The organism is Streptomyces sp. NPDC056061, assembly GCF_042266885.1.
Taxonomy (GTDB): domain Bacteria; phylum Actinomycetota; class Actinomycetes; order Streptomycetales; family Streptomycetaceae; genus Streptomyces.
This window is the reverse complement of record NZ_JBHJWQ010000001.1, coordinates 709,864-767,534: the sequence shown is the minus strand read 5'-3', so window position 1 is coordinate 767,534 and position 57,671 is coordinate 709,864. Positions and strand designations below refer to the sequence as shown.

The following is a 57,671-nucleotide window of genomic DNA, read 5'->3' as shown; positions in this document are numbered from 1 at the left end:
CCCCGGGCGGCAGCAGGCCACCGCCGTCCAGCAGGGTCTGGCGGGCCAGGTCGACGGCGTACGTCATGGGGTTGACGTGCATGATCCAGCCCAGCCAGACCGGGACGTCCTGCGGGCGGAAGACCGAGCCGGACAGGAACAGCATCGGGAACATGGCGAGCTGGACGGTCGCCTGGAGCGTCTGCACGCGGGTGATGACCGTGGCCAGACAGAGGCCGATGACGCTGAACACGGTGGCGGCGAGCGCGTAGCAGCCGAGCGCCGCGGTGAACCGGCCGACCGTCGGCTCCACGCCCATCAGCGGCGAGAACGCGAGCATCACCGCGCTCTGCGCCGTCACCGTTCCGGCCCCGGCGACGACCTTGCCCAGGGGCAGGCAGATCCGGGGCACCGGGGCGACGAGGAGTTCACGCAGCACGCCGTACTCGCGGTCCCAGGCGTACGTCTGGCCGGAGGCGACGCCGATCGACACGACCTGGATTGCGATGATGCCGGGGAAGACGTAGGCGCTGAACGGCACCGAGCCGACCGAGCCGATCATTCCGTCGAAGCCGACTGCGTAGACCAGGACGAAGAAGAGGATCTGCGCTCCCTGACTGAGCAGCACACCGGGGCGTCTGCCCTGCCGCAGGAGATCACGATGGGCGATGACGCCGATGGCCCGCAGCGCCACGCGCAGCCGGCCGTCGTCGGCTACTGCGGGCGGCCGGGCGCGGACGGTGGTCGCGGTCATGGTGTGACCGCCTCCTCCGGCCGCCGACGCGGATCGTGCTGCCCCGCTGCCGCCAGGTAGACGTCGTTCATGGACGGATGACGCACGGAGACGGTGAGCGCCGGGACGTCCAGCGCCCGCACCACCTCCGCGATCCGGGCCTCGGGGTCGGTGCAGTGCACGGCGACTCCCCCCGGCTCGATCAACGGCTCGAAGCCTGCCGCGCGCAGTTGCCGGGCGGCGGTCTCGTCGTCCGCGGAGCCCACCACGAGGCGGGACGCGTGCAGGCCGTCCTTGAGCTGGTCGACGGCGCCCCGCCGGACGATCCGTCCCTGCCGCAGGATGACGATCTCGTCGGCGTACTCCGCCTCGTCCATGTAGTGCGTCGCGTACAGGACGGTGACGCCCAACTCGTCGCGCAGCCGCAGCAGATCGTCCCAGACGGTGGCGCGCGCGGTCGGGTCGAGGCCGTTGGTCGGCTCGTCCAGGATGACGAGTCCGGGCCGGTGCACCAGGGCGCGGGCGATCTCGACGCGTCTGGCGAGTCCGCCGGAGAGCTCCTCGACAGGTCGGCGGCGGCGGTCGGTGAGGTCGAACAGTTCCAGCAGCAGGCCGATCCGTTCCCGGGCGTCCGCCCGCTTCATGCCGTACAACCGGGCGTGGAACCACAGGTTGCGCTCGACGGAGAGTTCCTTGTCCAGGGTGCGTTCCTGGAAGACCAGCCCGAGTCGGCGACGGGCGGCCGTCGGTGCCTCTCGGGTGTCGTGACCGAAGATGCGCACGGTTCCCGCATCGGGGCGGGCAGCGGTCGACACGACTGCCAACAGGCTCGACTTCCCGGCCCCGTTGGGCCCGAGCAGAGCGGTCACCCGGCCCGGCGGCGAGCTGATCGACACGTTCCGCACAGCAGTCACCCCGCCGTGGCGCACGACGAGGTCGGTGACCTCGAAGGCGGGAGGCGCCGTCCGCCCGTCCCGCTCCGGCGACCGGCCGGTCATGCCAGCCCCAGGGTGCGGTCCCACGGGAGGGGTTCGTGGGAGACGGGCAGCAGGGCCAGGGCGACGCCCGCCGCGCCCTCCAGCATGCCCGCGGTGTCGACCGCGCGGTGGGGCACCGGCGAGCGGGCGGCGGCCGGGAAGCGCATGAGGTGGCGGAACGCGAAGGGCGCGTCCTCGTCGAGGAATCTCAGCACCTTGTCCGTCAGCCGGACACGCCCGGCGCGCAGTTCGGGGTCTCCGGTCGCCTCGGCGGCACGGGCGACGATGCGCAGCAGCCCGGCGTATCCGTGGCAGACGGTGGGCCCCTCGATGGCCCACGCCGACTCGTCCCGCCGCAGCGCGGCCCGCAGCGCGTCGACGGCGGCGGTGCGCCAGTCCGGTCGCTCCAGGGCGGAAGCCGCCCTCAGGAGTGCGGCGGCGACGCCCGGGGTGCCGTAGCACCAGGCGGTGCGGGTGAACAATCCTCGCGGGCGGTGCGGCGCCACCTCGTCGTCCCAGCCGGCCCGGGCGGGCCAGTACGGTCCGGCGTCGTCGTGCAGCGTCCAGCCCAGCAGCCAGTCGGCGATGCGGTGGACGGCGTCGCGCAGGCCGGGGGTGCCGTGTCCGGCCTCGTACGCGGCGCTGAGCACGGCGAGCGGTCCGGCGATGCCGTGCGCCAGCCCGAGGTTGAAGTCCCCCCGCGGGTACGCCTCGCGGTCCCGGGCGCCGACCTGGAGTCCGCCGGGCACCCACCATCCGGGCACCCGGTGACCGTCTACGCGGACCGGGGCAGCGAGGCCGACGAGGTGCCGGAGGGAGGCGTCCAGCGCGGCCTCGACCGCGGGGCTGCTCTCGGCCGGATCGGCCGCCGCGTCCAGCAGCAGTCGGGTCGTGCCCGAGACCCCGTTGACCAGGTCGTACGCGGCCCATTCGGTGCCGCGGCCACCCGCCAGGGCACGGGCGTGGAAAATCCGCAGCCGCTCGGTCTGGTCCTCGGCCAGCCACGCGGCGAGTCTGCGGCGCAGCGAGTGGTAGTGCCCCTCGGGCCCCGCGCAGGTCTGTGCGGCGGCGAGCAGCGCGGCCGGTCCGGAGAACAGACCGCGGCGGGGTGCGGTGGCCATGGCGCGCCCGGCTGCCGCGAGGTGGCGGTGGGCGACCTCTCTCCGGGTCTCGTCGGTGCGGGCGAGTTCGCCGTACAGCAGGGCGGTGCCCGGAAGGCCGTTGGCGAGGGTCAGCGGGCCCCACATGACGGCGTCGTAGACGGGGTCGCGGTTGCCGTCACGGGAAGCCACCCGGGCGATGTGCTCCGGATCGGCGAGCCGCTCGGCGACGAGCCGGACGGCCCGGTCCGTACCGGGAGACGTGTCCGTCGACGAATCCGGGGACGGTGGCCGGTCGGCGGCCCCGGGCTCGTGCGGCGCACGGGCCCGGGGCGGGTCCGTCGCGGGGGCCGTTCGCGGGGCCGAGGCCCCGGGGGCGTCGTCGCGGTGGACTGCGGCAGGGTTCACTGCTGGTGCCTCCGACGGTTGGCATGGTCCTGCACGGCGCCGCGGGCGATGCCGAGCACGGTCAGTTCGCGGGCGCCCGAACCGCCGAAGAGCCGGTTGCACACCATGTGCAGCAGGCTGCCGACGACCCGCCCCTCCGCCGTCTCCCCGGCGGACCGCACACATGCGGCGAGTCGGCTCACCGCCAGGTCGCGCGGGCGCAGGGCGTCGAGGACGCGTATGCCGACAGGATCGGCGGCGAGGGCGGGCCAGCCGCCGTAGGGATCGATCAGTCCGCGCCAGCGCGCGGACCGGGCGCGGAAGGCCGGGGGCAGGTCGCGCCGCGCACCGGTCATGGACAGCCAGGTCACGGCGGCGTCGTCGCCGTGACCGCCGGTGTGCCTCGGGCCGCCCGGCGCGGGCGTCCCGAAGGCGTGGGCCAGTGCGGCGCAGGAGATGACCGCGAGGTCGTCGACGTCGTAGCCGTTCCCGGGGTCCTTGGCCACGCGCAGCAGTTCGACGGCGGCCTCGCTGTCGTACCGGAAGGCGTCCTCCGCCGCTCCCCGGGCCGACGGTCCGCCGTAGCGCTCGGTCTCCGGCTCGTACTGGTCGAGCGTGTGGCCGCGCAGCAGCCCGTCCGTTTGCCACTGCCGGAGCAGCACGCCGACCGCCGGGACGGCCGTGCCCCACAGCTCTCGCGGATGCGCGCCGTGCAGCCGCAACCGCAGGTGGTGGCCGTGGTCGTCGGTGTACCGGACGAAGAACCAGCTGTCGACGCCGTGCCGCCCGGACAGCTCGACAAGTTCCGGGACTCGGTCGCGCAGCAGGTCGTCCTGGGCGCGTACGGAACCGCGCAATTTGAGGTACAGCCACTCGTCGCCGAGGCCGTGCACGGCGCGGGGAGCGCGAACGGCACACAGGGTGTTCGGGGTGCGGGGAGCGCACACGGCCGGCGGGCATGCGCCCGACACGTCGCCGCCGGGCAGCCCGACGCCTTCGGGCTGCCCGGCGGCGACGGACGACACGGACGAGGGAACAAAAGCCGGCCGCCCGGCGGAGACGGGCGACACGGACGAGGGAACGGAGGCCGGCCGCCCGGCGGGGACGGACGGCACGGGGCTGCGGTGTCCGGCGTACGGCCGACGACGGGGCAGGCCCGTCTCCCGGCGGGTCATCGGGACGACCACCTCGAAGGTGTGCCCGGCGAGCGGGCTGTCCAGCCAGCCCTCGTACCCGCCGGGGACCTCCTGGGCGATCAGGTCCTCGTGGCGCAGCAACTGGTCGAGCAGCAGCTCCCGGTGCCACGCGTCGTCGAGGTCGAGCAGCAGCCGCTGGTCGGCTGTGACCGTGAGGATCCGACGCGGCACGTCCCAGTCGGCCCGCCAGCCGGCGACCGCGTGCGCCCAGTCGGCGTCCCGTCCGCGGTCGTCCCTCGCTCGCAGCTCCCGGGCGCGTGCCCGGATCCGGTCCGGGCGCCAGATCGCGGAGGCAAGGACGAAGCGTCCGCGGCGCACCCGGGGGACGAAGGGCGCGTCGGCGAACGGGCCCCAGTTCCAGGGTTCCCAGAGCCGCTGTCCCTCCAGCCCGATCTCCCACAGCAGCCGGACTGCGTTGGGGGCCTGGGCGGGTGCGCTGACCATGTTGCCGAGGACCGGCACGATCTCGCGGCCGGTGGGCATGTGCACGGCGGTCAGTCGGTCGAGGGTGGCGCCGATGCCGATGTCGGCGAGGCGCAGTTCCTCGGTGTCGGACGCGTCGGGGAGGCCCACGCCGATGCGGCGGCCGGTGGCCGGGACGGTGTGTGCGAGGTTGGCGGCCCGGCCCGAGCGGGGCCGGAAGGCGAGGTCGACGGCGACAGCGTCCTGGACGTGCACCGGATTGTCCCGGTGCAGGTCCGCGAACTCGGCCTGCCAGGCGGGGGCGTGGTCGGCGAACCTGGCGAAGGTGGAACCGGCCCGGTGCGATCCGGGCGAGGGCGAGAGGAACACGAGGAACTCGCCCTCGTCGAGCGCCTCCACGGAGGGGGCGACGACCTGCACGGTCACCTCGCAGGAGTTGGGTACGTCGGCGCGGTCGGCGGTGTCGTGGCACAGCTCGTCGAGATCCGCGTCGTCGAGGACCACCTCGCGCCCTCCGGTCCGCTGCGCGACTGCCACGAGCCGCGCCAGGGCTCGATCTCTGCGGGCCGTACGGGGGGCCTCGGACCATGCCTGCGGTGCCTCGCTGTTGGGCCAGCCGTAGCCGGCGGGCGCGCCGAGTCCGGTCGACGGGTCCAGGAGTTCCAGGACGGGCACCAGCCGGTCGGCGCCGTACACATCGAGGAACCGGCGGTGGTGGTCGCGCAGCGCGAGGAGACCGAGCTTGGGCCGCGAGAGCCGCCACATCGCCCCGGTGGCCGCCTCGATCTCGTCGCGCACCGTGTCCGGCAGACGCACCTCGGCGTCGAGACGGGTGTCGACGTGCAGGGGCGTGCCGTCGGGTTCCACCGACCGCGCGGTGCTCAGCAGCCGGCCCAGTTGCTCGTGTCCGGCGCCCACGGGCCGGGCGTCGTACGCCCGCCGCTGCTCGTCCACGGCCAGCAGCCCGTCCCGCACCCGGAGGGTCTCGACGGACGGTGCGGCGACCCCGGCGAGCAGACCGAGGACGTGGTGCAGCGGATCGCCGCCGTCCAGGGGCGGGCGCAGTCCGGTGATCAGGATCTCCTGTCGCACGAGTTCGGCCAGCAGGCCGCGTACTCGTTCGGGGGGTGCGCCGGGGAACGCCTCGGTGGTGCGGCGGACCAGCTCCTCGTACGGCAGGGGTGCGGCGGCCTCGGCGACGGCCCGTTCGACCACCGGGGTCCTGCGCACGGAGACGGTGGAGCGCCCCTCGCCGCCCTCGCCCGGGGGCTCGCCCTGCGTGGAAGGGGCGGTGAGGACCAGTCGGTCACCGCGCGGAACGAGGGCCTGGTGGGCCTGGACCGTGAGCGTGGCCAGGACGGCCGGATCGCGTTCCAGGCGATGACCGATTCGGGTGAGCCACTGCATGTCGGCATGGGTGCGGGTGCGGTGTGCCGTGCCGCGCTCGGCCTTGGCGGTGGGCCCGAACCGGCCGCGGGCGACCCCTGCGAACAGGCCGAAGGGGGTGGGCCGGGTACGCATCCTGATGTCGTAGCGGAGCACGGCGAGTGCGGCCCGCCGCAACTGGCCTGCCCTGACACCGGCGGCACCGAGCTCGGTGACTCGCCGGACCAGGGCACCGAGGCTGGGTGACGCGAGTTCGAGGGCCTCGCCCAGCACGCTGTCGGCGGAGACCGAGGTGAGGAGTTCGACGCAGGCGTCGAGGGACCGGGGGCCACCCGTGACGGGCACGCGCAGGCGACCGCCGCCCTGTGCCCGGGGATCTGCCGGGGGTGTTCGCGACGCCAGCGGCGCACGGTACAGGAAGACCCCCTTCGCCTCGAACGGTGTCCCCCGCGACTCCCTCACCGAAGTCCCCCTTCTCTCTTGTCTCTTCCTGTCCCGCCCGCTCACGTCCCGCGCTTCGCCGTCCCGCCTGTTCGCGCCGGGCCCGCCCTCCCGTCCCGCGCCCGCCCTCCCGGGCCGCTCCCGTACGGGCGGGGTCGCCGACAGTCCGTGGGCCCGGGTCGTCGCCGCCCGAACCCGCGGACACACGCCGTCAACAGCAGTGGCTGCAGCCGGAGCCGCCGCCCTCGCTGGTGCAGCCGGGCGTGCAGTAGGAGACGCTCGTGACGGCGGGGCCGGCGACGGACTGCTCCACGCCGATCTCCAGGTCGAGGTCGAACAGATTCGTTTCGTTCTCCGACAGCGGGATGGCCTTGATTGCCATGCTGAACTCCTCGGGGCTCCCTCGGATTCCTTCACGGAAACCGAATAGACGGTCACGGACTGTGACCTACGTACTCACGATCCATGGCCGTCCGCCACCGTTCAATAGGTTCACTCCCGCTTGGCAGTCCTGGCAGTCCCGGCAGGCAGTCCTGCGGGCCGGGCCCCGGGCCGGGAACGCCGCCGTGCGCCCCGTACGACGGGTCCGCCGACGCGGGGCCCGCCCCCACTACCAGACGGTCCGGTGGCACACGGCCCGCACACCACTCGCCCGGCTGAAAATTCCTCGATGGCAGCGACGGACGGTGAACCGTTCCGGGCTTTCTTGATACGTACGAGGTGTGTGCTCGGACGAAGCCCTGCTATCCGCCGTCGCCCACGGCGACCAGACCGCCCTGCGGACCCTCTACGAGAGGCATGCCGGCGCAATGCTCCGACTCATCCGCAGACTCACCTCGGACCAGGGCGTTTCCGAGGAGATCCTGCAGGAGACCTGGCTGGCCGTCTGGCGCTCGGCGACGGGGTTCCGGGGCGAATCCTCCGTGCGGGGCTGGCTGATGGGCGTGGCCAGACGCCAGGCGCACAACCAACTCCGCAGATCACGGCCGCAGTGGGCAGACCTGTCGGAGGCTCGGGACGTGCCGGACAGCGCGCCCGGCGTCGAGGACCAGATCGTGAGGGAGTCCGAACACACCGCTCTGCGGGCGGCCCTGCGCGCCCTCCCCGAGCATCTGCGCGAGGTACTCGCACTGGTGCTGTTCGAGGAGATGACCTACCCGGAGGTGGCCACCGCGCTCGCCATTCCGGTGGGGACCGTCAAGAGCCGGATGTCCCACGCGCGAAGGCGGCTGGGCAACATGCTCGCCGCCACGCGGCTGGAAGGATCGGGACAACTATGAGTGATCACCTCACGGACGACGTCCTGGCATGTCTGGCACGCTCCGGAGCCGTCGACCAGCACCGCGGTCGGCACCTGGACGCATGCGCCGACTGCCGCAGAAGATTGGCAGTTTGGCAGGACATCACATGCGCCGTGCGCGCCGAGGCGGAGGAGGAAGCGGTGTCCGTGCCGTCCTTCGACGCCCTGCTGGGGGCCCTGCCGACCGCTGCCGCGCCCGTCGGCGGGACCGCTCGTCTCTCCGGGCTCCCGGACGAGCCGCGCTCGGGTCGGAAGGCCGCCGCGCGGCGACGCCCCGTCGGTCGACCGCCCGTCGACGGGCGCGAAGGCGTCGCCGGAGTCCGCGCCGTGCCGGAGCCCGCGTCCCGGCCGGGACCTGCCGCAGGCACCGCCTGCTCGCCCGCACCGGTCGCGGGCACCGTCCCTGCCCCGGCTTTCGCCCGGCCCTGGCGGACGGCCTGGCAACTGGCTGCCCGCCAGCTCGTGCTGATGCCCAGGATGTGGGCCCCGCTGAGCGCGGTGTGCCTGGTCGTCGCGGCCCTCGTGGCGTCGGCCCGGGTGCAGGAGCGGCCCGGGTTGCGATTGTTCGGCGCGGCGGTCGTCCTCTCCGTGCTGATCGGAGCGCTGCTCGTGGCCTCGCCGCGCCGGGACCCCAGACGCGAGCTGTTGTTCACCCTTCCGGTGTCGCCGGCGGCGGTCTTCCTGGCCCGGTTGGCGACGGTCCTCTGCGTGGACCTGGCGCTCGCGATGGGCTGCTCCGCGCTGGTACGGGGGCCCGGCTGGTGGACGGTGGTGGCGAGTTGGCTCGGCGAGTCACTGCTGGCGGCGTCCCTCGCCCTCGCGCTGTCCGTCCGGTTCTCGCCTCCGGTGGGCGCGGCGGCGGGAGGAGTGCTGTGGTTCCTGGGCGTGGTGGGCGGCCCGCACGGGCTGCTGACCACACCGGTCGACGCCTTGCTGGACGCACTGCTCTCGACGACACCGTGGACGCTCGCGGCGGCCGCGGTCCTGCTGGCATGGGCAGTCGGCACCATGCGTGCGTTCGGCGAGCCCGCCCCTTCCTGAATCGGGGCCGGAAGAGTCTGCCGGACGACGAATCCCGTCCGATCGCGGCGCCGACGGCACCCACGAACAGGAGCCGTACGCCCCGCAGACATGGCCCGCGCGGCTGATTCCGATTCCTGGTGTGAACCGTCCCGGGCCGGACCGCTACGTACGGGGTGTATCGGGAGACAGGGGAACAACGGGAGGAACAGCACCATGACCGCTCCACCCTGGTGGGTCCACGAAGCACGGCGCTGCGGACGGCAGGCGTTCCTGCTGCCGGTCCTGGCCGCGCTCCTCGCCTTCACCGCAGTGGCCACGGGCTCCGGCGCGGGAGTGGTGCTCGACCGCGCGCTGCTGAGCTGTGCGCTCCCGACTGCCGCCGCCCTGGCATGTGCGGCCGTGCTGGCACGGGAGCCGATGGTGGAGCTTCATCTGTCCCTGCCCACGCCCTATCCGCGTACGGTCGCCCGCCGCCTGGCATGGCCCGCGTCCGTGACGGCGATCGCGGCCCTGGCCCTGGTGGCGCTGGTGGCTGCGACCGGCCACCACCCGGGCCCCCTCACCACGCTGCTGGAGCTGTCCGGTCTGACCACGCTGCTGAGCGGTGCCGCGATCTGGGCGACGGTACGGACGGGGTCGGCCGCACCTGCGGCCGGGCTGATCGTCGCGGCGGTCCTGGCGAAGCTGCTGCTGGTCGACCGGGTGGTCCCCGAGGGGACCGCACAGGCGGTTCCCGCACTGCTGGCCGGTGGTTGGCTGCTCTCACTCGCGCTCCGCGCACTGCGCCCGGGCAGGCACCCGGTACCCGGCTCGGCCATGGCGCCACGCACCTCGGCCCCCGGGAGGCATGAATGACCGCTCTGCTGTGGACCCTGCGCTACGAGGCCCTGATGACGGCCCGTCGAAAGATCGTATGGGGCGCGGTGCTGCCGCTGGTCCTGTTGAGCCTTCTGCTGGTGACCACCTCGCCCGTCGTGGGCGGGCACGGTGATCCCGCCGCCAGAGCCGGAGCGGCCGCGGTGGTCGTCAACACCTTCTGCACGCTCGGTGTGGGCATCGCGCTGGCCGACCGGCTGCGCCTCGGCCTCGAAGCCCGGGGCATGGCCGAGTTGCTGGCCGCAACTCCCGCCGGGGTGCTGCCGCGTACCGCCGGAATGCTCGGCGGCCCGCTGCTGACCGCCCTGGCACCGGTCGCCGGCCTCTTCCTGTTGTACGCCGCGGTGTTCTCGGCGGTCGGGGGCTCCGTCGCCCCGATCGCATCCGCGGTGGTCGCGCTGGGGACGGCGATCGTACCGGCGGCCCTCCTGATCACCGCGTTCACCGGACTCCTCGGGGTGCTGCTGCCCGTGGCGGCGGCGCGCGCGGTCACGGTCGTGGTGTGGCTGTGGGCCTGTCATTTCCCACCGGCCTTCTCGCCGCTGCCCACGCCGACCGGTACGGTCCTTTCCCCGCTCGGCGGCTACCCCCTGGTCGCCTGGGCCCATGCCCCCGAGGTGTGGGCCGCCCGCCAGGGCACCGGGACGCTGCGCCCCGAGGCCGACGACGCGGCGGCACTGCTGAACGTCGTCCTCGTCCTCGGAATGGCCGCCACCTGCTACGTGCTCGGCCACCTCGCCGCCCGCATCCGACGACACGGAGCATCATGAACATCACCACGGAGAAACTGACGAAGGTCCACCCCGGTGGACTCCGCGCACTGGACGCCGTCGACCTCCACATCGAGAGCGGCACCGTCGGGCTGCTGGGTGCCAACGGCGCGGGCAAGACGACCTTGTTGCGCATCCTGACGGGAGTGCTGCGCCCCACCTCCGGGCGGGTCCTGGTGGCCGGACACGATCTGGCGACCGGTTCCGGGCTCGCCGCCGTGAAGCGGACGCTGGGCTATCTGCCACAGGAGTTGTCGCTCTACCCGGACCTGACCGCACGCGAGTTCCTCGACTACATCGGCGTACTCAAGGGCATCCACGACAGACGCGAACGGCGTCGTCAGGTCGACGAGCGGATCGCCGAGGTGGGCCTGGACGACCGGGCCGGCGAACGACTTGCCGGATTCTCCGGCGGCATGAAGCGGCGAGTGGGCATCGCGCAGGCGCTGATGGGTTGCCCGTCGGTGCTGATCGTGGACGAGCCCACCACAGGACTGGATCCGCATGAACGGATGCGTTTCCGCGCACTGCTCGCGGGCATCGGCCGCGGCCGCACGGTGCTGCTGTCCACACATATCCTCGACGACGTCGCCCAGACCTGCCCCGAGGTGGCCGTGCTCGCCGCCGGTCGCCTGGTGTTCCACGACTCCACGACCGCCCTGGTGAGCCAGGCCGCGGGATGCACCTACGTCTGCCGTTCCCGCGGGCCCGCCGAAGGCCCGCCGCCCGGTGCCGAAGTGGTGAGTGCGGTGACCGCCGCCACGGGCACGGAGTACCGCATCGTCACGGCCGACCCGCCCCCCGGAGCACGCCCGGTCGAGCCCTCGCTCGAAGACGGATATGCCGCCCTTCTCGGCGCCGACGGCCGGACGCGCCCCGTCGGCCGCACCCACCCCACCAGCATTCCGACAGTGAGGTAAGCAGACACATGACCGTGAATCACCGTTGCGCCGCCGCCTCGGCTCTGGCCGGTCTCTCACTCCTGGCACTCAGCGCCTGCGGGAGCAGTGGCCGCAGCGAACCGGCCACGACGGACCCCGTCCCCCTCCCGAGCCCGACCGCCACCAAGCAACAGATCAGCGAGAAGAACCTCGGCTACACCTGGCCACTGACGGTCGATCATGTCACCGCGGAATGCCGTGCGGGCGATCAGGCGGTCGTCACCGCTCCCGATGGCACGACCTATGCGCTCAACGACCGTGCGCAGGAGGCCGGTTATGAAGACGTGGCAGCGGTGCGTCTCTCCGGGGACGGTGGGGACAAGATGAGCCTCGGCACGCTGCTCACCAGGACCCTGAAACTCTGCAAGGCCGGTCGATGAGTACGGGCGGGCGGCCGGTGGCCGACGGCGGGCGGCCACCGGTACGTCACGCGCGTGATCCGACGCCTGGCGTCACCCAGTGACCGCGGGACCACCACCACCGGGATCTACGCTACGGGGAACAGCGCCTTGCACCAACGCGAGCAGCAGCACGCATCGACCGCCGCCGAGCTCCATGTCCTGGTCCATTCGGGACTCAAGCCGTACTTCGATCCACCGCACGCACGGCTCGGCATGCTTCGTTCCGGCCTGGATCGGATCGAGTTCATCGACGTCGGGGGGCTGACCGCGCCCTGTGGTGCGCTCGACCTGCCGGTGCTGATACCGGTCACCAGTGAGTTCCAGGCCGAGGAGTTGCGTACCGTGAGGGTGCGGCATCCCTTGTCCCTGCTCATCGCGGTCACCCACGACATCTCGGGATACCGGACGTATTACGCGATCCGTTCGGGCGCGAATTTCGTGCTCAATCTCGCGATTCCCGGCGAGTGCCATCGTGATCTGCTGTACGCGCAACTCAGGGCGCATCGAGCAGCCGGTGCCGCCGACGCAATCGCCGTAACCGGCGCAACCAGTACAACCGGCGCCATGCCCGTCGACGGGGCCGCCGACGGGGCCTCGGATTCCGGTGCGCAGGGCATCCTGCCGGAGCAGGGGGGCGCCCGTCACCGCTGCCGGTACTACGGCGAAGCGCCCTCCGGTGCGCCCTCGGCCAGTGCACCCCCGACCGGCGCGAAGGCCGGTCGTGAGAGCGACATGCCGGAGGGGCGTCCGCAGTCCACAGTGTCCTCCTACGACGCGGACCTGTTCCGCCTGCTCCGTACCCCCATCACGGTGGCCGAGATCGCGCGCCGTCATTACTACTGTTCCGAGCGATCCATGTACCGCCGCATTCGTAGGCTCTACGACGATCTGGGGGTCACCGGCCGTGCGGAACTGATGTCGCTGGGCGCGGAGCTCGGGCCCCGTCGTCCGATGACCGCACGGGCCTCCTGATCCCGAGGGCCGCGCGAAGGTCGCGGAGACCACGGCGCCGGGCCGGGGGACTGTACCGGCCCCCCGGCCGAGCGATGCACGGGCCGGGTGACGCCGTGCCCGGCTCGGTGTCAGGTGTTCGAGTGGGTGGTGCCGGTCAGCGGATGCCCGCGTCGGCTGCTTCCAGCAGTCGGAAGAACCCGGCTTCCACATCTCCGTCGACGGCCAGTCCGGCCAGAGGGCCCTCGTACTGCGTACGGCCGGATGCCAACACCTGCACCCTGTCGCAGACTTGGGCGACCTCCGCCAGTTGGTGGCTGGCGATCAGCACGGCCACTCCCTCATCCGCCAAGGAGCGGATGATTCCGCGCATCTCGCGAATGCCGACCGGGTCGAGCCCGTTGGTGGGTTCGTCGAGGACGATCAGCCTCGGCCTGGCAAGCAGCGCGACGGCGATGCCCAGCCGCCAGCGCATGCCGAGGGAGTACGCGCCGACCTTCCTTCCCCGGGCGTCGGTCATCTTGACCAGGTGCAGCGCCGAATCGATCCATTCCGGCGGCACGCCACGCAGCTTGGCGTGCAGTCTCAGCGTCTCGTCGGCCGTCAGCGTCGGCCACAGTCCGGGAACTTCGATCAGCGCCCCGACATCGGCAAGCGACTCGCGGCCGACCGGCCTACCGAAGAGTTCGATCGTTCCCGATGTCGGCCGTTGCAGGCCGAGCAGGGCCTTCATGAGCGTCGTCTTGCCGGCGCCGTTCGGTCCCAGCAGGCCGTAGACCTCTCCGGCCCCGACCGTGAGGTCCACCCCGTCCAGAGCGCGGTGGGAGCCGTAGTGTTTGTGCAGGTGTCGGATCGTGAGCGCCGGGGCCACCCCGGCTTCGGGAACGGCCGGTGTCGCAGTCATGTTCAGATCTCCTTGCGGCGCATGTGCATGCTGCCGATGACCAGCAGGAGCGCGGTCAGCACGGCGGCCAGGCCCACGGCAAGCGGAATGGCCGACATCGCGGTCACCGGGCTGTCCTTCGGAAGCGGCACCCCGTTGGGGCCGATACCGGCGAGCGGCAACACCACTCTCATCGGCCAGGCGAACGGCACTGCGTACCAGAAGACCTTGTCCGAGACGAGGGCCCCGCACAACAGACCTGCGACGCCCACTCCGATGCTGGGACCCATGCCCCACACCACCGCGACCAGCACCGCCAGTGCCGTCATCGACAGACCCACCAGCCAGGGCAGGTACACCGCCGCGGCCACCGTCCCCAGGGCACCCGGGAAGCGGCCGCTGGCCAACGCGCCGAGGGAGAGCATCACCAGCAGCACCGTGGAGGAGACGAAACCCAGCACCCCCAGGGCGGCCACCTTGCCGATGAAGTAGCGCCCGCGCGGCACGCCGTACGAGAGCAGCAGTCGCCAGGCGTCCTGGTCGGCACGGACCGTGAGCGCCGCGGCCAGCCCCGCGGTCATGGGTACCAGCACACCCCAGAACTCCAGGGTCACATTGCGGAACACCTCGAAGGTCTGCCCCGCCTTCGCCTCGGAGGAGCCGAGCGCGCCGAGGAACAGGGGCACCGTGATGATGACAGGGGCGAGGAGGTGGTACCAGGGAACGAAGCCTCGTTTGTTGCGGGCGAGTTCCGTGCTCACCACCGTCGTCAGCGAAGGGTTGTCGCGAAGCCCCGGGAGGGGCGGGGCCGCCATGTCGTACGCCATATGTGCTCCTGCCTTGCCGCTGTCGGTTGCGCCGCTGTCGGTCGCACCAGGTACGTAGCGGCGGCTCGCGACAGGGTTCACGATCGGGGACGCCGTGCTCCCCGGGCCGTCGCGCCGATCGGCAGTCCTCGGGCACCGGCCCGGACTCGTCAGACGGCCTTCGAACATCAGCAGGACGCTTGGCGGACGACTGCCGAGCACCTGCCGATCACACTGCCGGAAGGGGCACCCCGCGGCGCCCGAGTGGGAGTGTCGGGAGCGCTGCCGGACGTCGGGACCGTGGCGGGACCCGTCGGTCGGACGCGGCCACACCACCGTCAGGGAGGAACGCCCATGAAGACACTCCGCCGCACGATCGCCGTCGGCGTCATGGCCCTCGCGCTCGGGGCCCTCGCCCCCACCGCCTCCGCGGTCCCGGGCACGGCCCGTACGACCGTCACCCGCGAGTTCGCCGTCATGAAGACCTGGCATGCCACGGTGCAGTGCCAGATCGTCCGCATCAGCGACAATCACGTCGTCGGCTACGACCGGGCCGATGGCACGGGCAACACCGAACAGGCGGCCATCAACGACGCGGCACGTAATATCCCGGTCCCGGCCGGCCACTACAAGCGCCATTGCGACGCCAAGCGCACCTGGTAGCCTCAGCAAAAAGAGGGGGCGAGATACTTCGCCCCCTTTTCCGGCCCATCACTCCTTCCTCTTGCTTTCTTTTCTCTTCTTGCACCGATCAGGGACGTGAGCAATGCCTGAGAATCCGAGTGTCTGGGAAGTTCGGCTGGGCATCTACGCCACTCCGCAGCAGGCCGAAGAAGTCAAGGAACGCATCACCAGGCTGCTCTGCCCGGATCCCGACCACGCTCCGCCGTGCCCGATTCCGTGGTCGGTATCCCTTCTTCACGGTTCGGGGCTCGATGAGGACGACCCGTACCCCGAGCTTGCCGAGCAGGCCGAGGCGGAGAAGCGCCTCGGGCCGTAGTCCGGCGCCCGAGGTCCTGCCCGCACCTGGCCCGTGAGCGCCCCGCGCCCCGCGCCCCGCGGATGTCGTCGAACGCGTCGATCCGACGGCCCGGCGCGCGCCCGATGCGGCGGCGGGCCCGGCGGAGTACGTTCGACCGCGTCGGCGTCCCGTCCGTCGAACGAGTGCGGCGCGGCGCGGATTCGCCGGGCCGCACGCCGGCCGCGGTCCATCGGCACCGTTCGACCGCCCCTCGCGGGTCGGGCTCGTTCCCTCCCCGTACGCGCACCCGGTCGCGCCGCAGCGCCGGTGCCCGGCACGGGAAGGGGCCGACACCCGGCGCGTTTTCGCAACCCCGCCGGTTCTTGCGGGACTTGATCAGCACCGCGTTTCGCGGACCGGTCGGCTGTCCGAAACCGACCGGCACACAGGATCTGCCATGTGGGCCTGTCGAACGCTGCCAGGAGGATCGAGGACTGCCCGGCCTGCCTGCGGGAACAGGCAGACCGGGACAGCTCTGTTCGAACAGCCCCACGAGGACGAACCCGCGGGAGCCGCCCGGCCGGCGCCCCGAGGCCACGAGCGGCTGATTCGCTCCGCGGAGCGCACCCGAAGCCATCAGAAGCCAGGCCGCAACATCACAAATTAGCCGTTTTTCACAAGGGTCGGCGAGGGCGGAGCGGCCGAAACGAAGTGCATGCCAAGAGACCACCAACCACTCAAAGACGTTCACTCCCTCCTGACGGTCACACATTTTCAGTCACACATGACTTCCCTCCCTCGTCTACAGGGGGTTGACTGTAGGTCACGCATGGTGATGCCGCTGTCATGAGCCATGGGCCCTTGCCGGTGTGGGCCCACGCGCCCGGCGCGATGCCCCGATCCCCGGCGGAGGAGAAGTGACCAGTGATGACCGCACCGTTCCGCACGGCAGTCCCGTGTCCGCGGGAGGACATCGGCGGCACCCCGTCCCGCCATGCGTACCCGCACCGACGCGTGAATTCGATCAGCGCCCGATCTACCGTTCATCCGCATCATCTCGACGAGGGGCACCAATGAGCCAGATTGCGCTGCCAAAGTTTCATATGCCGTTCCGGAGCGCCGGTTGCAATCCCGGCATCGAGGAGACCAGACAGGCCACCTGGGAATGGGCCGAATCCCATGACCTCGTGCTCTCCCCGACGGCCCGCAAGAAGATGATCCGGACCAGGCCCGAACTCTGGATATCTCTCATTTTCCCCACTGCTTCGCAGCAGCATCTCGATCTCTTCTGCCAGTGGCTCTTCTGGGCATTTCTCGTCGACGACGAGTTCGACGACGGTCCCGCCGGCCGCGATCCGCGCATGTGCGAGACGGCGATCGAACGGCTGGTCGACGTGCTCGACGGCGGACCGCCGCGCGGCCCCATGGAGCGTGCGCTCGCCGGGCTGCGGGACCGGACGTACCTGGACCGCTCGACCGGCTGGGTCCGGCAGTTCCGGCGGGACACGGTCGCCTGGTTGTGGACGTATTACGCGGAGGCCGTGCAACGGGCTGCCGGACAAGTGCTGAGCAGAGCAGATTTCGTGAAGCACCGACGGGATTCGGTGGCCATGCAGCCTTTCCTGGACCTGCATGAGATCACCGCCGGAATCGACCTTCCGGAATCCGCGCGAAGTCTTCCCGCGTACATTGCTCTGCGCAATGCCGTCACCGATCACTCCGGGCTCTGCAATGACATCTGTTCCTTCGAGAAGGAGGCTCTGCTGGGTTATGAGCACAATGCGGTCCGGATTATTCAGCGCGACCACGGATTCACCCTCCAAGAGGCCGTCGACGAGGCCGGGAAACAACTCGGAGAGACGGCGGAACGGGTACGGAGCGCCGAGCGGGAACTGATCGAGCAGATGGCGGCGGCCGGGATCGAGGGCCCCACCCGGACCGCCCTGGAGCAGTGCGTGCGGGACTATCGCGGACTGGTCCGGGGCGACTTCGACTACCACGCCCGTGCGGAGCGCTACACCCGCCCGGACCTGGTGGAGGTCGACGAACGGAAGACACTGTCCCAGTTCTTCGCCGCCTGAACGGCCGCCCGGTCAGCCAGGAGGCCGGGCAGCCAGGAGGCCGGGCGGGCAAGGGGGCCGGGCAGGCAGGGGGCCGGGCGGACAGGAGGCCGGCTGCCGGGCGGCTACCCATCGGATCGGACCGACGGAAGCAGCGGTAGAGGAGGGGCGGACGGGCGGAGGGACAGTACCGGAGGCCCGAGGATCCCCGCCCCTCCGGTACCGGCCTCGGGCCATTCGGCCCCGGCCGCCGCCCCGCCGATGCCGACTCCGCCGCCCGCCCCGAGCGCTTCGGCATCGATCCGTCGCGGGCAGGAGGGCTGTGTCAGAGCCAGCCCGCCCCGGCGGCCACCTCGGCTGCCACCTGCGCGACCGAGCGCGTGGTGGCGTCGACGGTGAAGTCGTCGACTGCCGCCCGTTCGAGGATTGCGGCCAGTTCACCGGCTCTGGCCACATGCCATCGCAACGCTTCCGGTTCGTTCTCGTGGCGTCGCGCGAGCCGCCGGTGGACGACGGGCAGATCGGCCCGCAGTCGGCACACCGACAAGTCGACTCCGATCGCGTCGCTGCACAGTTTCCGGTCCTCCGCGCCCTCGATCACGCCGGCGAGGACCAGCCGAACCGCGCCGGCATCGAGGTAATTTCCTGCGATGCCGCGCAGATTCCGCAGCATCATGCCGGAGTTGAAGCGGTCCCCGGACGGCGTCGGCCACGACCGGCGCAGCCAGTCGAGGTCGATGACGGCGTTGGGCACTCCGGCGTCGGCGAGGAGGTCTCCGATCCCCTCGGCCACCGATGTCTTGCCGACACCGACCGTGCCGTTGATGAAGAGGGCACGGGGTTCGGGCGAACTCTGCTCCCTGATGTCCTTCATGCGCGGGACTCTACGGCTTCCTTCCGCTCCGGGCTCCGCCCTCCCACCGGTCCGGTCGGCCGCCGTCCGGACCGCCGGGGCTGCCCGAGCCCTCTTCCGACGGGGCCGGTCGGTCGTCCGGGCCGCTCGGCGGCAGTGTTCTCAGCGCCAGTGCCCAGCCGAGCCGGGCCTCGCCCGAGTCCGGTGACCGGCCGGTGAGTTCGGCGATCCGGCCGATCCGGTTGAGGACCGTGTTGCGGTGGCAGTAGAGCCGCTCGGCGGCACGGGCGGCCGAGCAGCCGCTGTCGAGCCAGACCCGGAGTGTGCCGAGCAGTGTGTCCCGTTCGGCGGCGACGTCGAGCACGGCGCCCAAGTGTACGGCGACGATGCGCTCGGAGATCTCGGGCCGTCCCACGAGAAGGACCTCCGGCAGCCGGTCGTCGAACGCCGCCACCTCCCCGCTGCCGACGGGCAGCGTGCGCAGGGCCTGTTCGGCCAGCCGCAGGGCGGGGCCCGCCCCGGAGAGCCGGTCGAACTCCGGTGACACCCCGGCGGTGGCACCGGTGCGGTGGCGCAGCAGGTCGATCAGCACTCCGGTTTCCCCTGCGGCGAGCCGCACGATGCCCGCGTACCGGCCCGACCGGGGCCGCCAGAAGGACCAGATGCCGTGGTCGTCGAGCACGGGTGCCGGGTTGGGAGGCGCGGCCGGGTCCTGGGCGGCGGCGACGACGACGTACCGGTCGTGGACGGGCACACCGAGCGCGGCGGAGGCCGCCGCGGCGACGGCTGGGTCGTTGCCGCGGCCGTCGAGCAGGGCCTCGAAGAGCGCGACGCGACGGGTGTCCTGGCGGCCCTGCATCTCCAACTGGGTCAGCCGGTAGGACTCCGCCATCACGAGGGAGTAGCGATCGATGGTCTCCCACACGGCGCCCGCCATGTCGAGTTCGGTGTCACCATCGTCTGCGGCGACACCCATGACGTCCCCGTTCGCCCGGTGCCGCCCGTGCGTCGCCGCCGGCCCCTCCGCCCGTTCCCCGTGCCCGGCCCGAGCCGCGCGCCCGGTCCGCCGTGTGCCGTCCGCCCGGGTCTTCCCGGTCGCTCCCTCCGCCCCTGCCGCTCCTGCCGCACCGGTCGCCCTGGTCGCCCTGGTCGCCCGCAGGTGCTCCGCCATCACCTGCCACATCACCCGGCCACCGCGCCGGTACGCCTGGAGCACGGTGTCCAGCGGCACGTTCTGCTCCGCGCGCCGCCGTCCCGTCTCGCGGGCCGCGTGCTCGAAGTCGCCTGCGCTGGGCGGCAGTCCGCCGAAGTCCTCCAGCGCGTGCAGGAGATTGTCCCGGCAGATCTCCCACAGGTCGTCACGGCTGACGGGCGCACCGGAGGCGTAGGTGGCGCTGTGTGCGTGGATGTCGGCGACGACCCGCCGGGTCAACTCGTCGATCTCCGGGACGATCGCGACGGCCAGTGCGCGTCTCAGCCCGCCGTCCTCGTCGCCATGACAGCGGGGGCGCGTGTTCCCGGCTCGGTGATTTTCCGCCATCTCCGAAGATTAACGACCTGGGGAGCACGAGGAGGTGGATCGGCGAACGGCCTCACGCGGCTTCGCATCCGAGCGGAGGAGGGAGTGTCCCGGAGCGCCGGCCGGACGTCCTCGCACGGGACCGCACGGACCGCACGGACCACACGGACCACACGCGGACCTCCGGCCGGTACGGCGGGGGGCGTGCCGGGTGTCGCGACAGGGGCGGACGTCGCCTGCCGCGGCACCGGAACCTTCCCTCCGGGTGAAGGCCGGAGACACGAGACATAGGCAGATGCTCAGACAGGTGCCGCGTTCCGTACACCTTGAGGGGCCAATGCCCAGGTGGGTGACGCACATGGTGGGCATCTGCACATTGTGCGAGGGCGGGGTGGCGGCTGATTCTGAGCAGCATCAGCCCTGTAGACGCCATGTTTCCCGGAGCGTGTCATGTTTCTCAGCGTCGCCTCTGTCCTCGGCGAATCGGCCCGTACACACCCCGCCCGCGTCGCCGTCGTCGATCCCGGCACGCGACTGACCTACCGGGAGCTGTGGACCCGTGCGCTGTGCTGCGCGGGTGCGCTGCGGGCTTCCGGGGTGCGGCCCGGCGACCGGGTGGCGGTGCTGCTGCCGAACACTGTGGACTTCCTGTACGCGTACTACGGGGCGCTCGCCGCAGGGGCGACGGTCGTCCCGGTGCACGGGCTGCTGGTGGCCGACGAGGTGGCGTACGTGCTGCGGCACAGCGGTGCCTCGGTGCTGATCAGTGACGGACCGCTGTGGCCGGTCGCCGAGGCGGGAGCGCGGGCCGCCGGGGTGCGGGCCGTACGCGGCGTGCCGACGGACGGCGATGCGCTGTTGGCGGCGGAACCCGCGGCCCCGGACGCCACGGCGGTGATCCTCTACACCAGCGGCACGACGGGGCGGCCGAAGGGGGCCCTGCTCACCCACCTCAACATCATGATGAACGCCTCGGTGGTCGCCCATGACCTGCTGGAACTGCGGCCCGACGACGTGGTGCTGGGCTGTCTGCCGCTGTTCCACAGCTACGGGCAGACCTGTGCCATGAACGCGACGCTGCGGGCGGGCGCGACGCTGGTCCTCATGCCCCGCTTCACCGGCTCGGGCGCACTGGACCTGATGGCCGCCGAGGGCGTGAGCGTGTTCATGGGCGTACCGACGATGTACCACGCGCTCGTCGAGGCGGCAGCCGGGAACCCCGCGGCGCTGATCGACGCGACCTGCCGCTACCGCCTGCGCGCTGCGGTCTCGGGCGGCGCCGCGCTCCCCGTCGCCGTGCTCGAACGCTTCGAGGCGGCCTTCGCGACCCAGGTCCTGGAGGGGTACGGGCTGACCGAGACGTCGCCCGTCGCCACGTTCAACCAACCCGCCCTGGGCCGTCGCCCCGGCACGGTCGGCCATCCGGTGTGGGGGGTGGAGACGGGGGTGGCGGACGCGACGGTGGAGGACTCCGTGGTGCTGCTGCCGGACGGCGAGGTCGGCGAGGTGGTGGTGCGCGGCCACAACGTCTTCGCGGGGTACCTGGACGATCCGGCGGCGACGGCCGCCGCCGTGGTCGACGGCTGGTTCCGCACCGGGGATCTCGGCGTGCGGGACGAGGACGGTTTCCTGCGCATCGTCGATCGGAAGAAGGACCTGGTCATCCGGGGCGGTTTCAACATCTACCCGCGCGAGGTCGAGGAGGTGCTCGTGCGCCATCCGTCGGTCTCCGAGGTGGCGGTGATCGGTGTGCCGGACGAGGTGCGTGGTGAGGAGATCTGCGCGGTCGTGGTGCGGCGCGCGGACGCCGACGCGGTGACGGAGGAGGATCTGATCACCTGGTCCCGGGACCGGCTCGGGCGGCACAAGTATCCCCGGATCGTGCGGTTCGCCCAGTCCCTTCCGCTCGGTCCGACCGGCAAGGTCCTCAAACGGGCCCTGGTGGACCCCGCCTCCTGATCCGCCCGGAGCCTCTCCCCATCCGACCGGAATCCCTCCCGCCCCCGGAGCCTCTCCGACCCGCCCGGCCCCCTCCTGATCCGCCCGGCCCCCTCCCCGTCCGTCCGGAATCCCCCGCCGCCCAAGGCCCTCTCCGACCCCCTGGGACCTCTCCGACGCCCTGACCCACGAAGACCGGAGCCACACCGCCATGACCGCCCCCGCACATCCCGCCGCCCCGCCCGCGGACCGCGGGCCTTTTGATCAACGCCCCTCCCCCGGCGAGAAGTTGAGCTTCTTCTCGGGCAACTTCGGCAACATCCTGCTGTCCACCACCATCAGTTCGTTCCTGTTGCTCTACCTCACCGACGTGCTGGGTCTCGCGGCGGCGGCGGTCGGCACCCTGCTCCTGGTCGTGCGGATCGTCGACAGCCTCGTCGACCCGTTCATCGGGTACGCCGTCGATCATCTCCCCGAGACCCGTCACGGGCGGTTCCGCACGTATCTGCTCATCGGCGGGGTCCTCGGCGGGACCAGTTTCGCGGCGCTCTTCCTCGCCCCGGCGCTGCTTCCCGCACCGCTGGCCGTCGCCTGGATCGTTTACCTGCTGTGGGGCCTCGCCTTCCCGACGATGGACATCCCGCTCAACTCCCTGCTGCCCGTGATGACCTCGGACCGGTCGGAACGCGGGAAGCTGGCCGCGGTGAAGGGCTTCACCTATCTCACCGGCGGCGTGATCGTGGTCGCCGGAACGCTGCCGGTCGTCGGTTCGTTCGGCTCGGAGCGCACCGGCTGGCTGGTCTGGGCGACGCTGCTGGCCGTCGCGTCCGTGGCCCTGACGGCCACCGCGGCGCTGGGTGTGCGGGAGCGGGTGCGCCCCACCCGGACCGACCGCTACGGGGTGCGCGACCTGCTGCGGATCTTCACCGGCGGAAAGCCGGTGCCCGTGCTGCTGACGGCGAAGGTGTCGACCGCGGCGGCCAGTGCGGCCATGCTCGCCACGATGCCCTTCTACTTCCTCTACAACGTGGGAGAGGAGGGCCTGATGACCGTGGCGGCCCTGGTGATGATGGTCCCGATGGCCGCGGGCAGTGTCATCGCCCCCGTGCTGTCGCGCCGTTTCGGCGGGAAGCACGCCTACCTCGGGGGGCTCGTGGTCGCCGCGCTCGGCAACGGCGCGGTGCTGTTCGCCCCGTACGACGTGGTTCCGGCGATCATGGCCTGTCTCGCCTTCGCGGGCCTCGGCATGGGAACGGCGACCACCCTCAACTACACGCTGCTGGCCGAGTTGACCGACTACGTCGAATGGCGGCACGGGCATCGCGCCGAGGGCGCGCTCGCCTCGCTCGCCTCGTTCGCCGCCAAGGCCGGTGGCGGGCTGGGCGGCGCGGCCACCGCGTACTGCCTGGGTCTGTTCGGTTACGTGGCACACACCGAGCAGTCGGAACGGGCGCTGGACGGCATCCGCTACGCGCAGGGCGGCATTCCGCTGGCGCTGATCGTGCTCGGCGGACTGGTGTTCCTGGCGTATCCGGTGGACCGCCGGGTCTCGGCGCGGATCGCGGACGAACTCGCCGTGCGGCGGGCTGCGGGCCCCGCCGCGTGACCGGCCGAAGGGGAGCGAGCGAGCCGAGGGCCGGCTCGGCACGTCGATCGGGGCACCGGCGGCACCGCGTTCCGGGAACGCCGGGGTGCCAGGAGCACCGGGAGCGCCAGGAGCCCCGAGGTACCAGGAGTGCCGGGAACGCCGGGACGGCGGCTCGTACCGCCACGGATGGTCGGCCGCGCCCGGCCGTGATCTGCTGGTGGACACGCCGGGCGTCACCTCGGCCGCGCCCACCCGCACCGGTCGCGCCCGGGTGCGGGGGCCTCCCGGTTCGGCACGCCGTCCGGGGTTCGGCGTGCGGGGTTCGGCGTGCGGGGCGCGATGCCGGTCCCGCACGGTCCGGTCCGGGTCGAAGCGGCCCCGGACCGGGTACATATCGCATCACGGCGCCGGTGGAGGTGCCGCACCCCGACGGCTCCCCCACCCACCACCCGTCCGGCGCATCGACCGTCGCGCTCGCCTCGCCGGAACCGCACCGCGGAAGGACTGAAGCCCCATGTCTGCCGTTCCCCCTCCGATATCGCCGGTCCATGAGGAGTCCCTGCTGGTCGGCACCGCTCACGGGCAGGTGCGCGGCACGTGGGAGCGGGACGTCGCGGTCTTCCGCGGCATCCCGTACGCGGCCGCCCCGGTCGGCGCCCGCCGGTTCCGGGCGCCCGAGCCGCCGGAGCCCTGGGAGGGGGTGCGCGATGCCCTGGCGTTCGGGCCGACCGCGCCGAAGCGGCCGTACTCCCCGCCGTTGGACCGGCTGCTGCCCGACCCGGAGGTGGACGGGGACGACTGGCTCAACCTGAACGTGTGGACGCCGTCCCCGGCGGCGGCCGGGCTGCCCGTGCTGGTCTGGATACACGGCGGTTCGCTGCTGCACGGTTCGTCGTCGGTGCCGCTGTACGACGGTACGGCCTTCGCCCGCGACGGGGTGGTCCTCGTCTCGGTCAACTACCGTCTGGGCATCGAGGGGTTCGGGGTGTTCCCGGACGCACCGGCCAATCGCGGTCTGCTCGATCAGCTGGCGGCGCTGACCTGGGTGCGGGACAACATCGCAGCATTCGGCGGCGACCCCGACCTGGTCACGGTGTGCGGCGAGTCGGCAGGGGCGATCAGCATCGCGGCCCTGTTGGCCGCGCCGCGCGCCGCGGGCCTGTTCCGGCGGGCCGTGCTGCAGAGCGGGGCACCGAACGCGCTGCCGCCGGACACCGCCCGCCGCACCACGGAACTGATCGCCAAGCGGCTGGGGGTCCCGGCCACGGCCGCCGCGCTGGCCGCGGTGGATCCGGAAGCGCTGCTGGCCGCGCAGACCGAGGTGACGGCCGGCGGTTCCCCGCTGACCGGCGGGAATTCGTTCCAGATCGTGGTGGACGGCGATCTGCTGCCGCGCGACCCGCTGGCGGCCCTGCTGGACGGTGCCGCGTCAGAGGTCGACCTGCTGATGGGGTCGAACAGCGAGGAGTACCGGCTCTGGTTCGTGCCGAGCGGGCTCACGGAGAGGCTGTCGCGGACCGGACTGCGGCTGGCCCTGCTGAAGTTCGGGGTGCCGCGGGCCACGGCGCGCACGTACCGCGCCAACCGGCCGGGCGCCACCCCGGGTGAGCTGCTCGGGGCGCTCGCCACGGATCTGCTGCTGCGCGTCCCGTTGAACCGGGTGGCGGACGCCCGCGTCGGCGCCCCGGGGAGCACCCGTCTGTACGAGTTCGGCTGGCCGTCCCCCGTGCTGGGGCTCGGCGCCTGCCACGCGCTGGAGATCGGTTTCGTCTTCGACGCCCTGGACCGCCCGGACGCGGTGGCCCTGGCCGGGCGGGACGCCCCGCAGGAACTCGCCGACGCGATGCACACGGCGTGGGTGCGGTTCGCCGCCACGGGCGACCCGGGCTGGCCGGTCTGGGACGCGTCGCGGCCGGTGATGGGCTTCGGCCCGGGCGCCCCCGCCCTGGTGCACGCCCCGCGCGACGACGAGCTGGGCGGCTGGGCCCCGTACCGGAAGACGCACTGACGACCGGGACCGGGAAGCCGTCGGCACCGGCCCCCTGTCACGGGGACCGGTGCCGATCGGTCGTCAGTCCTTGTTCCGCGACGCCCAGAACTCGTCGAACGTCAGCAGTCCGTCGCCGTTGGCGTCGTGCGCGTTGATGACGGCCTGGGCCACCGGCTCGGTGACGTGCGGGTCGCCGAGCTGGGCCATCACGCTCTTGTACTCGGCGGCCGTGATCAGTCCGTCGCCGTTCAGATCGAACCGCTCGAACGCCTTGCGCGCCGACTCGATGTCCGCCACAGTTCCGCCCCTTCGTCATGCCTGACCAGTGCCTGACCAGTGCCTGGTTGAGGGGGTCAGATTATCGGGCGGGAGGGGCGGCGCCGACAGCGCCCGGTCGCCCGGCCGCGCCGCCCCCCGGACGGCGCGGCCGAGAGTTCAGTGGCGCCAGGGCCGGTAGTGCGGGTTGTCGACGCACTTGCTCATGACCTCGGTCTTGGTCGCCGGGTCGATCGGGCAGGCCCCGACGATGAACGTCCGGTCGACGCCGCCCGGGAAGGCGACCTCCACCTGGTCGGCGTACTTGTGGGTGTCGCCGATCGTCTTGTTCACGTCGATGCCGCCGGGGGCGTCGACGTAGTAGTTGAACGCGGCCTTCCAGCGCTTGTACAGGTCGTGGTCGTACGAGGTCGAGACGAACGGCGAGGGCTGGTTGACGAGGACGTACTTCTCCACGTCGTACTGGCCGTAGACGATGTCGCGGGCGTGGAAGCCCTCGTCGAAGACGGTCTCGGGGCCGCGGCCGTCCGCCCGGTAGAGCTGGCGGCAGTCGCTGCGCCACGCGGGCTGCGGGGTGATCCGGTCGACGTCGACCGGATCGGCGGCGGCGAAGAGGTGGTCGGTGACGACCGGGCAGTCGCCCGGTTTGAACGCGGCGGCCGCGGGAGCGGCGGCGGGGGCGGCCTCGGTGGCGGCGGCCGGGAGGAGCGCTGCGGAGATGGAGAGGACGACAACCGCGGCCCGACGCCGCAGACGAGAAGTGATCATCATGTTGATCACTGTCCCGGGCGTGCGGCTCCGAGCCGTGGAACGTCATCCGATGGTGAGCGGGTCTGCCGGAGCGTTGACGCCGCATCGTCCGGCCGGCCCCCCGGAGCGTCGACGCCGCATCACCCGGCGGACTCCCCGGGGCGTGGCCCCCGTCAGCGGAAGACCCCCGTGTGGCCGAGCGAGTAGCGGCCCGGCTGCGGGTAGACGGCGAGCCCGTGCGGGCCGCTGCCCACCGGGATCCGGGCGAGCTGTCGGCCGCTGGCGGTGTCGATGGCGTACACCTCGGAGTTGTAACGGCCGCTCAGCCAGAGGACCTTGCCGTCGGCCGAGACCCCGCCCATGTCGGGGCTGCCGCCGTTGGGCAGCGTCCACTTCTTCACGAGCCTGCGCCCGGCGAAGTCGAAGACGGAGATGGTGCCCTCGCCGCGGTTGGAGATGTACATCTCCTCGGAATCCCGGCTGACGTAGAGACCGTGGGCGCCCTTGCCGGTGGGCAGCAGCTTCGGGGTGGTGAACTTCTCCCCGTCCAGCGCCCACACCCCGTTCGCGATCATGTCCGCGATGTAGAACGTGCCTCCGTCGGGCGAGAGCTTCACGTCCTGCGGCATCGCGCCGTGCAGCGGCAGCTTCTGCTTGGCGACGACCTCCATCTTCGCCGTGTCGACCTTGAGGAGTTCGCCGGAGAACTCGCAGGAGACGATGAAGTACCGGCCGTCGGCGGAGAAGTCGGTGTGGTTGACCCCGGCGCAGTCGACCGGAACGGTCTTGGCGGTCTTCATGGTGTGGGCGTCGCGGAAGACCAACTGGCGGTCCATCGAGGCCATCACCACCGCGTACTTGCCGTCGGGGGTGAAGTAGAGGTTGTAGGGATCGGAGACCGGTACCGCGCGGCCCACCTTCCCGGTGGCGGGGTCGATGGGGGTCAGGCTGTCGCCGAGGTCGTTGTTGACCCAGAGGGTCTTCAGGTCCCACGACGGGACGACGTGCTGCGGCTGGCGACCGACCGCGATGGTCCTGACGACCTTGTACGTCGCGGGGTCGATCACCGAGACGGTGTTGGAGTTGGTGTTGGGGACGTACACCCGGGACGGGAAGTCCTTCACCACCGGGGACAGCTTTCCCGGCCGGTCGGCGGAGTAGATGTCCTTGGCGTCGAGGACCGGGGGCATGCCGGTCAGTCCCGGCCGGGCGGGCGCCGCGACCCGTTCCTCGGCGGTGGTCGGGGCGGCCTCGCTGGCGACGGCCTGGACGTTCTTCTGGCCGGCGGGGGTGCCGCAGCCGGTGAGGGCGGCGAGGAGGGCACCCCCGAGCAGGGCGGCGGTGTGTCTCGTGGAGGGAAACATCAGGTCAGCAGCTCCGTGGTCGTCACCGCGCGCAGTCGGCGGCGGTCGATTTCGGTGAGGAGGAGGGGCAGGGCGGCGACCGTGTCCGGGTAGCCGAAGTGCAGGCTCACCACCGATCCGTCGCGGATCTCGCCGGTCACCTTGCGGGTGACGGCCGCGGCGCCGGGGGAGGTGAAGTCGAGGGAGTCCACGTCGTAGGAGAGGACGTGCGGGTAGCCCGCCCGGGCGGCGAGCCGCCGGACGAGCGGGGTGGCATCCCGGGTGCGCGAGGGACGGAACCAGGTGCCGATGGAGCCGGTGAGCCGACGAAGCCGCTGGGCGCAGCCGGTGATCTCCGCGTAGGCGTCGGCCTCGCCCAGCGAGGAGATGTCGATGTGGTGCTGGGTGTGGTTGCCGAGGTCGTGGCCGCCGTCGAGGATGCGGCGGGCCATCTCGGGGTGCTCGTCGAGCCAGCTGCCGACGGCGAGGACGGTGATCCGGGCGTGGGCCCTTTCGGCCTCGGCCAGTACGGTCCGGGCGATGGCGGGGTCGCCCTGGCCGTGGAAGGTGAGGGCGACGCGGGGGCGGTCGCGCGGGCCGTGGTCGATCTGGACCGGCAGGCCGGGGAAGCGGCGCGGTGCGGGTGCCGGGCGTGGGGCCGGGGTTCGGCCGGCCGCGGTGGCGGCGTTCTTCGGGCCCACCGGGGCCGTGGCGGTTCCGGCCGGCGTACCGGCGGCGGCCCGGTGGTCCGCGCATCCGGCGGCGAGGGCACCGGCGAGCGCGGCACCCGCTCCCGCGCGCAGGGCATTACGGCGGCGCACCGGTCTGTCGGAGGCGTCCATGAGCAGAACATTAGGGGCGGAACGGTCAGAAGATAACAATTTGCATATACGGCCAAAGCGATTGATTCATGCCACCGACTCGATAAATATTCATGCTTTTCCAGGCAAGTGACCCATTACACCTACGATTCACCTGAGAAATGATGGCAAATGCACAATGATGTACCGTTTTGCGGCTTTGGCCGTGAGGTCGCCCATCTGCCATAGTCGGTGACACGACCCGCAATGACCCGAGCCGGTTGTCACAAGCGGCCGTGAACACACCCCCCATTTCACGGCCCCCACACAGCGGCCCCCGAAGTGCCCCACCACGGCAGACCGGGGGCCTCTGTGCGTCCCGGGCATCTCCGACGGAGCACGCCGGGCTCCGCATTCCCGGAGCCGTACGCACCCGGGCCCGCGCGGACGGGCGTCAGCGGTCGGAGATCCGCATCTCGAACCAGGTGGTCTTGCCCCGGGGCAGCAGATCCACCCCCCACCGGTCGGACAACTTGTCGACGAGGAAGAGCCCGCGCCCGCTGATGTCCATCTCCTGGACGGGCATCAGGCACGGCAGCCCGCGCGAGGGGTCGCGCACCTCGATCCTGATCCAGCCACGACGACGCAGCATCCGCAGCCCGAAGACCCGGGCACCGGTGTGCCGCACGGCGTTGCCGACGAGCTCCGAGACGAGCAGCACCGTGTATTCGGCGATCTGCGGAGTGAGTGCCCAGTGCCGGAGCACCACGCCGGAGGTGAGCCGTCGCGCGGTGGCCGCGGACTCCGGACGGGACGGCAGCCGGACCTCGCCGTCCGCCGGATTCCCGAACAACTCCAGCGCCTTGAACGCCTGCTCGTCGTCCACGCCGGACGCCCAACGCGCCGCCGTCGCCCCCCCGCGCGACCGCGGCTGCTCCACACCCTCCAGACCCGCCATGCAGACCATCATGACCGCAGGGAGGGCGCCCCGGGGCCGTTCCGGAAGAATCATCACCCGGGAACACAACACTCCGCGGAAGGCGGGAGGCATATGCCATAGGCATTGATCGCCCCATAAAACCGCCTCTGACCTGCGCAAATCAACGGTCATTTGGCAGTTGCCCGCGTACCGGATCGGCCGGACCTCGGAGCTCACCCGACGTCCGGCCGATCCGCCCGCACGGATGAACCCGCGTCATCCTGTGCCCAACTGTCGCCCGCTCAGAGGAATTTGGCCTTGCCCGGCCCGTCCTCGACGAAGCTGCGCATGCCGCGCTCCCGGTCCTCGGTGGCGAACAGCCCGGCGAACCAGTTCCGTTCGATGGTGAGCCCCGTGTCGATGTCCGTCTCCAGCCCCGCGTCCACGGCCTCCTTGGCCGCACGCAGCGCGAGAGCCGGTCCCTTGGCCAGTGCGGCGGCCCAGGCCCGCGCCTGCTCGTACACCTCGGCGGCGGGCACCACGCGGTCCACCAGACCGATCGCCAGGGCCTCGTCGGCACGGACGTGACGACCGGTGAAGATCAGGTCCTTGGCCCGGGAGGGGCCGACGAGACGGGCGAGCCGCTGGGTGCCGCCGGCACCGGGGATCAGCCCGAGCAGGATCTCCGGCTGGCCCAACTTGGCGTTGTCCGCGGCGATCCGGAAGTCGGCGCAGAGCGCCAGTTCGCAGCCGCCGCCCAGCGCGTAGCCGGTGACCGCGGCGACGACCGGCTTCGGGATGCGGGCCACCGCGGTGAAGGCGTCCTGGAGCGCCTTGGACCGCACGACCATCGCCGTGTGGTCCATCGCCTGCATCTCCTTGATGTCCGCACCCGCCGCGAACACCTTCTCGCCGCCGTAGAGGACCACGGCGCGCACGTCCTCGCGCCGGGTCGCCTCCTCGGCGAGTTCCCGCAGCCGGTCCTGGGTGGCCACGTCCAGGGCGTTCATGGGCGGTCGGTCCAGCCGGATCGTGCCGACGCCGTCGCTTGCTTCGAGGGTTACGGTCATGAAAGGAGGTTAACCGCCGCTAACGACGGCGGGCCCGGTGCCGTTGGTCACAGCGCCGGGCCCGTCCGCGTCGGGTGTGGGGGGGTGCTACTTGGTCCACTCCGACCAGGACATGTTCCAGCCGCTGAAGCCGTTGTCCGGCTGGATCGTCTTGTCGTGCGAGTTCTTCACGACCACCACGTCACCGATGAGCGAGTTGTCGAAGAACCAGGCCGCCGGGGTCTTCTTGCTCCAGGCGCCGCGCACGTCCTCCAGGCCGACGCAGCCGTGACTGGTGTTGGCGCTGCCGAAGATGCCGGAGCCGCCCCAGTAGTTGCCGTGGATGAAGGTGCCGGAGGTGGACAGCCGCATGGCGTGCGGGACGTCCTTGATGTCGTACTCGCCGCCGAAGCCGACGGTGTCACCGTTCATCCGGGTCACCTTGAGCTTCTCGCTGATGACCATCTGCCCGTTGTACGTGGTGGTCGCCGGGGCGCCCGCCGAGATCGGGATGTCCCGGATCTGCGCGCCGTCACGGACGACCTTCATCCGGTGCGTCTTGGCGTCGACGGTGCTGACCTGGCTGCGGCCGATGGTGAAGGAGATCGTCTTCGCCTGCTTGCCGTAGACACCGGGACGTCCCTCGACGCCGTCGAGGTTGAGCTTCACCGTCACCTTGGTGCCGGCGGCCCAGTAGTTCTCCGGGCGGAAGTCGAGGCGGTCGTTGCCGAACCAGTGGCCCTCGACCGGCACCGACGGCTCGGCCGTCACCTTGATGGCGTTCTCGACCGCCGCCGGGTCGGTGATGCCGCGGGTGAAGTGGATCGAGACGGGCATGCCGACGCCGACCGTGGCACCGTCCTCCGGGGTGTACTGCCCGATGAAGGTGTTCTGCGGGACCAGCGTCGTGAAGGTGGTGTCCTTGGCCGACTCGCGGCCCTCGGCGTCCTTGGCCACGGCGTGGACCTTGTACTTGGTCGCCGCGGCCAGGTGCTGGTCGGGCGTCCAGCTCGCGCCGTCGGCGGCGATCTTCCCCTCGACCTCGGCCCCCTTGGGGTCGGAGACCTTGACCGTGGTCAGCTTCCCCCGGTCGGCCGCGACCTTCAGCGCCCCGCTGGTGGCGACGGATTCCGCCCCGTCCTTCGGTGCGACGGTCACCACCGCCTGCGACGCGGTGGTGTCCTCCACCTTCCCGCCGCCCTTGCCGTCCTGCCCGGCACCGGCGCCGTCGTCCCCGCCGCATGCCGTCACCAGCATCAGCATCGCGCCCAGTACCAGAGCCAGCGGCCCGGTGGCTCCGCGCCCGCGCCGTCCGCTGCTCGCCCCGGCCGATGTCCCCGATATCGGCTGCCCGTTCAAAGTGCTCGTCTCCCCTCGCACGGCCCGGCCCCGCCAAGGCCCCGGAGCCCTCGGGCCCCGCCCCCGCGCGCTGCACCTGCGCGCTCAGCGAAAGATAATCACACTGATCGCACCGAAAAGAGCCCTCGGATGTCACCGTTCAGTCCCAACTCGTCCCGGGAGCCCGCCGGGCGGGTGCGGAACGAGCCGGGCCAATCTCAGCGAAGGGCCGATCCGGCCGTCCACCGTTTCCAGCTCAGGTTCCAGCCCCCGAGCCCGTTGTCCGGTGCGACGACGTGCTTGTCCCGGGAGTTGACGACCTCGATCACGTCGCCGACGAGGGTCCTGTCGAAGAACCAGCCGGCCGGGGTGTCGCCCCCGCCGCCGCGCACGTCGCGCAGGCCGACGCAGCCGTGGCTGACGTTGGACGAGCCGAAGACACCCCGGTCCGACCAGTAGTTGCCGTGCAGGAAGGTGCCGGAATCGGTGAGCCGCAGGGCGTGCGGCACGTCCTTGATGGCGTGCTCCCCGCCGAAGCCGACCGTGCGGCCGTTCATCCGGGTCACGTCGTACATCTCGCTGACCACCATCTTGCCGTTGTACGTGTCCTTCCCCGCGTACCCCGCCGTGATCGGGACCGTGGAGACGAGCTGGCCGTCGCGGCGGACCTCCATCGTGTGCGCGGCCACGTCCACCAGGGACGTCTGGGAGCGGCCCACCGCGAAGGAGACCGTCTTGTCCTGGCTGCCGTACACGCCCGGCGCGCCCTCCACGTCGCGCAGCCCCACCTCGACGGTGACCTCGGTGCCGGGCGCCCAGTAGGTGGCGGGGCGGAGGTCGAGGCGTTTGTCGCCGAACCAGTGCCCCACGACCTCGACGGGCGGTTCGGCGGTCACCCGGATGGCCCGCTCCACGGCCCGACGGTTCCCGACCGGCCGGCTGAAGCCGACGGAGACGATCATTCCGGTGCCGACCGTGGAGCGGTTCTCCGGTGTGAAGTAGCCGATGAACCGGTGCTCAGGCACCGCCGTGGTGAAGGTGGTGTGCCGGGCGGCGCGGTGTCCGGCACCGTCCACGGCGACCGCGTCGACCCGGTACTTCGCGGCGAGGGAGAGCCGTGCCGCACCGGCCGCGGGTTTCCAGGAACGGCCGTCGCGCGCGATCCGGCCCGGCACCTCCTGGCGTCGCGCGTCCTCGATCCGGGCCACCTTCACGCTCTGCAGCCGCCCGTCCGGGACCCTCACCTCCACCGGGTCGTCGGGGCCGATGTCCCGCGCCCCGTCCCGGGGGCTGATCGAGATCGCCTCATGCGGCGGGCGGGCCTTGTCGCCGGAGGCGGAGTCGGCACCGGTGCAGCCGCTCAGTACCGCCAGCACGGCGATGAGTCCTGTCCGTGTCAGTACGGTGGCCGGGTGTGCCACCGCTCTCTTCGCAACGTGGTTCACGTCCCCCCCAACGACGGGGATCGCTCACGGGAAACGTGGGCGCGGGAACCGGCCCGGGTATCGGCCGCGGGGCCGTCCCACCGCCGACCACGACGGATCGGCGCGCGGCGTCGGGCGCGGTGCGTCGCACGGCGCGGGGACGCCCCCGTGCGGGAGGTGTCCGGGCGTCCCGGGCGCCCGACGGGGTGCCGCGGCCGTCCCCGCGCGCCCGCCGGGGATCACGGGGCGGCCCCGAGGATGCCCCGGTCGTAGCCGATCGCGACGGCGGCGGCCCGGTCCTTGGCGCCGAGTTTGGCGAAGACATGGGTGAGGTGCGTCTTGACGGTGGCTTCGCTGATGAACAGTTCGGCGGCGATCTCGCGGTTCGGGGTGCCCTTGGCCACGAGTTCGAGCACCTCGCGCTCCCGGGCCGACAACGACTCGCTGCCCGGCGCCGCCGGGGCGCGCACCCGTGAGACGAGGCGGGTGGCGACGGCGGGCGAGAGGACGGTGCGGCCTTCGGCGGCGGCGCGGACGGCGTTGAACAACTCGTCGCGTGGGGCGTCCTTGAGCAGGTAGCCGGTCGCCCCGGCCTCGATGGCGGGCAGGGTGTCGGAATCGGTGTCGTAGGTGGTGAGGACGAGCACCTCGGCCCGGGCACCTCGCCGGCTCAGCTCGGCGATGGCGGCGACCCCGCCGCCGCCCGGCATCCGCAGGTCCATGAGCACGACGTCCGGGTCGAGCCGGACCACCAGGTCGACGCCCGCCGGGCCGTCCGACGCCTCCCCCAGGACGCGGAAGCCCGGCGCCGAGTCGAACATGCCGCGCAGACCGTCCCGGACGACGGGGTGGTCGTCGACGACGACGAGCGTGATGACACGTGTGGGTTCCTCAGCCATGGCAGGCCAACCGTACTGGTCAGCGGCCGTCCCGGACCAGGGGCACCAGCGCGCGGACCGCGGTGCCGCGACCTGGTTCCGCCTCCACCTCGACGGTGCCCGCCACGCGTTCGGCACGGGCCCGCATGCCGCCGAGGCCGAAGCCGCCCGTGTTGCCGGACGGGGGCAGCGCGGCGGGGTCGAAACCGCGGCCGTCGTCCCGTACGTCCAGGCAGAGTTCGCCGTCCATGAACGACAGGGTGAGACCGACCCGCGACGCGCCCGCGTGGCGGCCGACGTTGGTGAGGGCCTCCTCCGCGATCCGCAGGAGCGTGGCGGCGATCTCGTCGTGGACCCGCTCGACGGTTCCGGTGACGGTGAACTCGGCCCGGACGCCGTGCCGTTCCGTCCACGCGCGGACCGTCTTCTTCAACGCGCCGGGCAGGTCGTCGTGTTCCAGCGCGACCGGGAGCAGGTCGTGGACCGAGCGGCGCGCCTCGCCCAGGCTGTGCCGGGCGAGGGCGGCGGCCCGGTCCAGGTGCTGTCGGGCGAGCTCCGGATCGTCGTCGGCGACCGAGTTCACCACTTGGAGCTGGGCGATGATGCCGGCCAGGCCCTGCGCGAGCGTGTCGTGGATCTCGGCGGCCAGCCGGCGCCGCTCGTCGGCGACGCCCGCCTCACGGGCCCGGACGAGGAGTTGGGCGTGCAGGGCGGCGTTCTCCGCGAGGGCCTGTTCGAGGCGGGCGTTGGCGACCTCCAACGCGCTGATGGTGTCGGTCTGGGTACGGACGTGGTCGGCCTCCCGGTCCGCGATCTGGGCGAAGACCATGGTGATCGTCACGTGCACGGCGAGGAGGATGCCGAAGGCCAGCCAGTTCATGAGGCTGGCCGGCGGCAGGCCGCTGCCGCACTGCGAGCCGGCCAGGATGACGGCGGTGGCCAGCAGTCCGGCGCGGACGGCCCGTTTCGGAAGCAGCCGGCCCGCGTCGAAGTAGCCGAGCACCGCGTAGATGGAGAAGAACGGATTGCACCAGGCCAACGCGAAGGCGAGCACCGTGCGGACGCAGAAGTGGGTGATCGCCGCCCGGCTGCCCGCCCCGGCGGTGCGCTCCGCCCGCCCCCACCAGAGCTGGAGGGCGAGCGCCGCCGGGACGAGCCCCATCACCGCGTACACCTCGGAGCGGGACATGATGGCGTCCGCGATCACCGCCGTGACCGCCGTGCTCAGGCCGAGCAGGCCGTACGGGCCGTAACGGAGGAACCGTTCCTTCCACCACTGGGCCGCCATCGTCGCCCCGACCGGTCCCGTGCGCGTCGTCACCCCGGCCGATCCCGTCCGTGTCGTCTCCCCGGCCGGTCCCGTGCGCATCGTCTCCCCCGTGTCCATGGCGGAAGTGTCCCCCGGATCCGTGTCCGCCCGGTGCCCCGGGAGCGGTCATTCCCAGCGGAACAGGCGGGTCGCCGACACGGCCGCCGCCGCGGTCCACAGGGCGACCGCCCCCAGGTGGATCCAGCCGGGCCAGCCGCCGGACGCGGCCCGGTCCAGTGCCTGCGAGGCGGCGCCGAACGGTGTGACCTGGACGATGTGGCGCAGGGTGTCCGGCATGGCCTGGACCGGGATCCACACCCCGGCGGTGAACATCGTCGCCAGGGAGAGGACCGTTCCGACGGCGGCGGACGCCTTGGCCCCGCGGGAGAGCGCGCAGAGCAGTGCGCCGACGGCGAGCACGCTCGCCGTCGCCAGGAGCAGGGCCAAGGCGTAGCCGAGGGGCTGTCGGGGCAGCCGGACGCCGAACGCCGCCCGGCCGACGGCCATGACCAGGGCCGCAGCGCCGAGGGCGGCGGCGCCGTGCAGCAGCATCTGGGCGGCGAGCAGGGCGGACGGCCGTACCGGGGTGGTCGACATGCGGCGCAGGATGCCGCGCTCCCGGTAGCCGGTGAGGACCGGCGGCATGGCCTGGAGCCCCGCCATGATCATGGCGAGCAGCACCGCCACCGGGACGTACACGTCGATGGTGCGGCGCCCGCCGAGCGCGTCCTCGGGCTCCCGGAAGGACGGGATCAGGCCGAGGACCGTGAGCAGCAGGGTCGGGAAGCCCAGGATCCAGAACAGGCTGCCGGGTTCGCGGAGGAAGAGCCGCGTCTCGGCCCTGAGGACCGCCGCCCAAGGGGCGGGGGCGTGCGGAGTCCGGGCGGGTTCGCCCGGGTTCGAGGGGTGTGAGGGGTGTGAGGGGTGCGAGGGATTGGAGGGATTCAACGGGCTCGCCGGGGTCGACGGGTTCAGCGGGTTCGACGTGTTCAGCGGGCTCTCCGGGATCGACGTGCTCAGCGGGTTCGACGGGCTCGACGGGCTCGACGGGCTCGACGGGCTCGACGGGTTCACGGTGGTCATGTCAGGCCGCCCGTTCCGTGAGGTCGAGGAAGGCGTCGTCCAGGGTCGCCTCGGAGACGCGCAGCCGGTGGGCGGTGATGTGGTGACGGGCCAGCAGTGAGATCACCGCGTTGGCCGTCTCGTCGGTGCCGTTGATGACGATCCGTCCGTCCTCGCGTTCCACGGACGTGGCTCCGGGCAGCGCGTCGAGTTCGGCGCCGTCCAGGGGGCTGGACGGGGTGAAGGAGATGACCGTGGACGTGTCGGCCCTGCTGATCAGACCGGACGGGGTGTCGAGGGCGACGACCCGGCCCCGGTCGATCACGGCGACGCGGTCGCAGAGTCGCCGGGCCTCCTCCATGAAATGAGTGACCAGGAGGACCGTCACGCCGCTGTCGCGCACGTCCTCGATGAGTTTCCAGGTGTCCCGGCGGGCCCGGGGGTCGAGGCCGGTGGTGAGTTCGTCGAGGACCACGACCTTCGGGTTGCCGACCAGGGCGAGCGCGATGGACAGACGCTGCTTCCTGCCTCCGGACAGCGCGGCGAACCGGGTGCGCAGGGAGGTGTGCAGACCGAGGCGTTCGGCGAGGGCGCGCCAGTCGCCCGGTTCCGGATGGAAGGCGCTGTGCAGTTCCAGCGCCTCGGCGACGGTGATCTTGGGCTGGAGTTCGCTCTCCTGGAGCTGGGCGCCGAGCAGCCGGGTCACCCGGGCGTGGTCGGCCACGGGGTCGAGGCCGGCGACCCGGACCGTTCCGGCGTCGGGAACCCGCAGTCCCTCGACGCATTCGACGGTGGTGGTCTTGCCCGCGCCGTTGGGACCGAGGATGCCGAAGATCTCCCCCTGGTCGACGGTGAAGCTCACGCCGTCCACCGCGGGACGCCCGGCGTAGGCCTTGTGCACCCCGTCGACTTCGATGATTGCCATGCCACGAGGATCGTGACCGGCGGTCCGGCGCACCATCGTCCATCACGCTCGAAAACGCATCGGCCGATCGGTTGATGCCGGGGTGGAACCATGCCCCCGCCTGCGCCGGACGGCTGCGGCACGGCACGTAACCCGCCCGAGCCCGGAGCAGGGTGTCGCCATGGCGCGGGACCGGCTCGCGGGCCCGCGATCACCACGAGGGACATCGCGGCGAACGCGAGAAGGCTCTCGGCGGTCACCCCGGGCGGGTACTTCCTGATCCCTGCCGCGCGGCCGGTGGGGCCGGCCGGCGGGCGAAAACCACATGAGCGACGTCCGTGTCGAACCGTAGGCTCGACCGCGATGCCCGAACAACATGCAGACCCCGACAGTCGCTCCACAGCACGCTCCCTGTTGCGGTTGTGGCCCTATGTGAAGCCGGTGCGCAAGCGCCTGTTCGGCGCCGCGCTGGTGGCGATCCTCGCTTCCTGCATCGGCCTGGTGATCCCGCTCGTCCTGAAGTGGGTGGTCGACGGCCCGGTCGCGGATCGCGACCCCGGCGGCGTCCGGCTCGGCGCGCTGTACCTGTTGCTGTTGGGGGTGGCCGAGGCCGCCCTCTTCGGGGTGCGCCGCTGGCTGGTGGCCCGGCCGCTGGCCGGGGTCGAGGCGGCGATGCGGGCCGACCTGTACCAGCACCTCCAGCGGCTGCCGGTGGCCTTCCACGACCGCTGGCCGTCGGGGCAGTTGCTCTCCCGGGCGACCACGGACCTGATGCTGCTGCGCATGTTCCTCGCCTTTCCGCTGACGTTCCTGCTGGTCAACGGCACCACGATCGTTGTCGGTTTCCTGATTCTGCTGATGCAGCAGTGGACGCTGGGGCTGGTGCTGCTCGCTCCGGTGGTGCCGCTGATGATCGTCTGCTCGGTCTTCGAGTCGAAGTACTCGGTCGTGACGCGCCAGGCGCAGGACCAGGTCGGTGATCTGACGACGGTGGTCGAGGAGAGCGTGCTGGGCATCCGCATCATCAAGGGCTTCGGCAGGCACCGCAGTCAGACCCGTGCGTTCCGCGCCCTCTCGGAGCGGCTGCGCGACACGGAACTGCGCAAGGACCGGCTGCTCGCGAGCATCTGGGCGGTCGTCACCGCGATTCCCGAGCTGGCGATCGGGGCGGCGCTGGTCCTGGGCACGATCCAGGTCGCGGACGGCGGGCTCTCGGCGGGCACCCTGGTCGCTTTCCTCTCCACCGCTCTCGCGCTGCGGTGGCCGATCGAGTCGATCGGCTTCCTGCTGGCGATGAGCCAGGAGTCCGCGACGGCGACCGATCGGTTCTTCGAGGTCATGGACGTGGCGGAGGAGAAGGACACCGCGCCCGCCGTCCAGGGCCTGGCCGCCGGACAGGACCCGCCCGCCCTCCAGGACCCGGACGACCCGGCGGGACCGGTCGGCCGGAGTGTTCCGGTCGGTCCGGCGGGACCGGTCGGCCCGGCGCCGCAGGGCGTCCGCGGCGGGATGGTGTTCGAGAAGGTGGAGTTCCGCTACCCCGACGCCGACCCCGACTCCGCACCCGTGCTGTCCCGGATCGACCTGAGCATCCGGCCCGGCGAGACGATGGCGCTGGTCGGGGCCACGGGCTCGGGCAAGACGACGCTCACCGCCCTCGTGCCACGGCTGTACGAGACCACCGCGGGACGGATCACGCTCGACGGCAGGGACATCACCGCCATGCCCCGGCAGGAGCTGCGCGAGCTGGTGTCGGTGGCCTTCGAGGAGCCCACCCTGTTCTCCGCGACCGTCGGGGAGAACGTCCTGATGGGCGCGGAGGGTGCCGGGGAGGACGAATTGCGCCGCGCGCTCTCGGTCGCCCAGGCCGACTTCGTGCACGACCTGCCCGACGGCGTCGACACCCAGGTCGGCGAGCAGGGGCTCAGCCTGTCCGGCGGGCAGCGGCAGCGGCTGGCGCTCGCCCGCGCCGTGCTCGGCCGACCCCGTTTCCTGGTGCTCGACGACCCGCTCTCGGCCCTGGACGTGCACACCGAGGCGCTGGTGGAGGCCGCACTGCGCCAGGTGCTCCGGGAGACGACGGCGATCGTGGTGGCGCACCGGCCGTCCACCGTGATGCTCGCAGACCGGGTGGCGCTGCTCTCCGGCGGCCGGATCACCGCGGTCGGCACCCATCAGGAGCTGCTGCGCGGTAGCACCGAGTACGCCCGGCTGATGTCCGGCGCCGGGAGCGAGGAGGACTCCCCCGCCGAAGACTCCTCCGCCCAGGACTCCTTCACCGAGGACTCCTTCACCGAGGACGCCGGCGCGGGCCCGTCGGCCGGGGAAGCCGTTCCCGGTCCGCCGGGTGGGGACGCCCCCGCCTGGTCGTCGTCCCCGGGTGCGTTCCCCGGTCCGCCCGACGACGACCGCCGCGTGCCGGGCGTCCCCGCCGAGAAGGGCAGCACCCGATGACCAGTACCACGAACACGACGACGGCCGGGACCGCCGGCCGACGGGGCGCGAGGAAGGGACCCGCGGACGCGCCCCCGTCCGGCGACGCCCGGGACGGCTTCGACCAGGACGGGTTCGACCGGGACGAATTCGACCGGGACGACCTGCCCACGCCCCCCGGTGCGACCCGCGCGCTGCTGCTGTCCCTGCTGCGCCCGCACCGGACCCGGCTGCTGGTGCTGTCGCTGGTGCTGCTGGTCCAGCAGGCTGCCGTGCAGGCGGGCCCGCTGCTCGTCGCGTACGCCATCGACAGCGGCGTACCGGCCTTCCGCGAGTCGGACCACGGGCCGCTGATCGCGGTGGGCGTCGGGTACGCGTTGTGCTCGGCCGTCGCGGGGGGCATGCAGTACGCCTTCATCCAGGTCTCCGCCCGGGTCAACCAGGGTGCGCTGCTCGACCTGCGCGGGCGGATCTTCCGTCACGCACAGGCGCTGAGCGTGGAGTTCCACGAGCGCTACACGTCGGGTCGGCTGATCTCCCGCTCCACCACGGACGTGGAGTCGCTGCGGGAACTGCTCAGCGAGGGACTGCAGGAACTGATCAACGTCATCCTGTCGTTCGTCTCCATCTCGCTGGTGCTGCTCTGGCTGGACCTCGGCCTCGGCGCGGTCGCGGTGCTGTCCTTCGCGCCGCTGTACCTGCTGGTCCGGTCCTACCGGCGGAGGGTCAAGGTCCTGTACACGGCCCGGTCGACGGCGATGGCCGCGGTCATCGTGAAGTTCGCCGAGTCGATGAACGGCATCCGTCCGGTGCGGGCATTCCGCCGGGAGCGGGTCAACGACGCCCACTTCGAGGAGCTCAACCACAGGCATCGCTGGTCGAACGGCGGCGCGATGCTGGAGATGGCGCGCTACGTCGTCAGCTCCCGGCTGGTCGCCAACACGGCGGTCGCCGGGATCGTGCTGTGGGGTGCGTACCGGGTGGCCTCGGGCACCCTGGCCCTGGGTGTGCTGGCCGCGACCGTGCTCTATCTCCGGCGGCTGTACGACCCGATCGACCGGCTGGGGATGTTCCTCAACTCCTACCAGTCGGCCGCCGCTTCGCTGGAGAAGATCGCGGGGCTGCTGGCCCAGACCCCGTCCGTGCCCGAGCCGTCGGAACCCCGGGAGCTGCCCGCCCTCACGGGTGGGCAGCCGGGCCGCGAGGTGGTCTTCGACGCGGTGCGCTTCGCCTACCGCACGGGCGGCGAGGTGCTGCCCCGCTTCGACCTGACGATCCCGGCCGGGCAGACCGTCGCCGTGGTCGGTTCGACGGGTGCGGGCAAGTCGACGCTGGCCAAGCTGCTGGCCCGCTTCTACGACCCGTCCGAGGGACGGGTGCTGCTCGATGGGACCGACCTGCGGGATCTTGCCGCACCCGAGCTGAGGCGGGGTGTGGTGATGGTGACCCAGGAGGCGTTCCTGTTCTCCGGGACGGTCGCCGAGAACATCGCGATCGGCCGACCGGACGCCACCCGTGAGGAGATCGAGCGTGCCGCGCGGGCGATCGGCGCGCATGAGTTCATCACCGGTCTGCCGGACGGGTACGACACGGACGTGCGCAAGCGGGGCGGCCGGATCTCGGCAGGTCAGCGCCAGCTCGTCGCGTTCGCTCGGGCCCTGCTCGCCGACCCGTCGGTGCTGATCCTGGACGAGGCCACGAGTTCCCTGGACATCCCCGGGGAACGGGCCGTGCAGCGGGCCATGGACACCGTGCTGCGCGGCCGCACAGCGGTGGTGATCGCGCACCGCCTGTCGACCGTGGAGATCGCGGACCGGGTGCTGGTGATGGAGCACGGGCGCGTGGTGGAGGACGGCGCCCCGTCCGACCTCGTCTCCGGCACCGGCCGTTTCGCGGGTCTCCACCGTGCCTGGCGGGAGAGCCTGACCTGACGTACCGGCGCGGGCCGCGGCGGCGCCCGGTCGTGGCGCCTCGCCGTGGGCGGACGGCCGCCCGGCCGGGCCGACGCCCCGTCGGCCCCGTCCGGCGCGCGCGAACGGGCCGGGGCTGGTCTGCTGGACCCGAAAGTGTCCCGCCGTGACCAGGAGAGCCGGATGAACGTCCGTCGAGCCGCGCAGGTTGCCACCGCCGGTGGTCCGTTCGAGATCGTCGAGCGCGAGGTGCCGCAGCCGGGTCCGGGCCACGTGCGCGTGGCCGTGGACGCCTGCGGTATCTGCCACAGCGACGTCCTCTTCGTGGACGCCCTGGTTCCGGGCGTCCGGTTCCCGGTGGTCCCGGGCCATGAGATCGCCGGACGGATCGAGGAGCTCGGCGCGGGCACGGAGGGCGCCTGGCAGGTGGGCGACCGGGTGGCGGTGGGCTGGTTCGGCGGCAGCTGCGGCCACTGCACTCCGTGCCGGCAGGGCGATTTCGTCGTGTGCCGGTACCTGAAGGTCCCGGGCTGGGCGTACGACGGCGGATACGCCGAGACGGTGGTCGCCCCCGCGGACGCCCTGGCCCGGATCCCCGACGCGCTCGCCGCGACCGAGGCAGCGCCCATGGCCTGTGCGGGTGTGACCACGTACAACGGTCTGCGGCGCAGTGCCGCCCGGCCCGGCGATCTGGTCGCCGTGCTCGGCCTCGGCGGCCTCGGCCACCTGGGGGTTCGGTACGCGGTCGCGATGGGTTTCGAGACCGTGGCCATCGCGCGCGGGGCCGCCAAGGCGGACTTCGCCGGGGAGCTCGGCGCGCACCACTACATCGACAGCATGGCGAGCACCTCGGTCGCGGACGCGCTCCAGGCGCTCGGTGGCGCCCGGGTGGTCCTGGCCACCGCCGCGAACTCCGGGGCGATCACGGCGACCGCGGACGGACTCGCGCCCCGCGGTGAGCTGGTGGTCATCGGGGCGGATGCCGAGCCGCTGGGCATCAGCCCGAACCAGTTGCTCATGACCGGCAGGGTCGTCCGGGGCCACCCGTCCGGCACCGCCCAGGACGTGCAGGACACGCTGGCGTTCAGCGCGCTCCACGGCATCCGGCCGATGACCGAGAACGTGCCGCTGGACGAGGTCGCCGAGGCGTACCGGAAGATGCTCTCGGGGGCGGCCCGCTTCCGGATGGTCCTCACCACCGGCTGACACGCCGCATCCGTACGGGCCCGTGCCCGCAACCGCAGGACAGCACCGACCGGATCCACCCGAATCAACTCAACCGGCCCCAGCCACACCGGCGGTCCCGGCAGCCCCAGTGGACCGAGCGAGCCCAGTGGCCCCAGCAGCCCCAGCGACCCCGGCAGCCTCATCGGCCCGAGCGGCCCCAATGGCCCCAGCTGCCCCAGCTGCCATGACAGCCTCGTCGGCCCGAGCAGCCCTGGCGACCCCAACGGCCCCAACGGCCCCAACGGAATCGTCCGTTGTGCCCCGCTTCCGGCCGCCGTGCCCCATGATGGGCGATCGGGGCCGGAAGTCGCCGTCGGCAAATCCGGCCGGTGTAGTGGCGCCGGCCGTGGACGGCCCACGTCCGCACCCGCCGCCCCAACCATCCCGGCCGTCCGCGGCACGCGGTCCGCGGTACGCAGCGCCACGGGCGCCACGGCACCCTGATCGGCATCACCACCTCCCGGGCAACGCAATTTTCACCGCGCGCCATGCAGCACACCCGCACCACCATGCCCAACCGACCCTGCCCCGCCCGGCCCCACCCGGCCATCCCGACAAGCCTGTGCCGCAGCCGATTCGGCGGGGCGCGCACGGCGCGGACCGGACCGTCCGGCGCGGAGTGCATGGAAAGAAACAAGCCACAGTTTGATGCCATCTCGGCCAGTGGCGCCCGCTCGCTCCCGCACCCCCCGTTCGAACACGATTCGTTCGAAGTCGACCTCGACACTCTCTTCGAATTCGGGCCGCAACGGACTCCGGGCGACGCCGCGGTGATGATCGGCGAAACGTCCGCTTAACGAACATGACCTTTCCGGCAACGAACGACTTCCGGCCAAGTTGTTGACGCGGTCCTGACAGAACCGGTCTCCGGCTGACACTCTTCACCCCGTTCTGCGCACTTCTCGTTCTTCCGGCCGGTACACCCTGCCGCCGGTACCCCCCTCGCAGAAGGAGTCCGCGTGAGATCCACGCCCAGCCGTCGTGCCACAGCGACCGGCGCTCTGATAGCCGCAGCAGCGCTTCTCGCCGTTGGCGTCCAGGCCGGTACGGCCACCGCCACCCCCGGTGCCGACAACGCGGCGCAAACCGCGACCGCCGGTGCCCAGTTCGGTGCACTGGCCAAGCAGCTCTCTCCGTCCCAGCGTGCCGAGCTGATCCGCGAGGCCGACGCGACCAAGGCGGCCACGGCCCAGGAACTCGGTCTCGGTTCCCAGGAGAAGCTCGTCGTCCGGGACGTGATCCAGGACAACGACGGCACCACGCACACGCGTTACGAGCGCACCTTCGCCGGACTGCCGGTGCTCGGCGGCGACATGGTCGTCAAGGAGTCCAAGGCCGGCGTGACGCAGGGCGTCACCAAGGCGTCCGGTGTCAGCAGCAGCACGCTGAAGGCCATGGACATGAAGGCCGACGTCGCCCCCGCGGCGGCCGAGAAGCAGGCGCTCGGGCTCGCCAAGGCCGACGGCTCCCAGAAGGCCGCGGCCGACCGGGCGCCCCGCAAGGTCGTCTGGATGGCGCAGGGCAAGCCGCAGCTCGCCTACGAGACCGTCGTCGGCGGCCTCCAGCACGACGGCACCCCGAACGAGCTGCACGTCATCACGGACGCGGCCACCGGGGCGAAGCTGTACGAGTGGCAGGCTGTCGAGAACGGCGTCGGCAACACCGAGTACAGCGGCAAGGTCACCCTCGGCACCGCGCCGTCGTACACGCTGACCGACACCGGCCGCGGCAACCACAAGACGTACAACCTGAACCACGGCTCCTCCGGCACCGGGACGCTGTTCACCAACTCCACCGACGTGTGGGGCGACGGCACCCCGTCGAACGCCGAGACGGCCGCCGCGGACGCCCACTACGGTGCCGCGGAGACCTGGGACTACTACAAGAACGTCCACGGCCGCACCGGTATCCGGGGCGACGGCGTCGGCGCGTACTCCCGCGTCCACTACGGCAACAACTACGTCAACGCCTTCTGGCAGGACAGCTGCTTCTGCATGACGTACGGCGACGGCAGCGGCAACGCGAACCCGCTGACCGCCCTGGACGTGGCCGCGCACGAGATGTCGCACGGTGTCACCGCCGCCACCGCCAACCTGGTCTACAGCGGCGAGTCCGGTGGCCTCAACGAGGCGACCAGCGACATCTTCGCCACCGCCGTCGAGTTCTACGCCAACAACGCCGCCGACAAGGGCGACTACCTCATCGGCGAGAAGATCGACATCAACGGCGACGGCACCCCGCTGCGCTACATGGACAAGCCGAGCAAGGACGGCGCGTCGAAGGACGCCTGGTACTCGGGCATCGGCAACGTCGACGTGCACTACTCCTCGGGCCCGGCGAACCACTTCTTCTACCTGCTCTCCGAGGGCAGCGGAGCCAAGGTCATCAACGGCGTCTCGTACGACTCGCCGACCTCCGACGGCCTGCCGGTGACCGGCATCGGCATCAACAAGGCCGAGAAGATCTGGTTCAAGGCGCTCACCACCAAGTTCACCTCCACCACGAACTACGCGGCGGCCCGCACCGGGACCCTCGCCGCGGCCGGTGAGCTGTACGGCACGAGCAGCGCCGAGTACAAGGCCGTCGCCGACGCCTGGGCCGCCATCAACGTCGGCTCGCGGCCCGGCGGTGGCGGCGACCCCGACCCCGAGGGCACCGTCTTCGAGAACAGCACCCCGGTCACCATTCCGGACCGCGGCGCCGCCGTCACCAGCTCGGTCAACGTCACCGGCCGCACCGGCAACGCCCCGAGCGCCCTCAAGGTCGGCGTGGACATCACCCACAGCTGGCGCGGTGACCTGAACATCGACCTCGTCGCCCCGAACGGCACGACGTTCCGTCTGAAGAGCGCCTCCATCTCCGACTCGGGGGCCGACATCAAGACCACCTACACGGTCAACGCGTCGTCGGTCGCGGCGAACGGCACCTGGAAGCTGAAGGTCCAGGACATGTACACGAGCGACAGCGGCAAGATCAACAGCTTCAAGCTGACCTTCTGAACCGCAAGCGGTACCCCCGGAGTCCGGGGCGGCACCTCGTGAACGCCGCTCCGGATCCCCGGAACACCGCCCCGGGCCCCGGCCCGGACCACCCGCACGGCGAACCGCCCGGGAGGAGCATCGCGCCCCTCCCGGGCGGTTCGCCGTGCGTGGCGGCTCAGCGCATGAGCAGTCCGGCACCGTCCCCCGCCGAATCCGGCGGCAGCGCCACCAGGCCGAGTTCGGCGCCGGTCGCGAGCAGCGGGTGCGAGGGCAGCACCCGCACCGTGTAGCCGTACGGGCCGGTGCGGTCGAGGGTCAGCGGCCCCTCGTAGAGCCAGCGGCCCTCCAGGTCCTGGCCCCCGGCGGGCTTCAGCGGGAAGACCTGGGCGTCCGAGATCCCGTCGGCCGCGTCCACCCGGCCCGCCACCGCCTGCACCTCCACGTCGCCCGGTTCCAGCTCCCCGAGGGCGATCCTGACCCGCAGCACCAGCGTCGACCCCAGTTCGGCCGAACCGCCGGCCGCGTCCGTCGCCGCGGCCTCCACGTGGTCGACGGCGACCTCCGGCCAGGCAGAGCGGACGCGGGTCTTCCACGCGGCGAGCCGCCGGGCCGCACCGCGGTCCGTCGCACGGTGCGCGAGCGCCGCGGGCGCGTACAGCCGCTCCACGTACTCGGCGACCATGCGCCCGGCGAGGACCTTCGGCCCGAGGTCGCGCAGGGTGCGGCGGACCATCTCGATCCAGCGCCCCGGGAGTCCCTCGCCGTCCCGGTCGTAGAAACGCGGCGCGATCCGGTCCTCGATCAGTTCGTAGAGCGCGCCCGCCTCCAGATCGTCGCGGCGGTCCTCGTCCGGGGTCGACCCGTCGGCGGTGGGGATCGCCCAGCCGAAATCCGGCTCGTACCACTCGTCCCACCAGCCGTCGAGGACCGACAGGTTGAGGCAGCCGTTGAGCGCGGCCTTCATGCCGCTGGTGCCGCATGCCTCCAGGGGGCGCAGCGGGTTGTTGAGCCAGACGTCGCAGCCCGGGTAGAGGTTCCGCGCCAGGGCCATGCCGTAGTCCGGCAGGAAGACGATGCGGTGGCGGACCCGGGGGTCGTCGGAGAACCGCACGAGTTCCCGCACCAGTCGTTTGCCGCCGTCGTCGGCGGGGTGGGCCTTTCCGGCGACGACGATCTGGACCGGCCGGGTGGGATGGAGCAGCAGTTCCCTGAGCCGGTCGTGGTCGCGCAGCATCAGGGTGAGCCGCTTGTACGAGGGGACGCGGCGGGCGAATCCGATGGTCAGCACGTCCGGGTCCAGCACGCCGTCGATCCACCCGAGTTCGGCGGCCTGGGCACCCCGGTCCCGCCAGGCGGCGTGCAGCCGTTCGCGCACCTCGGTGACGAGTCGCGCGCGCAGCGTCCGCCGCAGCTCCCAGAGTTCCCGGTCCGGGATGCCGTCGGCCGCCTCGGTGCCGCCGGGGGCTCCGTCGCACGGGCCGTGCAGGGGCAGGATCTCGGGCGCGACCCAGGTGGGGGCGTGGACCCCGTTGGTGACGGACGTGATCGGCACCTCCGCGGCGTCGAAGCCGGGCCACAGACCGGCGAACATCTCCCGGCTCACCTGTCCGTGGAGGGTGGAGACGCCGTTGGCGCGCTGGGCGAGCCGCAGGCCCATGACCGCCATGTTGAAGAGTCCCGGCTCGCCGCCGGGGTACGTCTCCTTGCCCAGGCGCAGGACGTGTTCGACGTCCACGCCCGGGAGTTCGCCGTCGTCGCCGAGGTGCCGGGCGACGAGTTCGCGGTCGAACCTGTCGATCCCGGCGGGCACGGGGGTGTGGGTGGTGAAGACCGTGCCGGCCCGCACGGCCTCCACCGCCGCGTCGAAGTCCAGTCCGGTGTCGGCGAGTTCGCGGATGCGTTCCAGGCCGAGGAACCCGGCGTGCCCCTCGTTGGTGTGGAACACCTCGGGCGCCGGACGCCCGGTGAGGCGGCAGTAGGTGCGCACCGCCCGTACCCCGCCGATGCCGAGCAGCATCTCCTGGAGCAGCCGGTGCTCGCTGCCGCCGCCGTACAGCCGGTCGGTCACCTCGCGTTCGCCGGGGGCGTTCTCCTCCACTGCGGAGTCCAGCATCAGCAGGGGGACGCGTCCCACCCGGGCGTGCCAGATGTGGGCGTGCAGCGACCGGCCGCCGGGCAGGGCGAGCACCACCCGGCTGGGGCTGCCGTCGGCCTCGCGGAGCAGGGTGAGGGGCAGCTCGTTCGGGTCCAGCACGGGGTAGTGCTCCTGCTGCCAGCCGTCACGGGACAGGCTCTGGCGGAAGTAGCCGTGGCGGTAGAGCAGGCCGACCGCGACGAGTGGGACGCCGAGGTCGCTGGCCGCCTTGAGGTGGTCGCCGGCGAGGATGCCGAGCCCGCCGGAGTACTGGGGCAGGGCCGCGGTCACGCCGAACTCGGGCGAGAAGTAGGCGACGGCGGCCGGCAGCTCCGCGCCCCGGGCGAGCCGGTCCTGATACCACCTGGGCCCGTCCAGGTAGGCCCTCAGGTCCGCGGACGCCTCGGCCAGTCGGCGCAGGAACTGCGTGTCGCCTGCCAGCTCGGCGAGCCGCCCGGCGGAGACGGCACCGAGCAGCCGCACGGGGTCGCACTCCGCCGACCCGGCCACGGGGTCGACGGCCCGGAAGAGTTCGCGGGTATCGGTGTGCCAGGACCAGCGCAGGTTGCGGGCGAGGTCGCTGAGCGGTCGGAGGGGTTCGGGGAGGACGGGGCGCACGGTGAATCGACGAATGGCCTTCACGTGTTCCACCTTTACAGGGGACGTACGGTTCCGGGCGGACGCACCACGGGCGTGCGTCGTTCCGTCACCCCGGCACCACCCGTGATTCCGCCGCGTCGACCGCCCCGACCGTTCCGGCCCGCGCTCGCGGGTGAATTCCGCGGCCCGGTTTCCGGCAGCGGGATGTCCGTCGCCCGGGGCGCGTGTGCCACCTCTCCCGTGCCGTCCCCTGCTGTATTCCGTCGCATTCCGTGGCGCGGGTTGCGACGGTTCCGCGGACGCGTGCGCGAGAAGTCCGGACCGTTCCTCCTGCGCACGGAGACTGCGCGAATTCCGCGCCGGATCATGCGCGTGCGGGCCGTTCGACTGCCATTGGAGTGAATGCGGACGGGCCTGGCCACGCCCACACCCCGTGCGGGGCCGGCCGAGCGGTTAGAAAGGACGGAACCCCACCGTTCGCGGTGCGTCCGTCTCGCGCTCCGCGGCACCGACGTGTCCTGCCAGTGCCGTGACCGGCCGTGTTCGCCGGGAGGGGCACCGGGCCCGAGCCCCGTCCCGGAGGATTCCATGATCGGCCGCATTCCCGTCCTCGACGTCCGCCCGCTGGTGGACTGCGGCAGAAGACCCGCCAAGGCCGTTGCCGGTGAGACCTTCCAAGTCACCGCGACCGTCTTCGCCGAGGGGCACGGCGCCGTCGCCGCCAATGTGGTCCTGCTCGATCCTCACGGGCGTCCCGGTCCATGGACGCCGATGCGGGAACTCGCGCCCGGCACCGACCGGTGGGGCGCCGATGTCACCCCGGACGCCGAGGGTCGCTGGTCGTTCGTGGTCGAGGGCTGGAGCGACCCGGTCACCACTTGGCGGGAGGCCGCGAGGATCAAGATCCCGGCCGGTATCGACACCGCGCTCGTCCTGGCGGAGGGCGCCGAACTGCACGAACGGGCCGCCGCGGGCGTACCCAAGCGGGACGGGCGCGAGGCCGTGCTGGCGGCGTCCGACGCCCTGCGCGACGAGACCCGGCCGGCCGCCGCCCGGCTGGCCGCGGCGCTGGCCCCCGAGGCCCGGGCCGCGCTCGACCGCCACCCGCTGCGCGAACTGGTCACCGCCTCCGCCCCGCTCCCGCTGGTGGTCGAACGCCGACGGGCCCTGTTCGGTTCCTGGTACGAGCTGTTCCCCCGCTCGGAGGGCGCCCGGACGGAGTCGGCGGATCCGGTGGGGAGCGGCGGGACCGGCCGCACCGGGGCGCGGTCCGGCCGGATCGTCGGCGGCACCTTCCGCACCGCCGCCGAGCGGCTGCCCGCCGTCGCCGCCATGGGGTTCGACGTGGTCTACCTCCCGCCCGTCCACCCCATCGGCACCACCCATCGCAAGGGCCCCAACAATTCGCTCTCCGCCGCCCCGCACGACGTGGGCGTGCCCTGGGCGATCGGCTCGGCCGAGGGCGGGCACGACGCCGTCCACCCGGAGCTGGGCACCCTCGACGACTTCGACCACTTCGTGGAGACCGCCCGCGGGCTGCGGATGGAGATCGCGCTGGATTTCGCGCTCCAGTGCTCCCCCGACCATCCGTGGGTGAAGGAGCATCCCGAGTGGTTCCACCATCGCGTGGACGGTTCGATCGCCCACGCCGAGAATCCGCCGAAGAAATACCAGGACATCTATCCGATCGCCTTCGACAAGGACCTGCGCGGACTGGTCGCGGAGTCGGTGCGCATTCTGCGTTTCTGGATGGACCACGGCGTGCGGATCTTCCGGGTGGACAATCCGCACACCAAACCGGTGGTCTTCTGGGAGAGGGTGATCGCCGAGATCAACGCGTCCGACCCGGATGTGATCTTCCTGGCCGAGGCATTCACCCGGCCCGCGATGATGCGTGCGCTGGCCGCCGTCGGATTCCAGCAGTCCTACACGTATTTCACCTGGCGCACCGGAAAGCGGGAGATCACCGAATACGTCACGGAACTCGCGGACGAGACCGCCGCGTTCATGCGGCCCAACTTCTTCGTGAACACCCCGGACATCCTGCCGGGCCATCTCCAAGGCGGCGGACGCCCGGCCTTCGAGGCGCGGGCCGTGCTCGCCGCGACGCTCTCCCCCTCCTGGGGCGTGTACGCGGGCTACGAGCTGTGCGAGAACACACCGGTCCGGCCGGGCAGCGAGGAGTACCTCGACTCGGAGAAGTACCAGATCCGGATCAGGGACTGGGAGTCGGCCGAGCGCGAGGGCCGTTCGCTGGCCCCGCTCATCACCCGCCTCAACCGCATCAGGCGCCGCCATCCGGCGCTCCAGCAACTGCGCGACGTGCACTTCCACTTCGTCGACAACGACGCGTTGATCGCGTACAGCAAGCGTTCGGGTGCGGACATCGTCCTGGTGGTCGTCAACCTCGACCCGCACCACACCCAGGAGGCCACGGTCTCGTTGGACATGGCGCGACTCGGCCTCGACCGGCACGAGAGCGTGCCGGTGCGCGACGAGCTCACCGGCGACACCTATCACTGGGGCAGGACCTTCTATGTGTGTCTGAAGCCGGGCGTCACGCCCGCGCACATCGTGGTTCTGCGACCGTCCCCGCCGACCGGAGGGTCACCCACACCATGATCGTCAATGAGCCCGTCCACGACACGTTCGAGGACACCCCGGCCAGGGACCGCGATCCCGACTGGTTCAAGCGCGCCGTCTTCTACGAGGTACTCGTCCGGTCCTTCCAGGACTCCAACGGCGACGGCATCGGCGACCTCAAGGGCATCACCGCCAGACTGGACTACCTCCAGTGGCTGGGTGTCGACTGCCTCTGGCTGCCGCCGTTCTTCAAGTCGCCCCTGCGGGACGGCGGTTACGACGTCTCGGACTACACGGCGGTGCTGCCGGAGTTCGGCGACCTCGCCGACTTCGTGGAGTTCGTCGACGCCGCGCACCAGCGCGGCATGCGCGTGATCATCGACTTCGTCGTGAACCACACGAGCGATCAGCACGAGTGGTTCCAGCAGTCCCGCAGCGACCCGGACGGCCCGTACGGCGACTACTACGTCTGGGCCGACGACGACAAGCAGTTCCCGGACGCCCGGATCATCTTCGTCGACACGGAGACGTCCAACTGGACCTTCGACCCGGTGCGCAAGCAGTACTACTGGCACCGGTTCTTCTCCCACCAGCCCGACCTCAACTACGAGAACCCCGCGGTGCAGGAGGAGATCCTCGCCGCGCTGCGCTTCTGGCTCGACCTCGGCATCGACGGATTCCGCCTGGACGCGGTGCCGTACCTCTACCAGCGCGAGGAGACCAACTGCGAGAACCTGCCCGAGACGCACGACTTCCTCAGGCGGGTCCGCAAGGAGATCGACACGCACTACCCGGACACCGTGCTGCTCGCCGAGGCCAATCAGTGGCCGGAGGACGTCGTCGACTACTTCGGCGACTACGAGGCCGGCGGCGACGAGTGCCACATGGCCTTCCACTTCCCCGTGATGCCGCGGATCTTCATGGCCGTGCGCCGCGAGTCGCGCTACCCGGTCTCCGAGATCCTGGCGAAGACACCGGCGATCCCGAGGAACTGCCAGTGGGGCATCTTCCTGCGCAACCATGACGAGCTCACCCTCGAAATGGTCACGGACGAAGAGCGCGACTACATGTACGCGGAGTACGCCAAGGACCCCCGGATGCGCGCCAACATCGGCATCCGGCGGCGACTGGCCCCGCTGCTGGACAACGACCGCAACCAGATCGAGCTGTTCACCGCGCTGCTGCTCTCCCTGCCCGGCTCCCCCATCCTGTACTACGGGGACGAGATCGGGATGGGCGACAACATCTGGCTGGGCGACCGGGACGCGGTGCGCACCCCGATGCAGTGGACGCCCGACCGCAACGCCGGGTTCTCCTCCAGTGATCCGGGCAGGCTCTACCTCCCCACGATCATGGATCCGGTCTACGGCTACCAGGTCACCAACGTCGAGGCGGCGATGGCCTCGCCCTCGTCGCTGCTGCACTGGAAGCGGCGGATGATCGAGATCCGCAAGCAGAACCCCGCCTTCGGCCTCGGCTCGTACAACGAACTGCCGTCGTCGAATCCGGCGGTGCTCGCCTTCACCCGTGAGCACGGGGACGACCTCGTGCTGTGCGTGCACAACTTCTCCCGGTTCGCGCAGCCGACGGAGCTGGACCTCCGGTCGTTCGACGGGCGCCATCCCGTGGAGCTGATCGGCGGGGTGCGCTTTCCGGCGATCGGCCAACTGCCCTATCTGCTGACGCTCGCGGGACACGGCTTCTACTGGTTCCGGCTGCGCGGCGACGCGCCGCCGAGCTGACCGGGCGCCCCGCGCCCGACCGCGGGGCGGTTGCAGCCGCCCCGCACCGGCACCCGTTCCTCGCCGGACACCCCGCGCCCCTGTCCCCCACCGGCGGGACGGCCCGGCCCCGCCCCCTTTCGGTTCTCCCCCTCCTCCGCTCCGGTTTTCCCCCTTCTTCGCCCCGGCTCTCCCCCGCTCGGACGCCTCTCGCTTTCAAATCCCCTCGCTCCCGTCCGGAACCTCGCGGCCCGCCGCCGGTGTCCCGCACCCGCGGGCCGAGTCCGTACGGACCATCCTGACCCGACACGTCCCGCACAGCCGGACACCCAATGCCGCAATCCGGGACACTCTTCGCATCCTGTGGTGTGCCCGGGGAAAGGACGCGTTGCCATGTCGGAGGCTGCATCCACTCGGGTCGCCATGGCCGACAGCACTGCTCTGCTCCCGTCCCTCGCCCCGCTGCTGCACGAATGGCTGCCCCGGCAGCGGTGGTTCGCGGGCAAGGGACAGCCGATCACCGCGTTCTCACTGGTGTCGGCGACCGAAGTGCTACCGGTGGACTCCCCCTCCGTGGGTGCCGGAACCGGGGCCGGGCTGCTCCATCTTCTGGTCCGCGCCCACCAGCCGTCCGCGCCCGCCCAGTGGCCGGCCGACTGCTACCAACTGCTGCTCGGGGTACGGGCGACGCTGCCGTCCCGGTCGGCGGCCGCGATCATCGGCCGGCCGGCGGACGGGCCGCTCGCCGGGCACACGGTCTACGAGGGACTGCACGACCCACGCCTCGCCGCGCTCCTGCTGGAGCGGCTCCGCACCCCCGGCAGACTCGGCGCCCTGCGCTTCGACCGAGGCGGGGCCGCCATCGCCGCGGGGGCCGCCCCGCGCGTCCTGGACACCGAGCAGTCCAACACCTCGCTCGTCTACGGCGACGCCTACATCCTCAAGATCTTCCGCCGGGTGTTCCCGGGCACCAATCCGGATCTGGAGCTGCCGCTCGCCCTCGCCCGCGAGGGGTGTGGGCGGGTGCCCGCGCCCGTCGCCTGGTTCGAGGCCACCGTGCCGGAGCCGCTCACCCTCGGAGTGCTCCAGCCGTTCCTGCGCGGCGCGGAGGACGGCTGGCAGCTGGCGTTGCGGGCGCTCGCCCGGGGCCACGACTTCACCGTGGAGGCACAAGCGCTGGGCCGGGCCACCGCCGAGGTCCACACCGCGCTGGCCGCCGCACTGCCCACACCGGCGCTGCACCGTGCACAGACCGCGCACCTGGCCGGTGCGATGGTGCGGAGGCTGGAGGCCGCGGCGCGTGCGGTACCGGCGCTGCTGCCGTACGTGCCCGGTCTGCGCGCGGCCTTCGACGCGGTCGCCTCCCTCGGCGACCGGGGCCGCGACTGGGCGGCCCAGCGGGTCCACGGCGACCTCCACCTCGGCCAGACGCTGCGCGCGACCGACGGTTTCTGGTCGCTCATCGACTTCGAGGGGGAACCCGCCAAACCGCTGACCGAGCGCCGCCGCCCGCAGCCGCCGGTGCGCGACGTCGCCGGAATGCTCCGCTCCTTCGACTACGCCGCCCGCTCGCACCGCCCGTGGAACGCCGCATGGGCGGCGCGCTGCCGAACCGCGTTCTGCGAGGGGTACGCGGCGGCCTCGGGCATGGACCCGCGCAGCGAACCGGAGCTGCTGCGGGCCCATGAGACCGACAAGGCGGTGTACGAGGTGCTGTACGAGGCGCGGCACCGGCCCGACTGGCTGCCGGTCCCGATGGCCGCGATCCGCCGTCTGGCCGCCGGCTCCGACTGACGCCCCGCGCCCGGGCCCGGACGCCTGCCCCGCTCCCCGCCCCCGCCCGTCCGCCCCGTTCGTTCCGCCCCCACCACCGCGAAGGAGGCAGTCCCCCGTGACCGCCCGCAAGCCGTCCCGCACCCAGCCGGTGCCCGTCGAGGCCGAGGCCCGCCGGACCGCCGCACCGACGAAGGAAACCGCCCCGGCCGCTCCGGAGCCGGCGCTCCCGGAGCCGCCCGCCACCGCCCCCTCCACCACTCCGGCCCCGGCCCCGGCCCCGAGGAGGAGACCGGCGGTCCGGCCGCGCGACGGCGTGGGCGGCCAGGGGGTCCGCGAGGCGCAGCCCCTCGACGACGGCGACCGGGCCCGTCTGCTCGCCGGGGAGCACCACGCCCCGCACGACCTGCTCGGCGCCCACCCGGTCCGCGGCGGCGTGGTCGTGCGCGTGCTGCGCCCGTCCGCGCGGTCCGTGACGGTGCTGGCCAAGGGGCTCCGGGCGCAGTTGCACGACGACGGCGAGGGCCTCTTCTCCGGGCTGCTGCCGATGCCCTCGCTGCCCGAGTACCGGCTCCTGGTCGGCTACCCGGACAACGAGATCGAGGTCGGGGACCCGTACCGCTTCCTGCCCGCGCTCGGCGAACTCGATCTCCATCTGATCGGCGAGGGACGCCACGAGGAGTTGTGGACCGCCCTCGGCGCGCGGCCCATGGAGCACCAGGGCGTGGCGGGGACCCGGTTCACCGTCTGGGCGCCCGACGCGCGCGGGGTACGGGTCGTCGGGGACTTCACCTTCTGGGACGGCACCGGCTTCCCGATGCGTTCGCTCGGTGCCAGCGGGGTGTGGGAGCTGTTCCTGCCGGGGATCGGCGAGGGCACGCTGTACAAGTTCGACATCTGCCGCCCCGACGGCTCGCACACCACCCGGGCCGATCCGATGGCCCGCAGGACCGAGGCGCCGCCCGCCACCGCCTCGATCGTGACGGCCGCGCACCACGAGTGGCGCGACCAGGAGTGGATGGCGCACCGCGGGGACGTACCGGTGCACGAGGCCCCGTTCTCGGTGTACGAAGTACATCTCCCGTCCTGGCGGCCCGGCCTGACGTATCGTCAACTCGCCGTGCAGTTGCCGCGGTACGTACGGGAGCTGGGCTTCACGCATGTGGAGCTGATGCCGGTCGCCGAGCATCCCTTCGGCGGCTCCTGGGGGTATCAGGTCACCGGCTTCTACGCCCCGACCGCCCGTCTGGGCACGCCCGACGACTTCCGGCATCTCGTCGACTCCCTGCACCGGGCGGGCATCGGCGTCATCGTCGACTGGGTACCCGCGCACTTCCCGCGCGACGACTGGGCGCTCGCCGAGTTCGACGGGCGTCCGCTGTACGAGCACTCGGACCCGTCGCGGGCGGCCCATCCGGACTGGGGCACGCTGGAGTTCGACTACGGACGCAAGGAGGTGCGCAACTTCCTGGTGGCCAACGCCACGTACTGGTGCGAGGAGTTCCACATCGACGGGCTGCGGGTCGACGCCGTCGCCTCGATGCTGTATCTCGACTACTCGCGCGAGGACGGGCAGTGGTCCCCGAACGAACACGGCGGCCGGGAGAATCCGGATGCCGTCGCCTTCCTCCAGGAGATGAACGCCACCGTCTACCGGCGCAACCCCGGTGTCGTCACCATCGCCGAGGAGTCCACCGCCTGGGACGGGGTGACCCGCGCGACCGACCGGGTGGGCGCCGGGGGCTACGGCGGTCTCGGCTTCGGCCTGAAGTGGAACATGGGCTGGATGCACGACTCGCTCCAGTACGTGTCCAAGGAGCCGGTGCACCGCAAGTACCACCACAACGAGATGACCTTCTCGATGGTGTACGCGTACAGCGAGAACTACGTGCTGCCGATCTCGCACGACGAGGTGGTGCACGGCAAGCAGGCCCTGGTGAGCAAGATGCCCGGCGACTGGTGGCAGCGGCGCGCCACCCACCGCGCCTACCTCGGCTTCATGTGGGCCCATCCGGGCAAGCAACTCCTGTTCATGGGGCAGGAGTTCGCCCAGGGCGCGGAATGGTCGCAGGAGCACGGCCCGGAATGGTGGCTGCTCGACCCGACGTACCACTCGGCGGGGGACCACCACGGGGTGCGGACGCTGGTCGGTGATCTGAACGCGGTGTACCGGGTCACCCCCGCGCTCTGGCAGCGCGACACCTCGCCGGAGGGCTTCGCCTGGGTGGACGGGGGCGCGGCCGAGGACAACGTCTTCGTCTTCCTGCGATTCGACGCCCACGGCTCCCCGCTGCTCGCCGTCAGCAATTTCTCCCCGGTGGTGCGGCACGACCACCGCGTCGGCGTCCCGGACGTGCGGGGCGGCCGGGTCGCGTGGGAGGAGGTCCTCAACACGGACGCGGTCCGGTACGGCGGCAGCGGTGTGGGCCACCCCGATCCGCTGAAGGCCGAGGCGGAGGGCGCGCACGGCAGGCCCGGCAGTCTGCTGCTGACGCTGCCGCCGCTGGCCACGGTCTGGTTCCGGCCGGTCTGAGCACCTGCCGGGTGGCCTCGGCCGGAGGACGGACGGGACGCCGCCGCCCGATCGGGGCTCCCCCGGCCGGCTCTCCGCCGCGCGTATCGGCGGCGGTGGACGTTCATGCCGGCGTCGGGACACGGAGACGACGACCGGGGTGGGGGCGCCGGGGGTCGGGGGGCCCCCCCCCGGCGCCCGCAGGCCCCGGGGGAACCCATAGCCCCCGCCGGCTCCAGGGCGCCGCCCCCCGGGGGGGGGCC

The 57,671-nt window shown here is 72.0% G+C and carries 43 protein-coding genes (1 of these 43 running past the window's edge); 21 read left to right on the top strand and 22 right to left on the bottom strand.

The features are described 5' to 3' along the window. The 5 genes from ACFC79_RS03295 to ACFC79_RS03275 form a co-directional block, all read right to left on the bottom strand. Positions 1-733, bottom strand: the 5' portion of a protein-coding gene (locus ACFC79_RS03295) for an ABC transporter permease (RefSeq protein WP_376234478.1). 71 nt of this gene lie to the left of the window's left edge; 733 of the gene's 804 nt are visible here — the first part of the coding sequence; its start codon is at positions 731-733; the stop codon falls past the left edge of the window. Next, the gene (locus tag ACFC79_RS03290; protein ID WP_376234475.1) at positions 730-1,710 is read right to left on the bottom strand and encodes an ABC transporter ATP-binding protein; all 981 of its coding nucleotides are present in this window, start codon (positions 1,708-1,710) and stop codon (positions 730-732) included. Before ACFC79_RS03290 ends, ACFC79_RS03295 begins: the two co-directional genes overlap by 4 nt. Further along, a complete protein-coding gene (locus tag ACFC79_RS03285) occupies positions 1,707-3,197 on the bottom strand; it encodes a lanthionine synthetase C family protein (protein ID WP_376234473.1) in 1,491 nt (496 codons plus the stop codon). The genes ACFC79_RS03290 and ACFC79_RS03285 overlap by 4 nt, the downstream gene beginning before the upstream one ends. Further along, positions 3,194-6,526, bottom strand: a complete 3,333-nt coding sequence (locus tag ACFC79_RS03280; RefSeq protein ID WP_376234470.1) for a lantibiotic dehydratase — start codon at positions 6,524-6,526, stop codon at positions 3,194-3,196. The genes ACFC79_RS03285 and ACFC79_RS03280 overlap by 4 nt, the downstream gene beginning before the upstream one ends. A gap of 307 nt (positions 6,527-6,833) precedes the next feature. Beyond that, positions 6,834-7,004 carry a gallidermin/nisin family lantibiotic gene (locus ACFC79_RS03275; RefSeq protein WP_376234467.1) on the bottom strand — a complete coding sequence of 57 codons (171 nt, stop codon included), beginning with the start codon at positions 7,002-7,004 and terminating at the stop codon, positions 6,834-6,836. 340 nt (positions 7,005-7,344) lie between these two features. Here ACFC79_RS03275 and ACFC79_RS03270 point away from each other — a divergent pair, with 340 nt between their 5' ends. The 7 genes from ACFC79_RS03270 (at position 7,345) to ACFC79_RS03240 (ending at position 12,905) form a co-directional block, all read left to right on the top strand. Next, positions 7,345-7,902 carry an RNA polymerase sigma factor gene (locus tag ACFC79_RS03270; protein WP_376234464.1) on the top strand — a complete coding sequence of 186 codons (558 nt, stop codon included), beginning with the start codon at positions 7,345-7,347 and terminating at the stop codon, positions 7,900-7,902. Further along, the gene (locus ACFC79_RS03265) at positions 7,899-8,963 is read left to right on the top strand and encodes a hypothetical protein (protein WP_376234462.1); all 1,065 of its coding nucleotides are present in this window, start codon (positions 7,899-7,901) and stop codon (positions 8,961-8,963) included. The genes ACFC79_RS03270 and ACFC79_RS03265 overlap by 4 nt, the downstream gene beginning before the upstream one ends. Before the next feature lie 195 nt (positions 8,964-9,158). After that, the gene (locus tag ACFC79_RS03260) at positions 9,159-9,800 is read left to right on the top strand and encodes a hypothetical protein (RefSeq protein WP_376234459.1); all 642 of its coding nucleotides are present in this window, start codon (positions 9,159-9,161) and stop codon (positions 9,798-9,800) included. Further along, positions 9,797-10,591 carry a hypothetical protein gene (locus ACFC79_RS03255; RefSeq protein WP_376234456.1) on the top strand — a complete coding sequence of 265 codons (795 nt, stop codon included), beginning with the start codon at positions 9,797-9,799 and terminating at the stop codon, positions 10,589-10,591. The genes ACFC79_RS03260 and ACFC79_RS03255 overlap by 4 nt, the downstream gene beginning before the upstream one ends. Beyond that, positions 10,588-11,511 (top strand): ABC transporter ATP-binding protein, encoded by a 924-nt coding sequence (locus ACFC79_RS03250; protein ID WP_376234454.1) that lies wholly within the window; start codon positions 10,588-10,590, stop codon positions 11,509-11,511. Before ACFC79_RS03255 ends, ACFC79_RS03250 begins: the two co-directional genes overlap by 4 nt. 8 nt (positions 11,512-11,519) lie before the next feature. Then, a complete protein-coding gene (locus ACFC79_RS03245; RefSeq protein ID WP_376234452.1) occupies positions 11,520-11,912 on the top strand; it encodes a DUF2511 domain-containing protein in 393 nt (130 codons plus the stop codon). Positions 11,913-12,041: 129 nt separating this feature from the next. Further along, positions 12,042-12,905: a hypothetical protein gene (locus ACFC79_RS03240; protein ID WP_376234450.1), complete on the top strand. Its 864-nt coding sequence runs from the start codon at positions 12,042-12,044 to the stop codon at positions 12,903-12,905. A 136-nt stretch (positions 12,906-13,041) separates the two neighbouring features. On the opposite strand, the gene ACFC79_RS03235 is transcribed toward ACFC79_RS03240, so the two are convergent. Together ACFC79_RS03235 and ACFC79_RS03230 are read right to left on the bottom strand one after the other, a co-directional pair. Next, the gene (locus tag ACFC79_RS03235; protein WP_376234448.1) at positions 13,042-13,788 is read right to left on the bottom strand and encodes an ABC transporter ATP-binding protein; all 747 of its coding nucleotides are present in this window, start codon (positions 13,786-13,788) and stop codon (positions 13,042-13,044) included. A gap of 2 nt (positions 13,789-13,790) precedes the next feature. Continuing rightward, the gene (locus ACFC79_RS03230; protein WP_376234446.1) at positions 13,791-14,594 is read right to left on the bottom strand and encodes an ABC transporter permease; all 804 of its coding nucleotides are present in this window, start codon (positions 14,592-14,594) and stop codon (positions 13,791-13,793) included. 333 nt (positions 14,595-14,927) lie between these two features. Here ACFC79_RS03230 and ACFC79_RS03225 point away from each other — a divergent pair, with 333 nt between their 5' ends. From ACFC79_RS03225 to ACFC79_RS03215, 3 genes are all read left to right on the top strand, one after another. Further along, positions 14,928-15,236, top strand: coding sequence for a hypothetical protein (locus tag ACFC79_RS03225; RefSeq protein WP_376234444.1), 309 nt, complete (start codon positions 14,928-14,930; stop codon positions 15,234-15,236). Between the two features lie 103 nt (positions 15,237-15,339). Continuing rightward, positions 15,340-15,573, top strand: coding sequence for a hypothetical protein (locus ACFC79_RS03220; RefSeq protein ID WP_376234441.1), 234 nt, complete (start codon positions 15,340-15,342; stop codon positions 15,571-15,573). A 1,034-nt stretch (positions 15,574-16,607) separates the two neighbouring features. Continuing rightward, positions 16,608-17,615, top strand: a complete 1,008-nt coding sequence (locus ACFC79_RS03215) for a terpene synthase family protein (RefSeq protein WP_376234438.1) — start codon at positions 16,608-16,610, stop codon at positions 17,613-17,615. Between the two features lie 304 nt (positions 17,616-17,919). On the opposite strand, the gene ACFC79_RS03210 is transcribed toward ACFC79_RS03215, so the two are convergent. Continuing rightward, complete coding sequence (locus ACFC79_RS03210) at positions 17,920-18,468, bottom strand: hypothetical protein (RefSeq protein WP_376234436.1); 549 nt, start codon at positions 18,466-18,468, stop codon at positions 17,920-17,922. 10 nt (positions 18,469-18,478) lie between these two features. Next, complete coding sequence (locus ACFC79_RS03205) at positions 18,479-19,987, bottom strand: PucR family transcriptional regulator (protein ID WP_376234433.1); 1,509 nt, start codon at positions 19,985-19,987, stop codon at positions 18,479-18,481. A 429-nt stretch (positions 19,988-20,416) separates the two neighbouring features. Between ACFC79_RS03205 and ACFC79_RS03200 the strand changes: the two genes are divergently transcribed. The 3 genes from ACFC79_RS03200 to ACFC79_RS03190 all read left to right on the top strand — a co-directional run bounded on the left by ACFC79_RS03200 (position 20,417) and on the right by ACFC79_RS03190 (position 25,500). Beyond that, the gene (locus tag ACFC79_RS03200) at positions 20,417-21,925 is read left to right on the top strand and encodes a long-chain fatty acid--CoA ligase (RefSeq protein ID WP_376234430.1); all 1,509 of its coding nucleotides are present in this window, start codon (positions 20,417-20,419) and stop codon (positions 21,923-21,925) included. A 190-nt stretch (positions 21,926-22,115) separates the two neighbouring features. After that, the gene (locus tag ACFC79_RS03195; protein WP_376234428.1) at positions 22,116-23,510 is read left to right on the top strand and encodes an MFS transporter; all 1,395 of its coding nucleotides are present in this window, start codon (positions 22,116-22,118) and stop codon (positions 23,508-23,510) included. 496 nt (positions 23,511-24,006) lie between these two features. After that, entirely contained in the window at positions 24,007-25,500 is a 1,494-nt protein-coding gene (locus ACFC79_RS03190) for a carboxylesterase/lipase family protein (RefSeq protein WP_376234425.1), read from the top strand. Positions 25,501-25,563: 63 nt separating this feature from the next. Here ACFC79_RS03190 and ACFC79_RS03185 read toward each other — a convergent pair whose 3' ends face one another. The 12 genes from ACFC79_RS03185 to ACFC79_RS03130 all read right to left on the bottom strand — a co-directional run bounded on the left by ACFC79_RS03185 (position 25,564) and on the right by ACFC79_RS03130 (position 37,555). After that, positions 25,564-25,779: an EF-hand domain-containing protein gene (locus ACFC79_RS03185; RefSeq protein ID WP_376234423.1), complete on the bottom strand. Its 216-nt coding sequence runs from the start codon at positions 25,777-25,779 to the stop codon at positions 25,564-25,566. A 138-nt stretch (positions 25,780-25,917) separates the two neighbouring features. Continuing rightward, positions 25,918-26,526, bottom strand: coding sequence for an ADP-ribosyltransferase (locus ACFC79_RS03180; RefSeq protein WP_376234916.1), 609 nt, complete (start codon positions 26,524-26,526; stop codon positions 25,918-25,920). Positions 26,527-26,681: 155 nt separating this feature from the next. Continuing rightward, positions 26,682-27,872: a beta-propeller fold lactonase family protein gene (locus ACFC79_RS03175; RefSeq protein WP_376234421.1), complete on the bottom strand. Its 1,191-nt coding sequence runs from the start codon at positions 27,870-27,872 to the stop codon at positions 26,682-26,684. Continuing rightward, the gene (locus tag ACFC79_RS03170; RefSeq protein ID WP_376234419.1) at positions 27,872-28,693 is read right to left on the bottom strand and encodes a polysaccharide deacetylase family protein; all 822 of its coding nucleotides are present in this window, start codon (positions 28,691-28,693) and stop codon (positions 27,872-27,874) included. The genes ACFC79_RS03175 and ACFC79_RS03170 overlap by 1 nt, the downstream gene beginning before the upstream one ends. A gap of 412 nt (positions 28,694-29,105) precedes the next feature. Further along, entirely contained in the window at positions 29,106-29,621 is a 516-nt protein-coding gene (locus ACFC79_RS03165) for an ATP-binding protein (RefSeq protein WP_376234417.1), read from the bottom strand. A gap of 251 nt (positions 29,622-29,872) precedes the next feature. Beyond that, positions 29,873-30,640, bottom strand: a complete 768-nt coding sequence (locus tag ACFC79_RS03160) for an enoyl-CoA hydratase/isomerase family protein (RefSeq protein ID WP_376234415.1) — start codon at positions 30,638-30,640, stop codon at positions 29,873-29,875. 87 nt (positions 30,641-30,727) lie between these two features. Further along, positions 30,728-31,978, bottom strand: coding sequence for an Ig-like domain-containing protein (locus ACFC79_RS03155; protein ID WP_376234413.1), 1,251 nt, complete (start codon positions 31,976-31,978; stop codon positions 30,728-30,730). Positions 31,979-32,175: 197 nt separating this feature from the next. Then, positions 32,176-33,402, bottom strand: a complete 1,227-nt coding sequence (locus ACFC79_RS03150) for an Ig-like domain-containing protein (RefSeq protein WP_376234411.1) — start codon at positions 33,400-33,402, stop codon at positions 32,176-32,178. A 218-nt stretch (positions 33,403-33,620) separates the two neighbouring features. Further along, a complete protein-coding gene (locus ACFC79_RS03145) occupies positions 33,621-34,280 on the bottom strand; it encodes a response regulator (protein WP_376234408.1) in 660 nt (219 codons plus the stop codon). 19 nt (positions 34,281-34,299) lie between these two features. Beyond that, positions 34,300-35,547 (bottom strand): sensor histidine kinase, encoded by a 1,248-nt coding sequence (locus ACFC79_RS03140; RefSeq protein WP_376234914.1) that lies wholly within the window; start codon positions 35,545-35,547, stop codon positions 34,300-34,302. Positions 35,548-35,694: 147 nt separating this feature from the next. After that, on the bottom strand, positions 35,695-36,651 hold the full coding sequence (locus tag ACFC79_RS03135) for an ABC transporter permease (RefSeq protein WP_376234406.1): 957 nt from the start codon (positions 36,649-36,651) through the stop codon (positions 35,695-35,697). A gap of 1 nt (position 36,652) precedes the next feature. Further along, positions 36,653-37,555: an ATP-binding cassette domain-containing protein gene (locus ACFC79_RS03130; RefSeq protein ID WP_376234404.1), complete on the bottom strand. Its 903-nt coding sequence runs from the start codon at positions 37,553-37,555 to the stop codon at positions 36,653-36,655. A gap of 342 nt (positions 37,556-37,897) precedes the next feature. Between ACFC79_RS03130 and ACFC79_RS03125 the strand changes: the two genes are divergently transcribed. From ACFC79_RS03125 to ACFC79_RS03110, 4 genes are all read left to right on the top strand, one after another. Next, entirely contained in the window at positions 37,898-39,988 is a 2,091-nt protein-coding gene (locus tag ACFC79_RS03125) for an ABC transporter ATP-binding protein (protein ID WP_376234402.1), read from the top strand. Next, complete coding sequence (locus ACFC79_RS03120; RefSeq protein ID WP_376234400.1) at positions 39,985-41,898, top strand: ABC transporter ATP-binding protein; 1,914 nt, start codon at positions 39,985-39,987, stop codon at positions 41,896-41,898. Before ACFC79_RS03125 ends, ACFC79_RS03120 begins: the two co-directional genes overlap by 4 nt. Before the next feature lie 162 nt (positions 41,899-42,060). Next, on the top strand, positions 42,061-43,083 hold the full coding sequence (locus ACFC79_RS03115; protein ID WP_376234398.1) for an alcohol dehydrogenase catalytic domain-containing protein: 1,023 nt from the start codon (positions 42,061-42,063) through the stop codon (positions 43,081-43,083). Positions 43,084-44,063: 980 nt separating this feature from the next. Beyond that, a complete protein-coding gene (locus ACFC79_RS03110; RefSeq protein WP_376234396.1) occupies positions 44,064-46,103 on the top strand; it encodes a M4 family metallopeptidase in 2,040 nt (679 codons plus the stop codon). A gap of 157 nt (positions 46,104-46,260) precedes the next feature. Here the strand turns inward: ACFC79_RS03110 and glgP are convergent, their stop codons facing one another. Beyond that, positions 46,261-48,861: an alpha-glucan family phosphorylase gene (gene glgP / locus ACFC79_RS03105; RefSeq protein WP_376234394.1), complete on the bottom strand. Its 2,601-nt coding sequence runs from the start codon at positions 48,859-48,861 to the stop codon at positions 46,261-46,263. 546 nt (positions 48,862-49,407) lie between these two features. Between glgP and ACFC79_RS03100 the strand changes: the two genes are divergently transcribed. From ACFC79_RS03100 to glgB, 4 genes are all read left to right on the top strand, one after another. Then, positions 49,408-51,441, top strand: a complete 2,034-nt coding sequence (locus tag ACFC79_RS03100) for a maltotransferase domain-containing protein (protein ID WP_376234392.1) — start codon at positions 49,408-49,410, stop codon at positions 51,439-51,441. Continuing rightward, entirely contained in the window at positions 51,438-53,144 is a 1,707-nt protein-coding gene (gene treS / locus ACFC79_RS03095; protein ID WP_376234390.1) for a maltose alpha-D-glucosyltransferase, read from the top strand. Before ACFC79_RS03100 ends, treS begins: the two co-directional genes overlap by 4 nt. Before the next feature lie 372 nt (positions 53,145-53,516). Continuing rightward, the gene (locus tag ACFC79_RS03090; protein ID WP_376234387.1) at positions 53,517-54,917 is read left to right on the top strand and encodes a maltokinase; all 1,401 of its coding nucleotides are present in this window, start codon (positions 53,517-53,519) and stop codon (positions 54,915-54,917) included. 97 nt (positions 54,918-55,014) lie between these two features. After that, positions 55,015-57,429, top strand: a complete 2,415-nt coding sequence (gene glgB, locus ACFC79_RS03085) for a 1,4-alpha-glucan branching enzyme (protein WP_376234385.1) — start codon at positions 55,015-55,017, stop codon at positions 57,427-57,429. Positions 57,430-57,671 lie beyond the last annotated feature (242 nt).

What these genes read in the sequence shown, in the direction of transcription:
- ACFC79_RS03200 (WP_376234430.1), top strand. Translation starts at nt 20,417, where the DNA reads ATGTTTCTCAGCGTCGCCTCTGTCCTCGGCGAATCGGCCCGTACACAC.
- ACFC79_RS03210 (WP_376234436.1), bottom strand. Translation starts at nt 18,468, where the DNA reads ATGAAGGACATCAGGGAGCAGAGTTCGCCCGAACCCCGTGCCCTCTTC.
- ACFC79_RS03180 (WP_376234916.1), bottom strand. Translation starts at nt 26,526, where the DNA reads ATGATCACTTCTCGTCTGCGGCGTCGGGCCGCGGTTGTCGTCCTCTCC.
- ACFC79_RS03140 (WP_376234914.1), bottom strand. Translation starts at nt 35,547, where the DNA reads ATGGCGGCCCAGTGGTGGAAGGAACGGTTCCTCCGTTACGGCCCGTAC.
- ACFC79_RS03145 (WP_376234408.1), bottom strand. Translation starts at nt 34,280, where the DNA reads ATGGCTGAGGAACCCACACGTGTCATCACGCTCGTCGTCGTCGACGAC.
- ACFC79_RS03190 (WP_376234425.1), top strand. Translation starts at nt 24,007, where the DNA reads ATGTCTGCCGTTCCCCCTCCGATATCGCCGGTCCATGAGGAGTCCCTG.
- ACFC79_RS03175 (WP_376234421.1), bottom strand. Translation starts at nt 27,872, where the DNA reads ATGTTTCCCTCCACGAGACACACCGCCGCCCTGCTCGGGGGTGCCCTC.
- treS (WP_376234390.1), top strand. Translation starts at nt 51,438, where the DNA reads ATGATCGTCAATGAGCCCGTCCACGACACGTTCGAGGACACCCCGGCC.
- ACFC79_RS03275 (WP_376234467.1), bottom strand. Translation starts at nt 7,004, where the DNA reads ATGGCAATCAAGGCCATCCCGCTGTCGGAGAACGAAACGAATCTGTTC.
- ACFC79_RS03250 (WP_376234454.1), top strand. Translation starts at nt 10,588, where the DNA reads ATGAACATCACCACGGAGAAACTGACGAAGGTCCACCCCGGTGGACTC.
- ACFC79_RS03225 (WP_376234444.1), top strand. Translation starts at nt 14,928, where the DNA reads ATGAAGACACTCCGCCGCACGATCGCCGTCGGCGTCATGGCCCTCGCG.
- ACFC79_RS03230 (WP_376234446.1), bottom strand. Translation starts at nt 14,594, where the DNA reads ATGGCGTACGACATGGCGGCCCCGCCCCTCCCGGGGCTTCGCGACAAC.
- ACFC79_RS03195 (WP_376234428.1), top strand. Translation starts at nt 22,116, where the DNA reads ATGACCGCCCCCGCACATCCCGCCGCCCCGCCCGCGGACCGCGGGCCT.
- ACFC79_RS03090 (WP_376234387.1), top strand. Translation starts at nt 53,517, where the DNA reads ATGTCGGAGGCTGCATCCACTCGGGTCGCCATGGCCGACAGCACTGCT.
- ACFC79_RS03220 (WP_376234441.1), top strand. Translation starts at nt 15,340, where the DNA reads ATGCCTGAGAATCCGAGTGTCTGGGAAGTTCGGCTGGGCATCTACGCC.
- ACFC79_RS03115 (WP_376234398.1), top strand. Translation starts at nt 42,061, where the DNA reads ATGAACGTCCGTCGAGCCGCGCAGGTTGCCACCGCCGGTGGTCCGTTC.
- ACFC79_RS03290 (WP_376234475.1), bottom strand. Translation starts at nt 1,710, where the DNA reads ATGACCGGCCGGTCGCCGGAGCGGGACGGGCGGACGGCGCCTCCCGCC.
- ACFC79_RS03245 (WP_376234452.1), top strand. Translation starts at nt 11,520, where the DNA reads ATGACCGTGAATCACCGTTGCGCCGCCGCCTCGGCTCTGGCCGGTCTC.
- ACFC79_RS03135 (WP_376234406.1), bottom strand. Translation starts at nt 36,651, where the DNA reads ATGACCACCGTGAACCCGTCGAGCCCGTCGAGCCCGTCGAGCCCGTCG.
- ACFC79_RS03255 (WP_376234456.1), top strand. Translation starts at nt 9,797, where the DNA reads ATGACCGCTCTGCTGTGGACCCTGCGCTACGAGGCCCTGATGACGGCC.
- ACFC79_RS03260 (WP_376234459.1), top strand. Translation starts at nt 9,159, where the DNA reads ATGACCGCTCCACCCTGGTGGGTCCACGAAGCACGGCGCTGCGGACGG.
- ACFC79_RS03120 (WP_376234400.1), top strand. Translation starts at nt 39,985, where the DNA reads ATGACCAGTACCACGAACACGACGACGGCCGGGACCGCCGGCCGACGG.
- ACFC79_RS03130 (WP_376234404.1), bottom strand. Translation starts at nt 37,555, where the DNA reads ATGGCAATCATCGAAGTCGACGGGGTGCACAAGGCCTACGCCGGGCGT.
- ACFC79_RS03100 (WP_376234392.1), top strand. Translation starts at nt 49,408, where the DNA reads ATGATCGGCCGCATTCCCGTCCTCGACGTCCGCCCGCTGGTGGACTGC.
- ACFC79_RS03235 (WP_376234448.1), bottom strand. Translation starts at nt 13,788, where the DNA reads ATGACTGCGACACCGGCCGTTCCCGAAGCCGGGGTGGCCCCGGCGCTC.
- ACFC79_RS03165 (WP_376234417.1), bottom strand. Translation starts at nt 29,621, where the DNA reads ATGATGGTCTGCATGGCGGGTCTGGAGGGTGTGGAGCAGCCGCGGTCG.
- ACFC79_RS03205 (WP_376234433.1), bottom strand. Translation starts at nt 19,987, where the DNA reads ATGGCGGAAAATCACCGAGCCGGGAACACGCGCCCCCGCTGTCATGGC.
- ACFC79_RS03215 (WP_376234438.1), top strand. Translation starts at nt 16,608, where the DNA reads ATGAGCCAGATTGCGCTGCCAAAGTTTCATATGCCGTTCCGGAGCGCC.
- ACFC79_RS03125 (WP_376234402.1), top strand. Translation starts at nt 37,898, where the DNA reads ATGCCCGAACAACATGCAGACCCCGACAGTCGCTCCACAGCACGCTCC.
- ACFC79_RS03265 (WP_376234462.1), top strand. Translation starts at nt 7,899, where the DNA reads ATGAGTGATCACCTCACGGACGACGTCCTGGCATGTCTGGCACGCTCC.
- ACFC79_RS03160 (WP_376234415.1), bottom strand. Translation starts at nt 30,640, where the DNA reads ATGACCGTAACCCTCGAAGCAAGCGACGGCGTCGGCACGATCCGGCTG.
- ACFC79_RS03170 (WP_376234419.1), bottom strand. Translation starts at nt 28,693, where the DNA reads ATGGACGCCTCCGACAGACCGGTGCGCCGCCGTAATGCCCTGCGCGCG.